Origin of the sequence: Streptomyces sp. NPDC048361 (genome assembly GCF_040651795.1) — a bacterium.
Classification (GTDB): Bacteria; Actinomycetota; Actinomycetes; order Streptomycetales; family Streptomycetaceae; genus Streptomyces.
In genome coordinates this window covers 1-57,671 of the sequence record NZ_JBEZKW010000051.1, presented here as the reverse complement: position 1 = coordinate 57,671, position 57,671 = coordinate 1, and the positions used below count along the sequence as shown (strand labels likewise).

45 protein-coding genes, 6 pseudogenes and 1 riboswitch (1 of these 52 running past the window's edge) are annotated in these 57,671 nt (G+C 71.2%); of the genes and pseudogenes, 28 read left to right on the top strand and 23 right to left on the bottom strand.

Going from position 1 to position 57,671, the window contains the following annotated elements; all coding sequences use genetic code 11:
• The 3 genes and pseudogenes from AB0D31_RS25975 to AB0D31_RS25965 form a co-directional block, all read right to left on the bottom strand.
• Window positions 1–585, bottom strand: the 5' portion of a protein-coding gene (locus tag AB0D31_RS25975) for an ABC transporter permease (RefSeq protein WP_362727472.1). It extends 618 nt beyond the left edge of the window; 585 of the gene's 1,203 nt are visible here — the first part of the coding sequence; it begins with the start codon at window positions 583–585; the stop codon falls past the left edge of the window.
• 251 nt (window positions 586–836) lie between these two features.
• Window positions 837–1,541 (bottom strand): annotated as a pseudogene (locus AB0D31_RS25970) (ABC transporter ATP-binding protein); the annotation flags it as partial.
• Window positions 1,542–1,552: 11 nt separating this feature from the next.
• A complete protein-coding gene (locus AB0D31_RS25965; RefSeq protein ID WP_362727470.1) occupies window positions 1,553–2,617 on the bottom strand; it encodes a peptidoglycan-binding protein in 1,065 nt (354 codons plus the stop codon).
• Window positions 2,618–2,716: 99 nt separating this feature from the next.
• On the opposite strand from AB0D31_RS25965, the gene AB0D31_RS25960 reads away from it, so the two are divergent.
• A complete protein-coding gene (locus AB0D31_RS25960; RefSeq protein WP_362727468.1) occupies window positions 2,717–3,394 on the top strand; it encodes a response regulator transcription factor in 678 nt (225 codons plus the stop codon).
• Between the two features lie 8 nt (window positions 3,395–3,402).
• On the top strand, window positions 3,403–4,557 hold the full coding sequence (locus AB0D31_RS25955; protein WP_362727466.1) for an ATP-binding protein: 1,155 nt from the start codon (window positions 3,403–3,405) through the stop codon (window positions 4,555–4,557).
• 211 nt (window positions 4,558–4,768) lie between these two features.
• Here AB0D31_RS25955 and AB0D31_RS25950 read toward each other — a convergent pair whose 3' ends face one another.
• Window positions 4,769–5,215 (bottom strand): DUF2000 domain-containing protein, encoded by a 447-nt coding sequence (locus AB0D31_RS25950; protein WP_362727464.1) that lies wholly within the window; start codon window positions 5,213–5,215, stop codon window positions 4,769–4,771.
• Between the two features lie 34 nt (window positions 5,216–5,249).
• On the opposite strand from AB0D31_RS25950, the pseudogene AB0D31_RS25945 reads away from it, so the two are divergent.
• A pseudogene (locus tag AB0D31_RS25945) lies at window positions 5,250–6,068 on the top strand (AraC family transcriptional regulator); the annotation flags it as partial.
• An 18-nt stretch (window positions 6,069–6,086) separates the two neighbouring features.
• Here AB0D31_RS25945 and AB0D31_RS25940 read toward each other — a convergent pair.
• The 6 genes and pseudogenes from AB0D31_RS25940 to AB0D31_RS25915 form a co-directional block, all read right to left on the bottom strand.
• Window positions 6,087–6,683 (bottom strand): annotated as a pseudogene (locus tag AB0D31_RS25940) (hypothetical protein); the annotation flags it as partial.
• Window positions 6,680–7,927 (bottom strand): MAB_1171c family putative transporter, encoded by a 1,248-nt coding sequence (locus AB0D31_RS25935; protein WP_362727462.1) that lies wholly within the window; start codon window positions 7,925–7,927, stop codon window positions 6,680–6,682. The gene AB0D31_RS25935 and the pseudogene AB0D31_RS25940, both read right to left, overlap by 4 nt.
• A gap of 95 nt (window positions 7,928–8,022) precedes the next feature.
• Window positions 8,023–8,706 carry a toxin gene (locus AB0D31_RS25930; RefSeq protein WP_362727481.1) on the bottom strand — a complete coding sequence of 228 codons (684 nt, stop codon included), beginning with the start codon at window positions 8,704–8,706 and terminating at the stop codon, window positions 8,023–8,025.
• Window positions 8,707–8,787: 81 nt separating this feature from the next.
• Window positions 8,788–9,264 (bottom strand): hypothetical protein, encoded by a 477-nt coding sequence (locus AB0D31_RS25925; RefSeq protein ID WP_362727479.1) that lies wholly within the window; start codon window positions 9,262–9,264, stop codon window positions 8,788–8,790.
• 517 nt (window positions 9,265–9,781) lie between these two features.
• A complete protein-coding gene (locus AB0D31_RS25920; protein ID WP_362727460.1) occupies window positions 9,782–10,357 on the bottom strand; it encodes a DUF2165 domain-containing protein in 576 nt (191 codons plus the stop codon).
• A gap of 256 nt (window positions 10,358–10,613) precedes the next feature.
• Window positions 10,614–12,809 carry a D-alanyl-D-alanine carboxypeptidase gene (locus AB0D31_RS25915; RefSeq protein ID WP_362727459.1) on the bottom strand — a complete coding sequence of 732 codons (2,196 nt, stop codon included), beginning with the start codon at window positions 12,807–12,809 and terminating at the stop codon, window positions 10,614–10,616.
• Window positions 12,810–13,121: 312 nt separating this feature from the next.
• On the opposite strand from AB0D31_RS25915, the gene AB0D31_RS25910 reads away from it, so the two are divergent.
• A complete protein-coding gene (locus AB0D31_RS25910; RefSeq protein ID WP_362727457.1) occupies window positions 13,122–14,969 on the top strand; it encodes an Imm49 family immunity protein in 1,848 nt (615 codons plus the stop codon).
• Between the two features lie 202 nt (window positions 14,970–15,171).
• Here the strand turns inward: AB0D31_RS25910 and AB0D31_RS25905 are convergent, their stop codons facing one another.
• Window positions 15,172–16,179: a LacI family DNA-binding transcriptional regulator gene (locus tag AB0D31_RS25905; RefSeq protein WP_362727455.1), complete on the bottom strand. Its 1,008-nt coding sequence runs from the start codon at window positions 16,177–16,179 to the stop codon at window positions 15,172–15,174.
• A gap of 411 nt (window positions 16,180–16,590) precedes the next feature.
• On the opposite strand from AB0D31_RS25905, the gene AB0D31_RS25900 reads away from it, so the two are divergent.
• The gene (locus tag AB0D31_RS25900; protein ID WP_362727454.1) at window positions 16,591–19,758 is read left to right on the top strand and encodes a GH92 family glycosyl hydrolase; all 3,168 of its coding nucleotides are present in this window, start codon (window positions 16,591–16,593) and stop codon (window positions 19,756–19,758) included.
• Between the two features lie 248 nt (window positions 19,759–20,006).
• Complete coding sequence (locus AB0D31_RS25895) at window positions 20,007–20,999, top strand: zinc-binding dehydrogenase (RefSeq protein ID WP_362727452.1); 993 nt, start codon at window positions 20,007–20,009, stop codon at window positions 20,997–20,999.
• On the opposite strand, the gene AB0D31_RS25890 is transcribed toward AB0D31_RS25895, so the two are convergent.
• A complete protein-coding gene (locus tag AB0D31_RS25890; protein WP_362727450.1) occupies window positions 20,972–21,913 on the bottom strand; it encodes a nitrilase-related carbon-nitrogen hydrolase in 942 nt (313 codons plus the stop codon). The genes AB0D31_RS25895 and AB0D31_RS25890 overlap by 28 nt on opposite strands.
• 117 nt (window positions 21,914–22,030) lie before the next feature.
• Here AB0D31_RS25890 and AB0D31_RS25885 point away from each other — a divergent pair, with 117 nt between their 5' ends.
• The 3 genes from AB0D31_RS25885 (at window position 22,031) to AB0D31_RS25875 (ending at window position 24,949) form a co-directional block, all read left to right on the top strand.
• The gene (locus AB0D31_RS25885) at window positions 22,031–22,477 is read left to right on the top strand and encodes a hypothetical protein (RefSeq protein WP_362727449.1); all 447 of its coding nucleotides are present in this window, start codon (window positions 22,031–22,033) and stop codon (window positions 22,475–22,477) included.
• Between the two features lie 270 nt (window positions 22,478–22,747).
• Window positions 22,748–23,806, top strand: coding sequence for a tetratricopeptide repeat protein (locus tag AB0D31_RS25880; protein ID WP_362727445.1), 1,059 nt, complete (start codon window positions 22,748–22,750; stop codon window positions 23,804–23,806).
• A gap of 51 nt (window positions 23,807–23,857) precedes the next feature.
• Complete coding sequence (locus tag AB0D31_RS25875) at window positions 23,858–24,949, top strand: polyprenyl synthetase family protein (RefSeq protein WP_362727443.1); 1,092 nt, start codon at window positions 23,858–23,860, stop codon at window positions 24,947–24,949.
• Window positions 24,950–25,049: 100 nt separating this feature from the next.
• Here AB0D31_RS25875 and AB0D31_RS25870 read toward each other — a convergent pair whose 3' ends face one another.
• Entirely contained in the window at window positions 25,050–26,096 is a 1,047-nt protein-coding gene (locus AB0D31_RS25870) for a 2-oxoglutarate and iron-dependent oxygenase domain-containing protein (RefSeq protein ID WP_362727442.1), read from the bottom strand.
• Window positions 26,097–26,717: 621 nt separating this feature from the next.
• Here AB0D31_RS25870 and AB0D31_RS25865 point away from each other — a divergent pair.
• Complete coding sequence (locus AB0D31_RS25865) at window positions 26,718–27,233, top strand: GNAT family N-acetyltransferase (protein WP_362727440.1); 516 nt, start codon at window positions 26,718–26,720, stop codon at window positions 27,231–27,233.
• A gap of 157 nt (window positions 27,234–27,390) precedes the next feature.
• Here the strand turns inward: AB0D31_RS25865 and AB0D31_RS25860 are convergent, their stop codons facing one another.
• A complete protein-coding gene (locus AB0D31_RS25860; protein ID WP_362727438.1) occupies window positions 27,391–27,831 on the bottom strand; it encodes an SPW repeat protein in 441 nt (146 codons plus the stop codon).
• Window positions 27,832–28,080: 249 nt separating this feature from the next.
• Between AB0D31_RS25860 and AB0D31_RS25855 the strand changes: the two genes are divergently transcribed.
• Window positions 28,081–28,989, top strand: a complete 909-nt coding sequence (locus AB0D31_RS25855) for a class I SAM-dependent methyltransferase (protein WP_362727436.1) — start codon at window positions 28,081–28,083, stop codon at window positions 28,987–28,989.
• 80 nt (window positions 28,990–29,069) lie between these two features.
• Here the strand turns inward: AB0D31_RS25855 and AB0D31_RS25850 are convergent.
• Window positions 29,070–29,327, bottom strand: a pseudogene (locus tag AB0D31_RS25850) (esterase); the annotation flags it as partial.
• A gap of 159 nt (window positions 29,328–29,486) precedes the next feature.
• Window positions 29,487–29,966, bottom strand: coding sequence for a GNAT family N-acetyltransferase (locus AB0D31_RS25845; protein WP_362727434.1), 480 nt, complete (start codon window positions 29,964–29,966; stop codon window positions 29,487–29,489).
• Window positions 29,967–30,019: 53 nt separating this feature from the next.
• On the opposite strand from AB0D31_RS25845, the pseudogene AB0D31_RS25840 reads away from it, so the two are divergent.
• Window positions 30,020–30,862: pseudogene (locus AB0D31_RS25840) on the top strand (DUF6596 domain-containing protein); the annotation flags it as partial.
• 14 nt (window positions 30,863–30,876) lie between these two features.
• On the opposite strand, the gene AB0D31_RS25835 reads toward AB0D31_RS25840, so the two are convergent.
• Together AB0D31_RS25835 and AB0D31_RS25830 are read right to left on the bottom strand one after the other, a co-directional pair.
• Window positions 30,877–31,527, bottom strand: a complete 651-nt coding sequence (locus tag AB0D31_RS25835; RefSeq protein ID WP_362727432.1) for a carbonic anhydrase — start codon at window positions 31,525–31,527, stop codon at window positions 30,877–30,879.
• 524 nt (window positions 31,528–32,051) lie between these two features.
• Entirely contained in the window at window positions 32,052–32,822 is a 771-nt protein-coding gene (locus AB0D31_RS25830; RefSeq protein ID WP_362727430.1) for a methyltransferase domain-containing protein, read from the bottom strand.
• Window positions 32,823–32,951: 129 nt separating this feature from the next.
• Between AB0D31_RS25830 and AB0D31_RS25825 the strand changes: the two genes are divergently transcribed.
• The 9 genes from AB0D31_RS25825 to AB0D31_RS25785 all read left to right on the top strand — a co-directional run bounded on the left by AB0D31_RS25825 (window position 32,952) and on the right by AB0D31_RS25785 (window position 41,156).
• On the top strand, window positions 32,952–33,554 hold the full coding sequence (locus AB0D31_RS25825) for a TetR/AcrR family transcriptional regulator (RefSeq protein WP_362727428.1): 603 nt from the start codon (window positions 32,952–32,954) through the stop codon (window positions 33,552–33,554).
• A gap of 212 nt (window positions 33,555–33,766) precedes the next feature.
• Window positions 33,767–34,228, top strand: coding sequence for a VOC family protein (locus AB0D31_RS25820; protein WP_362727426.1), 462 nt, complete (start codon window positions 33,767–33,769; stop codon window positions 34,226–34,228).
• Window positions 34,229–34,731: 503 nt separating this feature from the next.
• A complete protein-coding gene (locus AB0D31_RS25815; RefSeq protein ID WP_362727424.1) occupies window positions 34,732–36,654 on the top strand; it encodes a bifunctional metallophosphatase/5'-nucleotidase in 1,923 nt (640 codons plus the stop codon).
• A 169-nt stretch (window positions 36,655–36,823) separates the two neighbouring features.
• Window positions 36,824–38,059, top strand: coding sequence for an SLC13 family permease (locus tag AB0D31_RS25810; RefSeq protein WP_362727477.1), 1,236 nt, complete (start codon window positions 36,824–36,826; stop codon window positions 38,057–38,059).
• Between the two features lie 9 nt (window positions 38,060–38,068).
• A complete protein-coding gene (locus tag AB0D31_RS25805) occupies window positions 38,069–38,569 on the top strand; it encodes a universal stress protein (protein WP_362727423.1) in 501 nt (166 codons plus the stop codon).
• Window positions 38,570–38,586: 17 nt separating this feature from the next.
• Window positions 38,587–39,090, top strand: coding sequence for a CrcB family protein (locus AB0D31_RS25800; protein WP_362727421.1), 504 nt, complete (start codon window positions 38,587–38,589; stop codon window positions 39,088–39,090).
• Entirely contained in the window at window positions 39,087–39,461 is a 375-nt protein-coding gene (crcB, locus tag AB0D31_RS25795) for a fluoride efflux transporter CrcB (RefSeq protein WP_362727419.1), read from the top strand. Before AB0D31_RS25800 ends, crcB begins: the two co-directional genes overlap by 4 nt.
• A gap of 290 nt (window positions 39,462–39,751) precedes the next feature.
• The gene (locus tag AB0D31_RS25790; protein WP_362727417.1) at window positions 39,752–40,369 is read left to right on the top strand and encodes a phosphatase PAP2 family protein; all 618 of its coding nucleotides are present in this window, start codon (window positions 39,752–39,754) and stop codon (window positions 40,367–40,369) included.
• A 103-nt stretch (window positions 40,370–40,472) separates the two neighbouring features.
• A complete protein-coding gene (locus AB0D31_RS25785; RefSeq protein ID WP_362727415.1) occupies window positions 40,473–41,156 on the top strand; it encodes a hypothetical protein in 684 nt (227 codons plus the stop codon).
• Between the two features lie 160 nt (window positions 41,157–41,316).
• Here the strand turns inward: AB0D31_RS25785 and AB0D31_RS25780 are convergent.
• Together AB0D31_RS25780 and AB0D31_RS25775 are read right to left on the bottom strand one after the other, a co-directional pair.
• Window positions 41,317–41,706, bottom strand: a pseudogene (locus AB0D31_RS25780) (RraA family protein); the annotation flags it as partial.
• Between the two features lie 78 nt (window positions 41,707–41,784).
• A complete protein-coding gene (locus AB0D31_RS25775) occupies window positions 41,785–42,696 on the bottom strand; it encodes a PfkB family carbohydrate kinase (protein ID WP_362727413.1) in 912 nt (303 codons plus the stop codon).
• A 437-nt stretch (window positions 42,697–43,133) separates the two neighbouring features.
• Window positions 43,134–43,317, top strand: a riboswitch (cyclic di-AMP (ydaO/yuaA leader).
• Window positions 43,318–43,319: 2 nt separating this feature from the next.
• On the opposite strand from AB0D31_RS25775, the gene AB0D31_RS25770 reads away from it, so the two are divergent.
• The 5 genes from AB0D31_RS25770 (at window position 43,320) to AB0D31_RS25750 (ending at window position 48,411) form a co-directional block, all read left to right on the top strand.
• The gene (locus AB0D31_RS25770) at window positions 43,320–44,099 is read left to right on the top strand and encodes a LysM peptidoglycan-binding domain-containing protein (protein ID WP_362727412.1); all 780 of its coding nucleotides are present in this window, start codon (window positions 43,320–43,322) and stop codon (window positions 44,097–44,099) included.
• Between the two features lie 384 nt (window positions 44,100–44,483).
• Window positions 44,484–44,849, top strand: coding sequence for an STAS domain-containing protein (locus AB0D31_RS25765; protein ID WP_362727476.1), 366 nt, complete (start codon window positions 44,484–44,486; stop codon window positions 44,847–44,849).
• A gap of 216 nt (window positions 44,850–45,065) precedes the next feature.
• Entirely contained in the window at window positions 45,066–47,264 is a 2,199-nt protein-coding gene (locus tag AB0D31_RS25760) for a DUF4157 domain-containing protein (RefSeq protein WP_362727410.1), read from the top strand.
• Between the two features lie 72 nt (window positions 47,265–47,336).
• Window positions 47,337–47,909 carry a dihydrofolate reductase family protein gene (locus AB0D31_RS25755; RefSeq protein ID WP_362727474.1) on the top strand — a complete coding sequence of 191 codons (573 nt, stop codon included), beginning with the start codon at window positions 47,337–47,339 and terminating at the stop codon, window positions 47,907–47,909.
• Window positions 47,910–47,970: 61 nt separating this feature from the next.
• Window positions 47,971–48,411 carry a nucleoside deaminase gene (locus AB0D31_RS25750; RefSeq protein WP_362727408.1) on the top strand — a complete coding sequence of 147 codons (441 nt, stop codon included), beginning with the start codon at window positions 47,971–47,973 and terminating at the stop codon, window positions 48,409–48,411.
• Between the two features lie 117 nt (window positions 48,412–48,528).
• On the opposite strand, the gene AB0D31_RS25745 is transcribed toward AB0D31_RS25750, so the two are convergent.
• Window positions 48,529–49,239 (bottom strand): HAD family hydrolase, encoded by a 711-nt coding sequence (locus AB0D31_RS25745; RefSeq protein ID WP_362727406.1) that lies wholly within the window; start codon window positions 49,237–49,239, stop codon window positions 48,529–48,531.
• A 250-nt stretch (window positions 49,240–49,489) separates the two neighbouring features.
• On the opposite strand from AB0D31_RS25745, the gene AB0D31_RS25740 reads away from it, so the two are divergent.
• On the top strand, window positions 49,490–51,112 hold the full coding sequence (locus AB0D31_RS25740) for an adenosine deaminase (protein ID WP_362727404.1): 1,623 nt from the start codon (window positions 49,490–49,492) through the stop codon (window positions 51,110–51,112).
• 293 nt (window positions 51,113–51,405) lie between these two features.
• On the opposite strand, the gene AB0D31_RS25735 is transcribed toward AB0D31_RS25740, so the two are convergent.
• Window positions 51,406–53,517, bottom strand: coding sequence for a glycoside hydrolase (locus AB0D31_RS25735; protein WP_362727403.1), 2,112 nt, complete (start codon window positions 53,515–53,517; stop codon window positions 51,406–51,408).
• 33 nt (window positions 53,518–53,550) lie between these two features.
• Window positions 53,551–54,270: a PAS domain-containing protein gene (locus tag AB0D31_RS25730; protein WP_362727401.1), complete on the bottom strand. Its 720-nt coding sequence runs from the start codon at window positions 54,268–54,270 to the stop codon at window positions 53,551–53,553.
• Between the two features lie 59 nt (window positions 54,271–54,329).
• Between AB0D31_RS25730 and AB0D31_RS25725 the strand changes: the two genes are divergently transcribed.
• The gene (locus tag AB0D31_RS25725; RefSeq protein WP_362727399.1) at window positions 54,330–57,491 is read left to right on the top strand and encodes a cytochrome P450; all 3,162 of its coding nucleotides are present in this window, start codon (window positions 54,330–54,332) and stop codon (window positions 57,489–57,491) included.
• The last annotated feature ends 180 nt before the right edge of the window (window positions 57,492–57,671 follow it).

Genomic DNA, 57,671 nt, shown 5'->3' with positions numbered 1-57,671 from the left:
ATCGAGGATGCCGAGTACGGCGAAGTACTGACCGTTGATGAACACCTGCTGGCCGGGGGCGGTGATGCCGAGACGCTGCGCCGCCACGTCCCCCAGCACCACCGACGGGTACGTGCCGGTGGCCGAGTTGAGGAAGGAGCCGCTGCGCATTGTTGCGCGCAGGGCGGTGAGCAGGTCGTTCGTGGCCGCCTGCACCTGGATGCCGCCGGTGATGGTGTCGGGGATCTTCTCCGAACGCCGGACCGTCTGCGGTATCGAGCCCGTGGCGCCGACGTGCTCCACCCCCGAGATCCGCGCCACCCGCCCGGCCGCGTCCTTCGCCATCGGCACGGGCTTTCCGGTAAGCAGATTCGTACCGGGCGTCACCACCAGCATGTTGGTGCCGAGCTTGTCGAGCTCGCGGAGCAGCTGCTCCTTGCTGGACGCCGAGATGCCCACCACCGCGATCATCGTGGCGATGCCGAGCGCGATACCGAGCGCGGAGAGCACCACTCGAAGCGGGCGGCTACGCATCCCTGCGGCCCCGGTGTGCAGGATGTCCCGCGGGCCGAGCCGGGCCGGCCTGAGCGCCGGGCGCCCACTCATCGGTTCTCCTCGGAGAGCGGCGTGACGATCGGGCCGCTACTGCCTGGGCCACGACTTCCCAGGCCGCCTCCGCCTGGGCCACCACTGCCTGGGCCACGACTTCCCAGGCCGCCTCCGCCTGGGCCACCACTGCCTGGGCCACCACTGTCCGGGCCGCTATCGCCTGGGCCACCACTGCCCAGGCGGCCTTTGCCCGGGCCACCACTTCCCAAGCCTCCACCGTCTGGGCCACCACCTCGCAGGCCGCCGCTGTCCTGCACGATCTGGCCGTCCCTGATCCGCACCTGGCGCGGCAGTCGGGCCGCGATCTCCGTGTCGTGGGTGATCACGGCGATGGTCGCGCCTTCCGAGTTGAGTTCGTGGATGAGGCCCATCACCGCTTGCCCGGACACCGAGTCGAGGGCGCCCGTGGGCTCGTCCGCGAGTAGCAGATCGGGCTCGCCGACGACCGCGCGCGCGATGGCCACGCGCTGCTTCTGTCCGCCCGACAGCTCGTGCGGCCGGTGCTGCATGCGGTCGCCGAGTCCGACCCGCTCCAGCGCTCGGGCCGCTCGTCTGCGGCGCTCCGCGCGCGGAAGACCTGAGTAGAGCAGCCCCTCCGCCACGTTGTCCTGGGCGGTGATGCCCGGGACCAGATGGAAGGCCTGGAAGACGAAGCCGATGTGCTGGGCCCGCAGCGCCGAGAGTCTGCGGTCGCTGAGAGCGGCGGCGTCATGGCCCGCGATGGTCACGGAGCCCGTGGTGGGCAGATCGAGGGTGCCGACGATGTGCAGCAGAGTCGACTTGCCGGAGCCGGACGGGCCGACGATCGCGAGGAGCTCGCCCCGCGTGACGGTGAGGTCGATCCCGCGCAGCGCGGCGACCCCGCCCGGGTACTCCTTGGTGACCCCGGCCAACTGGACGACGGGCGGTTCGATGCGGGCGGCATGGCTCCCTACGGGATGGATGCGACTCATATGGATGCGACTCATGTCGAGGGCACCCCGACCCGCAGGCCCGAGTGCAGCCCGGTGCCCGTTATCTCGACGCGTCCCTGCGCGAACATGCCGAGCCGCACCCGCACTTCGCGCGCCTTGCCGTCCCGCACCACCTGCACCCCGAACGAGCCGTCGTCGAGCGCGAGGAGTGCCCCGACCGGCACGCTCAGAACGTTCCGGCGGGTCTCACCGCTGAGCTTCACGGTCGCGGGAGACTTGTCGATTCCCGTGACCTTCCCGGGATCGTCGAAGGTGACGGTCACCGCGATCCGGGGTGTCTTGTCGTTCGGGTCGTCGCCCGCTTTCGCGGTCGCGCCGACCGCCGACACCGTGCCCGAGGTGGTGGTGCCGTCGGGCAGCTCCACCCGCACGGTGGCGCCGTCCTTGGCGAGCGCCGCGTCCGACACCTTCAGCTGGAGCTGTACGACCCGGTCGGAACTGGTCGTCGTCATGACCTTCTGGCCCGGTGAGGTTCGGTCTCCGACCGCCGCCTCCGCGCTCTGCACCCGCACCGGCCCGGTGGCGAACGCGATCTGCCCGGGGCCCACGCGACCGCTCTGCGTCACACCGTGCGCCTTCTGCCAGCGCTTGACCGCGTCGACGGTGCCGGGCGTGAACGTCCCGTCGGCGGCGAGCCCGCTCCCGTATCCCAGGGCCCGCAGGTTCGCCTTCAACTGCCGTACGTCGGCGCCCTTGTCACCGCTCTTGAGGTCCCGGTACATCGGCTCGCTCCCGTACATCAGACGGATGTCCTTGCCGTCGACCGCGTACAGCCTGCCGTCCCGCTTGACGGTGGAGCCGGTGCCCGAGATCCAGGTGAGGGTGCCGGCGGCTCCCGCGTTGAGTTTGCTCTCGCGGGAGTAGCCGAGCGTGCCGTCGACGCTGGTGCTGTTCACCAGATCGCCCTGCTCGATGGGGGCGGTGGTGGTCGGAAGCCCCGTCCGCTGTCTGCCGGAATCCTGGGGCCCGGGCTGCGCGATACCCGTGACGGCGAACCCGCCGCCTGCGACGGCCGCGACCGTCACTACCGCCGCGACCATGGTCCGGGGCCTCATGCGGCACACTCGTTGAGCGCCTTCATGAACTTGTCCGGGTCGGCCCCGTCGGGAATCTTGAAGCCGCTGCTGTGACCGCTCTCCACCTTCGGGTCGGGCATGTCGAAGCCCACGATGATCGCCGAGGGTCTGCGCCGCGACGCGATCGCGGTGGATGTGGCCCTCGACGGGCTGAGCGGGCTGCGCAAACTGCAGCTCGGCGCCTACGACGTCCTCGTACTCGACCGGGACCTGCCGGGCCTGCACGGCGACGACGTGTGCCGCGCCGTGGTGGACGAGGGACTGCTCACCCGCGTGCTCATGCTCACCGCGTCGGGAGCCGTCCGCGACCGCGTCGAGGGTCTCGGGCTCGGCGCCGACGACTACCTCACCAAGCCGTTCGCATACGACGAACTGCTGGCCCGGGTGCTCGCGCTCGGGCGCCGTACCCGGCCCGCACTGCCCCCGGTCATCGAGCGCGCCGGGATCGTCCTGGACACGGCACGCCGTCAGGCCCGGCGCCATCACCGTGAACTCGCCCTGACGCGCAAGGAGTTCGCGGTCCTGGAGACCCTGATGCGTGCGGACGGCGGGGTGGTCAGCGGCGAGGACCTCATCGAGCAGGTGTGGGAGGAGCACGCCGGATACGACACCAATCCGGTACGGGTCGCTCTCAGCCGACTGCGGGCCAAGCTCGGCGATCCACCGGCCATCGAAACCGTCCCGGGGGCCGGCTACCGCATCGCCCGACACCCCGGCCCCGCATCCGCATCCGGAGCCGGGCGGGCCGCGCGGTGATCCGCCGCTTGATCCCCGCCACCGAGCGGGCCCGTCTGACCGCCCTGTACGGCGGGTTGCTGCTGCTCGCGGGGTGTGTCCTGGTCGCCGTGATCTACGTGTTCGTCCAGTACGGCCTGGACAACCGGATCGGCAGCGCGTTCACCGGAGCGGTGCCCGGCGGGCGGACCTCGCCGTCGCCCAGCGCCTCGCCACCCGCCGAGCTCGTACCGTCCGAACAGGCCGGTGAGCACGCCAGGACCCAGGTCGTGCAGGTCGTCGCGGCCACCACCCTCAGCCGGCTGCTGACCGTCTCCGGCATCGCCCTCGCCGTCTTCGCCGTACTCTCCCTCTTTTTGGCCTGGTGGATGGCGGGCCGGGTGCTGCGTCCGGTCGGCCTCATCACCGCCACCGCGCGCAAGCTCTCCGGTGAGAACCTGCATCAGCGCATCGACCTCAAAGGCCCACCCGGCGAGCTGAAGCAACTCGCCGACACCTTCGACCAGATGCTGGGCAGAATCGAGCAACTCGTCGGAGCGCAGCGGAGGTTCGCGGCCAACGCCGCTCACGAACTGCGGACGCCGCTCGCGGTGCAGCGCGCGGCCGCCGAGATCGGCCTCGTCGACCCGGACCGCGAGCGGATCCGGTGGATCCGCGACGAACTCCTCCAAGTGGCCGACTCCAGTGAGCACTTGATCGAGTCACTGCTCCTGCTCGCCGCATCCGATCAGGGCCTTGAACGCCGTGAACCGGTGGCGCTCGACGAGAGCGTGAACGCCGTCGTCGACGAACACCGCGCCCAGGCGCGCGAGCGGGGTATCACCGTCACAACCGCGCTTGAGCCCCTGACCGTCGAAGGCGACCCGGTGCTCCTCACCCACCTGATCCGCAACCTGATCGGCAACGCGCTGCGCTACAACCACCGTGACGGGACACTCCACGTCACCCTCGGCGAGGCCGGCCGCACGCTCCGCGTCACCAATACCGGCCCCGCCGTGCCGCCGGACGCGGTGGCCGACCTCTTCGAACCGTTCCGCCACCTCAACGAACGCAGGCACGCGCCCGGTGAGGGAGCCGGACTGGGGCTCGCCCTCGTCGCCTCCATCGCCCGCGCCCACAGCGGCGGGGCCACGGCGGAGGCGAACCCGGGCGGCGGGCTCACCGTGACCGTACGGCTGCCCTGACCAGGGCCACGTCCAGCACGCCGCATCGCAGAACCGTGTCGCAGAGCCGTTTCTGGGATCGGTCCGGAGCCGGTCCGGAGCCGGTCCGGAGCCGGTCCGGAGCCGGTCCAGGACCGCAGCACGGATGTGCAGCACGGATACACAGGGCACGGATGCGCAGGGCAGGGATGCGCAGGGCGCGGATACATAGGGCACGGATGCGCAGTGCGGCTCACGGATGCATGTGCGCCCCCTTGAGGATCTTGTCGACCGCGTTGCGCGGCCCGTAGACGGCGAGGCCGACCAGATCGAGATCGGCGCCGGGCACGGCCCGGACCGCCGCCCGGTTGTCCGCGTCGTTGCCGGTGCGGAACATGTCGCTCGTGAACACCGCACGCGGAACATCCCGGCTCAGGGCCCGGGTGTGGGCTGTCCGCAGCACCTCCTTGCTTCCCTCGAAGACGAGGACGGGCTGGCGGAAGAGCGGCAGATAAGGGGTGTCGTCCGCGTCGGCGTACGGCTCGCCGATGGTCTCGGGCAGCCGCGTGCCGACGCCGCTGACCAGGAACGCCGTCACATTGAGGCGCTGCCATGTCTCCAGGTCGTCGCGGAGCAGCACCGCGATCTTGGTGTCGAAACGTACGGGCACACTGTCCGGTGTCATGGAGTCCGATGTCATGGAGTGAGACTGCCGAACCGGCGCGGGCCGCGTCTTGTACGTTCTTTGCGTGACCGCAGGACAGGAGATCTCCGCTTGGCGCCCCCGGGTCGCGGGGGTCGTGGAGGTCTTCCACGCCCGGTTCACCGAGCACTCCTATCCGATGCACGTCCACGACAGCTGGACCCTGCTGATCGTCGACGACGGCGCGGTCCGCTACGACCTCGACCGCCACGAGCACGGCACTCCGGGCGACGCCGTGACGCTGCTGCCACCGGACGTGCCGCACAACGGATCCCCGGCTACCGCTCAAGGCTTCCGCAAACGTGTGGTCTATCTGGAGCGGGCCCAGCTGGACGACAGCCTCATCGCCGCTGCGGTCGACGGCCCCGGTGTGCTGGACTCCGTGCTGCGGCGCCGCGTCGGGCAGCTGCACACGGCCCTCGCGCACCGGGGCGAGGAGCTGGAGGCGGAGAGCCGCCTGGCGCTCATCGCGGAGCGGCTGCGCGGGCATCTGCGCGGGCAGCCGCTCCCGCGTCCGGTGGCCGGCGCGCAGCCGCAGGGTCGCTCCGTCGCGAGGGCCCTGCGGGAACTCCTCGACACGCGTGTCGTCGACGGGGTGAGCCTTGCGGAGGCCGCCCGTCTGGTGCACGCGCACCCTACGCATCTCGTGCGCGCCTTCACCGCGGAGTTCGGTATCGCGCCGCATCAGTATCTGACGGCCCGTCGAGTGGACCGGGCGCGTGGGCTGCTGCTCGACGGGCGCCCACCCGGTGACGTGGCTCGCGCCACCGGCTTCTACGACCAGTCCCATCTGACCCGTCACTTCAAACGGGTGGTGGGCACCGCGCCGGGCCGCTATGCCCGGCGCGGGGCCAACAGACCGCCGGCAGCCGATGAGGAACGCCGCCGAGGTAGCCGCGCCGAGGGCGGCGCCCGCCACGGTCTGCATGACCGTGTGGTAGGTCAGGGCGACCCGCGACCAGCACACCGCGACGGTGACCGCGTAGGCGAGCAGCCACCACGGGGTGTGCACCACGGCGAGCAGCGCGACGACCGCCGACGCTACGGACGCGTCCACCGATATCTTCCACACCGTGTTCACGGCGAGCAGGAAAATGGTCATGACCCACAGGGAGAGCATCGCGGTCAGGATGCCCCTCGGGGCGTGGCCGAGCACCATGACGAGCGAGCCCGCCCCGATCGAGCCGAGGATGACGAAGAAGATCGGCGCCCGCTTGGTGCGGTCGACGACGTGCCGGTCGCCCCAAGTGCCGCGCCTGCGCTCCCACTCGATGTAGCCGGCCGGGATGAGGCCCGCGCACAGTGCGCCGAGCAGTCCCCACAGCAGGCCGGTCCACTCGCCGGCCGCGGCAAGACCGATCCCGAGCATCCCCACCAGGAGCACGTTGCGGGGCTGAAGCACTTCGGTGACGATGAGGGCCGCGGCCGTCGCGCGGCCCTCGGTCCTGGTCAGGGTGTCGCTCACGCGGTCTTCTCCAGGGAGTCCAGGACGCCGCGGGCCCGTTCGCCGCTGACGGTCCGGAAGGCGGCGGCCACCCGTACCAGCCGGGCGACTTCGCCGTCCTGGTCGGTGGCGTGATTGGTCTCGAGTGCGGCGGCGCTGCCCGCCGGGGCGCCGTCGGCCTTGGCGGCGAGGGCCGCCTTGATCCAGTACGCCTCGGCCAGCGGCCCGGCGTCCTGCGACGGCGGCACGTCGCCGGAGGCGGCCCGCCGCGCGGCCGGCAGCAGGGCGTCCGGCACGTAGTGGCGCAGCTTCTCCACGGCGTCCGCGATATCGGCGGCCCAGCGGTCGATCCGCAGGTCCGCCGGCGTGCCGAAACGGGTCAGCTCCCGGACGAGCGGGGCGGGCGGTTCGAAGGGCTGGTCGGGGAAGGCGGTCATCAGCTCCCGCCACAGCGGATGCAGCCGCGCCTGCGCGCGCCACAGCCGCACCCGGCGCCACCCCTTGCTGAACGCGGGGATGGAGGCGCCGAGCGCGAAGAACGCGAACAGAACGACCTGCGCCGCCTCGGTGACCTCGTCGAACTGCAGGGCGAAGGCGGGGCTCGGCTGGTCGGCGACGCTGACCCACAGGAACAGGGTGCGGCTGACGGTGTAGCCGACGCCGATGAACATCGCGAACGTCATCATGCCGAGCCCGACACGCAGATGACGGGCGGTGGCCCCGGCGGTGGCCAGCGCCCACTGATAGGCGCAGACGGCGGAGGCGGCGCCCAAGTACAGGTAGAACACGCTCATATAGAGCGTGGCACCCCACTGGCCCGCGTGGTCGGACACGAAGCGGTCCGACGCGTACGAGCGGTCGACCACGGTGAAGAAGAGCACGGTCAGCAGGATCAGCGTGGCGACGGAGGCCTTGGCAGCCACCTGCTGGATCAGCCGGGCGAACCGGACGTGACGCGGGATGACCCCGTCCTCCGGGAAGTGGCCGTAGATGGCCACGATGTAGCTGAGGATCGCCAGGATCGCGATCGTCGCCGTGTAGTGCTTGATCAGGACCGCCAGGTCGACGACGGGGCTGTTGTTGAGCCCGAGGCGTACGACCTTGGTCTTGGTCCACAGGGCGATGGCGAAGCCGGCGTAGCACCCCCACAGGGCGCGTCTGCGTTTGTCCTCCTCATCCCCCCAGAGCGCTGCGGGCATCCGCCACAGGGCGACGGCAGTCATCAGGCCGGCTATGAGGTAGCCGGCGAGGTCTAGCGCGGTCACGGGTATTCCTCGGGGTCACGAGCGGGGACGGAGGGGGCGGTGTTCACGAGGGAAGGGACGGGCGAGAAGGCGGGGACACTCTGGAGGCGCGGGCGCTACGAGCGCCGGAAGAACCCGCGGCGCCGGTGGGCGACCGGGCGGGAGAGGGAGTTGGCGAGCCGGCCGACCATGTCGTCGCTGGTCACGTCGCGCGCCAGGCGAGGAATGAGAGACGCACCGAACTCGGCGATCCGCTCGTCGTGGGTGTCGTACTGGGCGCGCGCCTGAATGGGACCGCCGGAGCGGAACGCCTCGGTGACCGCGGAGGGCAGGCCGTCCGTCTCAGTGACCTCTGACTCCGCCGCTTCCGCTTCCGCTTCGGCTTCCGCTTTCGCTGCCACGGTCGGGAGGGCCCCGGGCCGCGGGGGATGCTCGTCGGCGGTGAGTACACGCTGGATCAGCGAGGTGTTGAAGACGGGAAGGAGCTGGCGGAGCTGGGTCGCGCTGAGGGTCGTGCCGTGGTCGAACCACTCGTGGCACAGCTCGTGCAGGATGACGTGCTGGGTCTGGTAGAGCGTCGGCCGGCGACGGTAGAGCACGAAGCTGGTGCCGCCCGACTTGAGGCGCAGACCGCAGGCGGCGTTCACGCGGGCGAGGCGGTCGGGCAGTTCATGCAGCACGATGGTGCGGCTGCGGGCCTCCTCCATGTTCGCCACGAGAGCCGGAATGCTGAACGGGGCGGGGATGGGCAGATCCGCCAGCCCGGCTTCGCACTCTTTCCGCAGCTCGCGCATGGACATCGAGACCTCTTGATCGTAGTCACGCGTGTGTGACATGCGGTCTGCGATCCTAGCCAATCAAGATGAACACACTGCGGCCCGCTACCCGGGCTGTCCGCCAGGGGTGGCTTCGCGGCCGTTGTCCCGCCCGTCCATGCCGTCCTTTCCGTCCTTGTTGTCCTCAAGGAGAGACAGCACGAACTGGAGCAGTTCCGGGTCGAGTCCGTCGTCGTCGATACCACGGCCGGCCAGACCGCTGATTTCCCCCGTGCGCCGCTTCGCGAGGAACTGGAGCCCCGAGACGACGTCGTCGACGACCTCGGACTCGTCCTTGAAGAAGCGCCAGTCGACGCCGAAGCCCAGCCCGAGTGCCTTGAGGATCTCCTCCGAGGGGTGGGTGACCTTCCCGGCGAGGATGTTGGAGAAATAGCTGTGGGAGAGGGAGCCGCCGCGTTCCTTGACCAGATCGGCGAAGACCCGGCCGGAGATCTTCTCTCCGGGGAAGGTCTTCTCCACCATGTACTCGACCTTCTGCCGCAACGTCCTCAGCTCGGGAGTGCGCTCTTCGCCGTTGTCCATCAGGGTCCCCACGTCCACGTCCACGTCCACGTTCGCCGCTCGTGCGCTGCCCGACGACGCGCGATGTTCGATTCGGTCAACGGATTGGTACTTTAACCGACCTTGATACAGGAGCCCCGTCGATGGGTGGCCAGTCGGCCAGGGGGGCCGGAGTGACAAACGGGAGCATCTCGCTCCACGATCGCAACCGGACTTGCGGAAACACTCTACGTCACTGTTAACTCGAAAAAACACGAACAAGGAGCCACGAGGGGAGTTCCTTGCTCGAGTGGTCGATGTGCCCTGCCCACCTCATGGGTGCAGGTCGCACGGCCACGATTGGTAGGTGTAGCCCTTCGCGACGGGGGACGCGCGAAGGGCTACACATGCATTATGCACCTTGTGTGTCCGCTTCGGTGACCGACTCTGTCGATGGGTCGGCCGGATCGGCCCGGTCTCCAGCGGAATTCGACCGATCGCGGCGCGCCAGGGTGCTCGATGTGGCTACGACTTGGCCGGGAAGGGCCGCTCGGCGCCCTCAATCGCCGCGTGTCGTCGATGAGTTGGCGCCCGGCAGATGCACGAGTACGAGGACGATGCCTGCCACCGTGAAATTGCGGGTGGCCGCGTCGAGCCCGTTCCAGGACTTGGACTGCCACATCGCGAACCACTCGCCGCCGACGGCTATGAAACCGGCTCCGAACAACAGCAGTACCATCAGCAACCCCACGGTGCTCAGCCACCGGGGACGGCCGAGCCCGGCCCGGCCCCGGAGCGCGGCGACCCACGCGACCGCGCCCGCGACGAGCACCAGAGCTGCCACCGTCTCCCAGGCGATGATCAGGACGTATGCGATGTCCTGAAGTGTGGGCGAGGTGATGGCCCGCCACATGAGGTCCGGGCCCTTGAACGTCGTATCCATCGCGAGGACATGACGGACGAACTGGCGGTTGGTGTCGAAGTCCGTGATGTTGCCGAAGGCGACGAGCGCCATGTAGAGCGCGACCATCGCGGTGAGCAGCGCCGCGGCGAGCGGCAGGGCGGGGAGCCGGGCCACGCTCTCGCGCCGTGCTCCGGACGCCTCCCGCGCCCTGAACGTGAACCTGGAGGTCATCGCGGACTCCTTGTCGGACGGACCGGACCTATTCCTGTGCTGGACGCACGACCGGTACGCACGCCCGCCGTTCAGCATGCCCACCATCTTGCCGGGCACCACTGACAATCGACCGCCCAGACCGCCCAGACCGCGCGGCCGGCCCAGCCGGCCCAGGCCGGCCAAGCCGTGCGGGCGCCCCGGGCGGGGTCGGGCGGGGTCGGCCGGGTCTGGTCCGGCCCGGGGCGATCGCTCTCGGGTCAACGGGGCCGGTTGGTCAGCCGAGCCGGGTGATCTTCGCACCCAGCGACGGCTCGGACAGATCATGCTTCAGCGACACCGGCACCTTCACCTCGCCGATGCCGCCGCCCACGCTCAGCGTGCCGACGGCCGTGCCTGTCTTCGCGCTGTGGGGCAGCTTCCTGCCGCCGTCCGTGAGCTTGATCTCGACGGAGGCACCGGCCCAGATCGGCACGGCCAGATCCTTGTCCGCCACGACCGGGACCGTACCGCCGAGGCCGTCATCCACCTGTCCGACCACGTCGCCCTTCTTCACCACCGTCTCGTTCCTGAGCGCCTTGTCCGCCGCCAGGATCAGGCTCTTGCTGGCCGCGGTCGCCGTCTCGATGATGTTCGGCCTGTGCTGCCCGAACACCGCGCCGATGACCAGCTGCTTGGTGTCGCCGACCGGCGTCTCCGCGGCGAAGAGCAGATTGCCGCCGGCCTTGGTCGTGGACCCGGTCTTGATGCCGACGACTCCGTACAGCGGGACGAGCTTGTTGAAGTTGCGCTGGGTCCTGGCCGTCTCCAAGGTCGAGCCGCCCGACGTGGTCGTCGACGTGTACGACGGCAGCTTGGCGATCTGGCGGAAGACGGGGTCCGCCATAGCCCGCTTGGCCAGGTTCACCTGGTCCTCGGCGGTGCTGACCGTGGACTCCTTCAAACCGCTGGCGTCCGTGTACGTGGTGTTGGTCATCCCGAAGGATTTGGCCGTGTCGTTCATCTTCTTGATGAATGCGTCCTCCGTCGACGCGTCCCAACGGGCCAGCAGCCGAGCCACGTTGTTCGCCGACGGCAGCATGACGGCCTGGAGCGCTTCCAGTTCGGAGACCTGCTGGCCGGCCTTGACCTCGACGACCGACTCCTTCTCCGGGACCCCGTTGGTGTAGTCGTCCTGCGCCTTCTGGTCGACCGGCACCAAGGGCCCCTTGTCGCCGGGCTTCAGTGGGTGGTCACGCAGGATGAGATACGTGGTCATCACCTTGGCCACGCTGCCGATGGGGAGCGGCTTCATCTCCCCGTACGAACCCATCCGGCCAAGGCCGTTGACGTCGACCACGGCCTGCCCCTCAGTCGGCCACGGCAGCGACAGGGCACCGCCATCGGAGGTGTGGCTCGACGCGCCGGTGAGTTTCAGCGTCGGCGCCGGCAGCGGACGCAACGCCTGGACGGCCACCACCAGGATGGCGAGCAGCACCGCCAGCGTGCCCCAGATCTTGACTCTGCGCGCCATCGTGCGGGCCGGCGTCTCGGGCTTCGGCGGTGTGTTGGTGAGCTGGGCGAGCAGATCGAGCGGGGGCGGCGGGCCCTCTGGGCCGCCCGGGCCCGGCGCGGGCTCGGTGCTCGCGGGCGGGGCCGGCCGGGTCAGCGCCATGGTGCGGTCACCGGCGGCCGCGGCCGCCGGCGCGTTGAACTCCCGGGTGCGCTCCGGCTCCTCCGGCTCCTCCGGCTCCACCGGCTTCTCCGGCTGCACCGGCTCCTCGGACTGCTTGGACTTCTCCGGCGCCTCCGGCTCTTCGCCGTGTGCGACCGCGGACCACGACGGGGTCGGGCGCCAGGCCGCGGGGCGGGGCGAGGTCACGGTCGGCAGGTCCGGCTTCAGCGCCACGAACTCGCTGGTCCGCTCGGAGTCCAACTCCTTACGGGCGGTTCGGGCGGGAGGCGTCTCGCGATCCTCGGTGATCGCCTTCGAGACGGGCGGGGACGCGGGCGCGGGCACGGACGGGGGCACGGACTGGGGCGCGGCCGGGCGCGCCGGGGCGGGATCCTCACCGCTCCGACCCTCCGCATCGATCCCGCCCTCTCGTTCGTTCCCGCGGCACCGTTCCTCCACGCCTTGGTCGTCCTCCACGCCTTGGTCGTCGTCCAGGCCCCGGTTGTCGTCCGCGCCCCGGTTGTCGTCCACGCGTTGCTCGTCGGCCGCGTGTCGGTCAGAGGCCTTGGAGGGCTGGGGTGTGGCCTGCTCGGCCGGTTCACCGAGCGCCTGACGAGTCGTCCGGGGGTCGTGCGCGGGTACGGCCGCCGTGGGAGCAGTGGGAGGTGCCTCGGTTGCGGCTTCCCTGGGTGAGGCAGCCTTCTCCGGTGCGGTCTTGCTGGGAGCGGCTTCCTGCGGCGCGGTCCGTTCGACCGGCTCACCGGCCGCGCGCTCCGTGCCGAAGGCCTCGTCCGCCTTGGCGCCGTTCTTCTCGTTCATACGCAGTACAGCCCGCCTTGCCGATCTCGCTCTGTGCTCGTGCTCTGTGCCCCCTACCCTCGGCCGCCCGGGGCCCCGCATGGACGAAGGCGAGCCGGCCGGCAACCGCCGTCGGTCCCCAAGCGGTCCGAAAGCCTTCGCCGCGCCGGGTGGTCGGGGAGCAGCACCACGATCGCACGTCCGTATGACCAAACGGTGACAACGGCGCGGGAGTCGGCGCGTGGGCCCGGCGCCCAGTGGGCCGGGGCATTGTCAGACCCCCTTCCTATGCTGGCAGGGCAAGATCGAACGGGGATGCGTGGGGAGGCCGAGGTGCGGATCGAGCGTCATCAAGTCGGTGCGGCGGAGCTGGCCGCCGCGGAGGCGGATTTCGCGGCGCGGATCACGGAGGACCTGCACCGGATGCGGCACGACGAGCATCCGGCGTCGAGCTGGCGGTCGCTGGCCGGTGTCTTCCTCGACTATCTCGGTGCGCGCTCCCTCGCGCTGCCCGCGCTCGGTGGAAAGGACGCGCGCGTGGCGCTGGCATCCGCCGCGGCCGCGGCCGTGGGCGCCCTGGAACTGACGCGGTTTCCGGGGCGGCCGCTCGATGTGTTCATCGACTACGCCGGGACCGGAGTGACGTACTGCGGGGAGTTCTGGCGGGGCGACGAGGGGGACGTCGATCAGGAGGCCGAGGAAGAGGAACAGGACACGCGGTCCGGACGCGGCACGCGGTCCAGCCGGGGCAGACGGATTCGTACGGTCCGCAGTTACGAGTGGCTGGACGGGCTCTACTTGGCCGTCGTCGCCCAAGTCGCGGAGCGCAGCGCCGATGTCTTCGTCGATTCGGCGCCGCCATGGCGCGGGAATGAGGGGCGGCCCGATGTGGCGCTGGTCCACGCTCTGATGGCGTACGTCTTCGGCCACGAGGAGGGCCCCGACCGCTTGGCTTACCCAGGTCCCGTCCGGGACATCGAGAAGTGCGCGTTGATCGACATGGTGGTCGCGACGCTCGGCGAGGGCGACGACTGGCCGGGCCACCGCGCCGTCCTCAACACCCTGCGCGCCCTGGCAGCGGGCGATGAGGAGAACTTCACCCGCTGCCTGGCGGCGCAGCTGAGGCAGTACCGCAGCCGCTTCGCTCAACGGAACGTCGCGCCACGCAGCCTGCTGCCCCTCGACGCGATGGCCCTGATGGCGCTGGCCCACCGGCGTCAGGGCTGGCCCGTGGCCATCGACTCCGGTTACCTGCCACGTGAGGTGGTGACCGGGTTCGCGCCGCCCACGCCCCGGGTGCGGGCCTACGGTCGCGAACAGCGAGCTGATGCCGTGGCCGAGCTCGCCGCCGGGCCCCTGGTCGTGGAGCGACCGCTCCACCCGCGCGCCGCACCGAATTTGGATCCGGCCCCGTACGACGACGTGGCCGCGCGCGAGACGGCTCGTTTCCACGATCCGGACGAAGACCCGAAGGCGCTCGCCCGGGACTTGACGTCGCTCATGGCGGACCAGCGCCGGCGGTTCCTTGCGAGGGCGGCGCTCGATCCCGGCGGGAGCGACCCGCGCCAGCACGAGGCGCTGCTGCTCGGCGCCCAGGCCGGCGCGGGCGCGCTGCGCGTAGCCCGGGCCGAGCCCGGCACCGAAGTGGAGGTCACCATCGGCGGCACCACCCGTACCCTGCCGGCGTGGCGGGGCTCCTACCGCCCCAATCCGCATCAGTGGCAGCAGGCGATGGCGCTGGTGCTGGTCGTCGGGGCGCGCGGGCCACTGGCCGACTGTGTGCTGATCGAGCCCGAGTTCCTCGCCGAGGCCGACCAGCCGTCGCCCGGCGGGTCCTACTGTGTGGCGCTCCACGACTATCTACGCGGCGTCGACCCCGAGCCCGCGATGGACCACGCTCTGCGGACCGCGGCCCGGATGACCGGCGGTGCCTTCCTTGCCCCACCGGCGGTCCTGCTGTCCCAGCTCGTCGAAGGCGATCAGCGGGGCTTCGCCCTGGCGTTGGCCGACGCCCTGGAGGAACACCGTGAGCACTTCGCGGTGGGGGACCGGGACAAGGACGTGGAGGCGGCCGTCGATCTGGATGTGCTGGGCCTGGCCTGCCATGCCCGCCGCATCGGCTGGCCCGTCCCGGTGCGCTCGCCCTATCTGCCCGAAGGACTGCTGCTTGGCCAGGCGTGAGCCCACCCGGCTGACCACGTCGCTAAGCGCGAGCCCGCCCCGCTGGTCCACTTCGTCAGCCGCGAGCCCGGCCGGCCGCTCCGCTCCGATCCGCTTGGCTTCGCTCGACGCGAGCCCGTTCAGCCGGCCCGCTTCGCTCGACGCGAGCCCGCCCGGCCGACCCGCCTCGCTCGACGCGAGCCCGTCCTGCCCGTCCGGTTCGTCAGCCGCGAGCGCGCCCGGCCGATCCCGAGCCGCGTACGACGAGTCGGGTCAGCAGTACGACGGAGCGGGGAGCGGAGCGGTCGCCGTCGATCCGGGAGAACAGGAGGTTGGCGGCGGTGGTGCCAAGGGCGACCGGATCCTGACTGACGACGCTGAGCGGCGGGCTGAGCCGGTCGGCCAGCGGGAAGTCGTCGAAGCCGACGAGAGCGACGGGATCGGGTCCGCCGAGCCCGTCCATCACCCCCATCGTGATCAGGTCGTTGGTGGTGAAGAGCGCCGTCGGGGGAGCGGAGAGCGCCCGCAGCTCGGCGAGAGCCCCGGCGGCGTCGGACTGGGAGCGCAGCTCATGGCGTACGAGAGCGGGGTCCTCGGGTATGCCGTGGGAGGCGAGGGCGTCGAGGTAGCCGGCATGGCGTTCGCGCTGGGTCCAGATGTCGAACCGGTCGCCGAGATAGGCGATCCGGGTGTGCCCGTGGCCGAGCAGATGACTGACGGCGCGCTCGGCTCCCGCGCGGTTGTCCACGGTCACGGTGTCGACGGCCAGCCCCATGGCGGGCCGGTCGACGCAGACGACGCAGGTGCCGCCCTCCATCGGCTGCTTGAGGAAACCGTGGCCGCCGTTGGTCGGGACGAGGATGAGGCCGTCCACCTGGCGGGCGGTGAACGCGCCTATGACCTCACGTTCACGCCGGGCCTCGTCATTGGTGCTGCCGACCAGCACGAGGAAGCCGCGCCGATGCGCCTCGTCCTCGACGGAGCGGGCCATGAGTGCGTAGAACGGATTGGCCAGATCGTCGACGACGAGCCCGATCGTGGAGGTGCGCAGACTCTTCTGCCGGAGGTTGCGCGCGTTGTCGTTGCGTTGATAGCCCAACTGCCGCACGGCTTGCTCGACTCGGGCGGCGGTGTCCGGCGACACCCCCGGCTCGCCCGAGACCGCACGCGAAACGGTCATGGGGCTCACCCCCGCCGCGCGGGCCACGTCCTTCATCGTCGGGCGCTTCACGGGCCTCCTCATCGACCGGTCCGTGCCCGGTCCGGCACGGCGACGCGTCGATGATGGCAGACGGCGCCCCACGTCAGGCGGCGCGAGGGGCGTCCGGGACGACCGGGCCGCAGGAGCCGGAAGAGCAGCTTCATCTTGGTAACGTTCCCATCGCCGCGGCTCATCACCCTCCATGAGCTGATGCGCCGTCATATCCATGGGTCCATATGGCGGTTGCCCCGCGCGGGTGAGGCCGCGCAGGCGCCGGGTGAACGCGGAGCTCCAATTCGTCCCTGTCCCTTGACGGGTGGTCAGGGACACCTCAACAATCCTGAGTTGATTGGTAACGTTCACATGCCCACCGAGCATCCCCCGTCCCGAGGCCGCCCGCCGGACGGCGAGCGGTCCTTTGCGAGAAGGTGGTCCCCCCTCGTGCTCCGCTCCGTGCCTTCCTCCGGATCCTTCGTCCGGTCCAAATGCCTCAGTGCCGTCGGTGCGCTGGCCCTCTCCGCCCTGGGGGTCGTCGGCCTCGCCGCCGCGCCCGCCCACGCCGGAACGCTCGCACTGACCCAGTACGTCGACCCGTTCATCGGCACCGACGACAGCAACGCCCCCAACCCGGTGCCCGGCGGCGCCGGCGGCAGCACCTACCCCGGGGCCGTGGTGCCCTTCGGTGGAGTGCAGGTCGGCCCCGACACCCCGACCGCCTCTCCGTCCGGCTACCGCTACAAGGACGGCTCCGTCGAGGACTTCAGCCTCACCCACTTCGACGGCGCGGGCTGCCCCAACAACGAGGATCTGCCGCTGCTGCCGGTCACCGGCGCGCTCGGCAGCTCACCCGGCACCAACTGGACGAGTTATGCCTCCGGGTACACCAAGGCGAACGAGGTCGCCAAGCCCGGCTACTACAAGACCCGCCTCGACCGGTACGGCACCGACGTGGAGCTGTCCGCCACCACGCGCACCGCCATGGGCAAGCTGACCTATCCCGCCTCGACGACGTCCCGGCTGCTGATCAACACCGGCCGCAGCGCCACCGGAAACCGCGCCGGCAGCGTGCACGTCAGCGGCAACGAGCTGACCGGGAGCGTGACCGCGGGCGGGTTCTGCGGCTCGTCCAAGACGTACCAGATCTACTTCGACGTACGCTTCGACCGGGCCCCGACGGGATTCGGCACCTGGTCGGGCGGCACCGTCAGCGACGGCTCGGCGACCGCGTCCGGTACCAACACCGGCGCCTACGTCACCTTCGACACGACGAGCAACGCGACCGTCCAGTTCAAGGTGGGGCTTTCGTACGTGAGCGTCGCGGGTGCACAGGCCAATGTGACCGCCGAGAACAACGGCTGGGACTTCGGCGCGGTCCGCACCGCGGCCGACGACTCCTGGAACCAGATGCTCAACCGGGTCCAGGTGACCGGTGGCAGCGCCACGGACCGCCAGAAGTTCTACACCGCCCTGTACCACGTGCTCCAGAGCCCCAACATCTCCAGCGACGTCAACGGCGACTACCGGGGCTTCGACAACACCGTGCACCAGTCGGCGCGGCCGGTCTACCAGAACTACTCCGGCTGGGACATCTACCGCTCCTGGGCGGCGCTGATCGCCCTGATGGCGCCCACGGAGGCGAGTGACATCGCCAAGTCGATGGTCCTCGACGGCCAGCAGGGCGGACTGCTGCCCAAATGGTCGCAGCAGACCAACGAGGACTTCGTCATGACGGGAGACCCCGGGCCGATCATCGTCAGCAGCATGTATGCGTTCGGCGCCCGCGACTTCGACACCTCGGCCGCCCTGTCCCTGATGGAGAAGGCGTCCAACGGCGGTACCACGCAAGGCGATGCCATACGCGGACGCCAGTCCACCTACACGAGCCTGCACTACCTCGACGACCCCTCCGACTCCCTCGAATACTCGGCGTCCGACTTCGCGGTGGCCCAGTTCGCCAAGGCGCTCGGCAACACATCCAGCTACACCACCCACATGGGGCGCGCCCAGTGGTGGCGCAACACGTTCAACCCCGAGTCCTCCTATGTGCAGCAGCACAAGAGCGACGGCTCCTGGAGCTGGCCGCTCGACCCGGCGAGCCAGTCCACCTTCACCGAGGGCAACGCCTCCCAGTACACCTGGATGGTCCCCTACGACTTCTCGGACCTGATCAACTCCATGGGCGGCCCCACCACCGCCGTCCAGCGGCTCGACCACCACTTCACCGAGGTCAACGCCGGGCAGAGCAGGCCCTATTACTACATAGGGAATGAACCCGAGCACGGTGTGCCCTGGGCCTACGACTACGCGCGCCACCCGGCCGGTGCCACGGACGCGGTGCGCAAGGTGATGGCCGAGTCCTTCACCACCGGGTCCGGTGGCCTGCCCGGCAACGACGACCTCGGCGCCACCTCGGCGTGGTACGTGTGGGCCGCGCTCGGCATGTATCCGGCGACGCCCGGCGCGGACACCCTCGCGCTGCACGGGCCGCAGTTCCCCTCCATCCTGATCCAGCGCGCGGCCGGGAACATCGCCATCAACAGCTCCGGCAGCGGCCCCTATGTGCAGTCGCTCGCCGTCAACGGCGCGTCCACCAGCCACAGTTACCTGCGCTACCCGGACGTCGCGGGCGGCGCGACGCTCACCTACACGATGGGCGGCACGCCCGGCGCCACCTGGGGCACCGGCGCATCCGACGTGCCCCCCTCCTTCCAGGACGGCGCCGCCCCCGTGCCCGCCGCGCCCGACCTCGGCCCCGACCTCGCCCTCGGCAAGCCGGCGACGGGATCGGCACCCTGCGCCACGGCGGAGTCGGCCGACAAGGCGGTCGACGGGTCCCTGGCCAACAACAGCAAGTGGTGCTCGTCCGCCGCGAACCCGTCGCTCCAGGTCGATCTCGGCGCTGTCCAGACCGTGTCGTCGTTCGTGGTCGAGCACGCCGGCCTGGGCGGCGAGAACACCGGCTGGAACACCGGTGCCTTCCAGATCCAGACCAGCACCGACGGCGCCGCCTGGACCACGGCGGCCGCCGTCACCGGCTCCCGGTCGAGCCGCACCTACCACCCCGTAGCGGCACGATCGGCCCGCTACGTACGCCTCGTCGTCACCAGCCCCTCCAACACCGGCGGAGGAGGGAGCGACGCGGCCCGCGTCTACGAGCTGGGCGTCTATGGGCCGAGCGGCGGCAGCCGGGATCTGGCGATCGGGCAGCCCGCCACGGGTTCGGCCTCCTGCAACGCCACCGAGACCCCCGACAAAGCGGTCAACGGCAGCGTCGCCGGCGGCACCGGAGACAAGTGGTGCTCGAAGGCCTCCGGCACCAAGACCCTTCAGGTGGATCTCGGTGCCTCCCATCCGCTGACCTCGGTCGCCGTGCGCCATGCGGGCGCCGGCGGCGAGAGCGCGGAGTGGAACAGCAAGGACTTCGACCTGAGCGTGTCGTCGGACGGCGCCACGTGGACCACCCAGGCCCAGGTGCGGGGCAACACCGCCGACTCCACGACGAGCCCCGTCGCGGTCTCCGCCCGCTATGTACGGCTCTCGGTGCTCACCCCGACCCAGGACGGTGATGCGGCAGCCCGCATATACGAGATGGAGGTGAACGGCACCTGACCGACGACCGGGGGGAGCCGGCCCGGGCCGGCTCCCCCCGGCGTCGTTTCCACAACGGCGGTCCGCCCCAACTCCCTTGGGCCGGGCCGCCGTTGTATGGCTCAAACGCATAGCCTCGGCGAGCCGGCCGCCAAGAAGCCGGTTCCATGCATAAAACGTCCGAAGCTTGGGAATTCAACCACCAGAACAGGGAACACGTGTGCGAGGCAATACCTGTGTGATACAGGGGTAAAGGTGGGGATGTACGGATGAAGGCCATACGGTTCGCAGGTGCGGGACAACCGCTCAATCTGGAGACGGTGCCGGACCCGGAGCCCGGGCCGGGGTGGGTGGTGGTCGACATCGAAGCGGCCGGATTGTGCCACTCGGACCTGCACATCATGAGCGGCATGGACCTGGGTGACCTCACGGTCAAGTCGCCGGTCACCCTCGGCCACGAAGGCGCGGGAGTGATCTCCGCGATCGGGGACGGCGTGACGGACTTCGCGGTCGGCGACCGGGTAGGGATCGCCCTGGTCACGCATCCCGTGGAAGCGGCCCGCTTCGCACCCGGCGTCGGGCACGACGGGGCGTTCGCGGAGCGGGAGCTGGCCCACGTGTCGACGCTGGTGCGCATCCCCGACGACGTGACGTTCGCCGAGGCCGCCGTCGCGACCGACTCGGTGGCCACCGCCTACCACGCCGTGCGGGCCGCGGGCTCGGTGCGCCGGGGCAGCACGGTCGGCATCATAGGCCTCGGCGGGCTCGGCCTGAACGGGGTGCGGATCGCCCATCTGCTCGGCGCGACGGTGTACGGGGTCGACATCAACCCGGCCGCCCACGGCCCCGCCCTGGAGGCCGGAGCCACCGCGTGCTTCCGGGACGCGGGACAGCTCGCCGCCCGGCAGCCCGATGTGATCGTGGACTTCGCGGGCGTCGACACGACCGTTGCCTCCGCTGTGCAGAGCGTGCGCCCGGGAGGCACCGTGGTGCTGGTCGGCCTCGGCGCGCCCGTCGCCTCGATACCCGTCGCCTCGCTGGTGATGCGCAACGTCCGGCTCGTCGGCTCCCTGGGAGCGAGCAAGGACGAACTGGGTGAGGTGTACGACCTCATCGCGAGCGGGGCGCTGAAGCCGGCGGTCCAAGAGGTGCCGTTCACCGAACTCCCGGCGGCCATGGACCGGTTGGCCCGCGGCGAGGTCCGCGGCCGCCTCTATACGAGGCCGCGCGCCGATCAGCGCGTGGAGGTGGGCGCCGTCTGAGCGACGGCGGGGTGGGGTGACTCGTCCACGTGCAGGGTGAAGACGTCCGGGCGGGCGTAGTGCCCGGTGACGTCGAAGTCGAAACGGCTGCGGGCGATGTCCCCGAGGTCCAGCTCCGCGACGAGCACCCCCTCCCCGCCCCGCAGGGGTCCGGCCAGCACCTCGCCAAGGGGGGAGACGATGGTGCTGCCGCCACCGATCAGGACGGTGTCGGGGGCATCGCCCTGCACGGGATGAACATCGTCCGGCAGGCCCGACCGCAGCAGATACTGTGCGGCACTCAGGACGAAACAGCGTCCCTCCAGGGCCACATGGCGCATGGTGGCCTGCCAGTTCTCCCGGTCGTCCACGGTGGGCGCACACCAGAGGTCGACGCCCTTGGCGTACATCGCGGTGCGGAACAACGGCATGTAGTTCTCCCAGCAGATGGCCGCCCCCAGTCTGCCGGGCCCACGCTCGACCACCGGCATCGTCGAGCCGTCGCCGCATCCCCAGATCAACCGTTCGGCGGCGGTCGGCATCAGCTTGCGGTGCTTGCCGATGAACCCCTGCGGACCGAAGAAGAGCGCGACGCAGTACAGCGTCGAACCCGACCGCTCCACCGCACCGACCACCGCGTGACAGCCCAACTCGTGCGTGAGCGCGCCCAGTTCATCTGTCTCCGGACCAGGAACCGTGATGGCCGACTCGAAGTACCGACGGAACGTCTCACGTCCCTCGGCGCTCCGGCTGCCGACCCGCACCCCGAAATCGAGTCCCTTCGGGTAGCCGCCCAGAAACGCCTCGGGCAGCACGACGACCTCCGCGCCGCGCGCGACGGCTTCGCGCATCAGGTCCAGCGCCTTGGCGAGGGACGCCGGAGTGTCGAACAGATGGGAGCCCGCCTGGACCACGGCGGCGGTGAGGAGAGTCACGACGCCAAGCGTAGTGGGGCGTGCCCCATCTCCCGCGCAGGCGCGTACAGATGACGAGCCATCGAGTGGCCAGGGGTCGCACGGGGGCGAGATCGCGGGTATGCCAGAGTGATCCACATGGTTCTTCTTGGTCAGGCACCGCAGTACACCGCCCACCGGGGTCCCTCCCGCCGGAACCTCCTGATAGCCCTCGCCGTCGGCCTCGCCGTCTGCCTCGGCATCGGGGCCTTGGCGGTGTCGGCCTTCAACGACAAGCCGCTGTTCCACGACGACGTCGCCTACGAAGGCGGCTACGTGGTCGCCCTCGCCGGCATGAAGGCGGACCCCACCGGAGGAACCCAGGGCTTCCTCAAGAACGGCGGCTGCGAACAGTGGCGCAGCGAACAGGGCGGCCCCAAGGCCGCGGCCGCGCCCGCGCGTTGGCTCCAGGGCTGCCGCGACGCGGCCGACGACGGCGACTGCCGCGACGGGCAGGCCGTCGCCAGGCCCAAGGGCTCGGCCGGCATCAGGGGCCTCGTCTGCGACAGCAAGAAGGGCGGCAGGGCGCCCGTCGCCGGCCAATGATCCATCAAGCCGGCCGGGGGCACCCACGTCGCCCCTGCTCATGCCCGGCCCTCACCCTGGAGCGGGCGGCCGGGCTCAGCCTCGGGGGCCAGGACGCCAACTACCCACCATCCTCCAGTACGGCTCGCGACTGACCCCGGCACCTCCCGTCAGACTTCCGATGTACGGCACACGGTCTCTCAGGCTGACTCGCCACCGGCCGGTTGTCTCATAGCTTCTCGATCAAGGCGGAGCCCCGCGCTCCACACCACGATCCGAAGCGAGACCACCATGTACGGCAAAGCGTTCGCGCCCGAATACCGGGGCACTCTGGGAGAGTTGTCCGTCAACACCTCGTTGGAGGAGGTGCTGGCCAAGGCCGTCGAGGTGCAGCGGACGGCCGAAGCCGCTTGCGGCGCGGTGGAGTTGGCGCACGCCGGGCTCGCTGTCGCCGAGGCGAGCAGGCGGCTTGGCCGCGTCGATGAGGCGGAACGGGCGTGGAAGGGCAGCTATCGCGCGGCCCGGGGCATCGAGGACCGGGGCGCGATGGCCTGGGCGATGTGGAGCGGTGGCACCCTGGCCCGCCAGCGCGGACACCTCGCGCTGGCCCGGCGCCGCCTCGCCATCGCCGCCGACCTCGCCGAGCAGGGCGGTGACATCGTCGCCCGCGGCTATGCGCTGGCGGGGCTCGCCGAGACCGGACGCATCCAGGGCGACTACGAGGCCGTCGGACAGCTCCACGAGCAGCTGCTCGCCGAGGCGCGGCGGCGCGGCGAGGCCCGGCACACGGTGTGGGCGCTGGAAGGCATCGCGCAGATGCACCGCAACACCGGCTCCTTCGACAGCGCGCTCGCCCTGTTCGAGGAGGCGGCACAGATAGCCGCGGACGCCGGGGACGACCGGGGCAGGGCCTGGGCGCTGCGGGGGATCGCCGATGTGCTCTCCGCCCAGGGCGACACCGGGCGGGCCCTGGCCCTGCTCACCGAGGCGGAGACGCTGTGCCGGGCGATCCGGCTGGTCAGCGCGCTGGCGTATAACCACAAGATGCGGGGCAACGTGCTGTTCCGGGCGGGCCGTCACGCGGAGGCGGAGGAGTGCTATCGGGGGGCGCTGGCGCAGTTCCGGGCGATGGGCGAGCCGCGCGGCGAAGCGCTGGCCCGGCTCGGCCTGGTGAAGGCACGGGCCCGGCAGGGCCGCGCCGTCGCGGAGACCGCCGCCGACCTGGACGACCTGGAGCGCGCGCTCGGTGCGATCGGCCTGCTGCGCGGCACCGACCTGATCGGCACGGCACGCACCGAACTGGGCATCACGTCCGCCGAACCCGCCGCCACGATCGCCGCCGCGCGCTGAGCCGCCGCCCGCGCTGCCCTGCGTACCCCCCCACGACAGGAACGGAACCGCATGTCCATCCACACCGCTCCCCACGCCGCATCCCAGGCCCGCTCCGTGCCCTGTCCCAAGGCCCGGCCGACCGCCGCGGCCACGCTCGCCCGGTGCCGGGACCTGGTCGAGCCGGCGCTCCGCACGGCCGTACGGGAATTGCACCCGGGCCCGCGCCGTATCGCGTCGCACGCGTTCGGGTGGTGCGAGGCGGACGGCACGCCGCGGGCCGGCGGTGCAGGCAAGGGCGTCCGGCAGGCGTTCGTCGTCCTTGGGGCGGAGGCGGCCGGCGCCCCCGCCGACGTGGCGGTCCCGGGAGCCGTGGCGATCGAACTGATCCACACCTTCTCCCTGATGCACGACGACATCATGGACGGCGACGGCCGCCGACGGCATCGCGAGAGCGCCTGGAAGGCGTTCGGTACGGGCCCCGCGCTCTTGGCGGGCGATGCCCTGTTCGCCCTCGGCGTCCGTACGCTGGCCGGGGTCGGCGGGGCGACAGGGGGCGAGGCGATAGGTCATCTCACCTCCATGATGGGCGAGTTGGTGCACGGACAGGCCGACGACGAGCTGTTCGGGACGCGGCCGTGGACCGGCGAGAATGCCGTGGGCCTCGGGGAGTACCGGGCCATGGCCGAGCGCAAGACGGGAGCCCTGCTCGGCTGCGCCGCCGCCCTCGGACCGGTCCTCGCGGGCGCCCCGCCGCAGTGCACGGACGCGCTCGCACGGGCGGGCCGGCAGTTCGGCCTCGCGTTCCAGGCGGTCGACGACGTCCTCGGGATCTGGGGCGAGCCCGCCGTCACCGGCAAGCCGGCCCACAGCGACCTGCGGCGCGCGAAGAAGACGCTGCCGGTGCTCGGGGCGATGGCGCAGGACCCCGCCCTCGGTACCCGCCTCGACCGACTGCTCGGGACGGACGGCACGTCCGACAGTGCTTGTGTGCGCCGGGCCGCCGATCTCGTCGAGAGGGCGGGCGGCCGCGCGTACGCCCTGCGCGAGGCGCGCGCCCGGGTGGCCGCGGGCCGCGACCACCTGCGGGCGGTGCCGCTCGCCGGGCCCTCCGTGGATGAACTCGTCGCCCTGTCGGAACTGCTGCTGAACCGGCAGCTGTGACTGCCGCTGAACCGACGGCTGCGACGCCGCCGAACCGACAGCTGCGACGCCGCTGAACCGAGAGGCACAACTGCCGCACTGGTCAAGTGAGATGAGCGCGCTACGACGCGAGGGCGGCGTCGGCGAGCGGACGGTCCGTGAGCAGCAGGTCCGCGTGGTGGCGGGCGGCGACCAGCGGGTGGGCCCGGAGCTTGCCCTTGAGTTCGTTGCGTCCGTACTCGGCGAAGAGCGGGTTCGCCGGGTCGGCGGTCGCTCCGGGGGCGTGGGAGGCGTGCGGGAAGGGCAGCGGCTCGATCCGGGCGTCGAGGCGCGGGTTGTAGAAGAACGGCACCGAGAACCGTTCGGTGGCTCCGGGCGGGCTCACCACGCGGTGGTTGGTGGCGAGCAGATAGCCGTTGGTCGCCACTTCGAGCAGCTCACCCAGGTTGACGACGAACGCGCCGGGCAGTGGGGGAACGGCGTGGAAGCGGCCGTCCTCGCGCTGCACCTGGAGCCCCCCGACGGTGTCCTGGTGGAGCAGGGTGAGGAAGCCGTAGTCCTTGTGCGCGCCCACACCCTGGGCGGTGCCGTCGCCGGCACTGCCGGGGTAGCGCACCAGCTTCAGATGCAGATGGGCCCGGTCGCCGAAGACGTCGTCGTAGAACTCCGCGGGCGCGCCGATCGCGGCGAGCAGCTCGTGCAGCAGCTTCTCGGCGACCGAGCTGAGCCGGTCGATCCAGGTGAGGGCCGCGGTCCGCAGGCCGGGCAGGGCGCCGGGCCACTGGTTGGGGCCCTGCAGCCACCAGTACGCGGGCTCGCCAGGACCCGGTATGCGGGCGGGCCGCTCGGCACCGATGTCGAGCTGGTCGCGCCAGTCGCGCGCGCCGCCGGTGCGCTCGTCACCGATGCGCGTATAGCCGCGGAAGTGGGGCGAGTTGACGTTGTCGATGGCCAGCCGGTCCGCCTCCGGCAGTCGGAAGAACGCCCGCATGGTGTCGTTCAGCGCGGCGGTCTCGGCGGCGGTGACGCCGTGCCCCACGAGCTGGAAGAAGCCGACGCCGTGCGCGGCCCTGTGGAGTTGGGTGTGCAGACGCCGACGGGCCTCGGGGCCGCGGTCGGCGGCGGAAAGGTCGATGACGGGGAGCTGGGAGGAGGTCACGTACGACATGGGAGCCATCCGCTGGGTGTATGCCCCGGCCGGCGCGGGTGGCGCGGTCACGGATCCGCCGGGGTGAGGCGGGCGCCGTGGGAGACACGGGGGGAAGGAAGGGGGGCCTGGGTCAGCGGTAAGTGCGACAGGCCATGCTCGTGACGCGGACGAAGTCCACGTGGCGGCATCGAACGAGCGGAGGCATGGCGCAAGAGTACTCCCGGGCGTGCGGGTGGAGCTGTGAGGGCGCTCACAGAGCCTGGGCGGGACCGACGGGTGCGGGGGAGAGGCCGCCCGCGAGGGCAGCTCCGGTTCTCGGCCGCAGCCCTCGACGGCAGCTCCGGCTCCCAGCCGTCGCCCGCGACGACAGCTCGGCTCCCAGCCGCCACCGTCGACGACAGCTCCGGTTCTCGGCCGCCGCCCTCGACGGCAGGTCCAGCTCCCAACCGCCGTCGTCCATGGCAGCTCCGCCTCCCAGCCGCCTCCCGCGACGACCCCGGAGGCCAAAACGCCCGGTTCGTCGTCCGCCGACCGTTCCGTACTGCCGCCGGGGGTGCTTCGGTGGCAAGATCGTGCGACCTGCCCCGCCCTGCCCCGCACCGCTGGGGCGGCCGGCGGCCGACCGGAAGGAAGCGCGACGTGAACACCCTGCGGGCCGAGCCCATCGAGACCGCACGACTCGACCTCCTGCCGCTCCGTGTCGCCCACGCCGAGGAGATGGCCGCAGTCCTGTCGGACCCGGCCCTGCACCTGTTCACCGGCGGCACGCCGTACACCCCGCAGGGCCTACGGGCCAGGTACGAGCGCCTCGACGCGGGCTCGCCGGATCCGGCGGTCGGCTGGCTGAACTGGGTGGTCCGGCTGCGCGATGCGGGCTGCCTGGCCGGGACGGTGCAGGCCACGGTCGACTGCTCCGGCGAAACTCGCTCCGCCGAGATCGCCTGGGTGGTGGGCACGCACTGGCAGGGCCGGGGAATCGCCACGGAAGCCGCGCGTGGACTCGTCGAATGGCTCGATGGACACTCCGTACGGACGGTGCGGGCCCACATCCACCCCGACCACCACGCCTCCGCCGCCGTGGCCGCCGCCTCCGGGCTCGCGCCGACCGAGGTTTGGCAGGACGGCGAAGTCCGGTGGCTGCGGCGCAACGACTGACGGGCCGCACGGCGCCCGCGCCAACTCCCGGAGTCCTGCCCGGGATTGAGGCGCGGGCGCCGCGTGACCGTTGTGCGCGGGGGAGCCGCCGTGCTCCGGATCAGGGAGGCTCCGTACGGTCTACGGGGCTTCGTGGGCCGGAGCGCGGCGCCCGACGTCAGGTTTTGCGGGACCTGCTCATCAGCATGCCGCCCGCGACCAGGGAGAACAGGCACACACATGCGCCTGTGATGACATTGCTGAGGATGGCTCCGGTGCCGGCGCTTCGTGCGACGACCCACGGAGAGACGATCAGCCACGCGCCCAGGAGCAGGACCACGAAATTCAGGTCCGTGGACCTCTCAGGGACCATCGACATGCACAGGCCCAGGACGGCCAGGGCTATGCCGACGACGAGGTTGCTGAGGGCGAGGGTGGGCTTGGCGGCCGAGAAGTGGACCGTCCAGCCGGAGATCGCCGCGTAGATGCCGGCGAGGATCACGAGTTCCTCGACGGCCGCGACACCACGGGTTTCCATCACCCGTGCGTAGCGGTCCCGCATTTCCGACACATCGGGGTGCCCCGAGATATCTCCAGGGCGGTGTGAGACGTCGGCCATCCGACTCGCCTCCTTCTAAAAAGTCTGCACGTCTGGCCGCGCTGCGACACGATGTCGCCATCCCATTGTGCGCTTATCTGCCCTTTATGGGTAGTTGGAGCCTGAATGAGTTGTTCGAGAAAATTTGTCGTCTACTGAGCGTCCTTGAACTGCTACGGAACGTGCGGGCTACGGACGTGTCAGCGTGGGGATGTCCGGGCCACGCCCTGCGGCCATCCTCTGGTCATCCGGCGACGGTAGGACCGGACCATGTCACCCACGACGAGGCAGCCGGCGATCGCGTCCCCGGCCCGTTTCTCCGATGTCAAAGGCTGGTTCTGGCCCGCCGATCAGCTCCTGTTCGACTGGTTCCTGAACCGGCAGGCCCAACTCCCGGAACAAACCGGTGACTTGCTGGAACTTGGCGCCTATCTCGGCAAGAGCGCGATCTTCCTCGGCGGCCATCTGCGCCCCGGCGAGCGGTTCACGGTGTGTGACCTCTTCGATTCGCCGGCTCCGGACGACCCCAACAGCGCCGAGATGGACAAGTCGTACGCCACGCTGACACGGGACGCCTTCGAGGCGAACTACCTGGCTTTCCATGGGGAGTTGCCCACCATCGTACAGGGCCCGACCTCGGTCATCGGCTCGCGGGTGGAGGCGGGCAGCTGCCGCTTCATCCACGTCGACGCCTCACACCTTTACGAGCATGTGCACGGGGACATCGTGGCGTCGAGGAGGCTGGCCGCGCCGGAGGCGGTCGTGGCCTTCGACGACTTCCGGGCCGAACACTGTCCCGGGGTCGCGGCGGCGGTCTGGGGCGCGGTCGCCACGCAGGAGCTCAAGCTCATCTGCATCACCGCCACCAAGGCGTACGGCACCTGGGGTGACGCCGCGCCCGTGCGGGCCGAACTTTTGACGTGGCTGGAGTCGCGCCCGGACCTGTGGCATGGCGTGGAGGAAGTGGCGGGCGCGCCGCTGATCCGGATCAGCGGCAAGAAAGCCCAGGCGCCGACTCCACCGCAGCCCCTCCACGCGGCTGCGCCGGAGACCCAGGCCGCGCCGGAGGCCCAGCAAGCCCCGGAAGCGGCCGGGGCTGCTGTGCCGAGGGAGCCGGCTGTCCCGACCGGGGGCAGGGGGCTGCTCGCCCGAGCCCTCGGGGGCCGGCGCCGCCGCTGAGCGTCTCGGAGCCGTCGGTGTGCCGGGCCCCTGGGTGGGCGCGGCACACACGCTCGGGTGCCATGCCCGAGGCGGCTCTAGTGGTCGACGACCACACCGACACCCTGCTCCTGTCCGAACAGGTCCGTCCAGGAGCCGAAGAACAGGAACGAGTTGTTGGTCGCGAGCCCCACCGCGGCGAACACCAGCACTTGTGTCGCCACCAGCAGGCCGAGCCTGCCCAGGAACGTCTTCCAGTGTTGACGGGCCAGACGCGGCCACAGCCAGATGGTGACGGCGAACATCACCACGGCGCACAGCACGGTCAGTACCAGCACCTTGTTACTCGTGAGACCCATGGGTCGACAAAACTCTCTGCCGGAAGAACGCCCGGGCGCTCCCGGGCCAGGCACCACTCGGGGGTGCTCAGCAGGGTAGACAGCGATGCGGGCCGATCCGTTCCAGTCGGGGTCCGGCATTCGCCGAGGCGGCCCCGCACCGTCGTCCGCGTACGGAGGTCACAGTTCCCGTACGAATCGGAGCCCTGGTTGCCCGTTCAGTCGCATGCCTCTGGTGGGGACGAATCCCGTGCGCGCCAGGACCGCGCGGGAGCCGGCATTGTCCAGAGTGGTCTTGGCGCGCAGAGCGGTGAGACCGTACCGTGCCGAGGCGAGCGCGCAGACTTCCTTGACGCATGCCGTGGCCAGCCCCTTGCCGGCGGCCCGCTCGGCGATCCGATAGCCGAGTTCGGCCGAACCGTCCTCCACGTCGACCAAGTTGATCCGGCCCAGCACCTCTCCCTCTTCGGCTACCACCACATGGAAGAAGCAGATGCCCGCCTCCTGCTCGGCCAGCAGCGCCTCGTGCCGGGTGTCGAAGTGGGTGAAGTAGTCGTCGCCCCGGTCGGGAATCGACGCCGCGAAATAGCGGCGGTTCTCCCGCTCGAATTCCAGGAGCGCCGGGGCGTGGTCGAGGCGGAGGAGCTGGAGTTCAGGCATGTCGTCAGGCTACGCACCCGCGGGTGGACGGCAGTTGGGGGGTTCCGCCCGGCACCCTGCGGCTGCTCGGCGGACTGACCACCCAGGAGATCGCCCGCGCGTTCCTGGCCCCGGAACCGACGATCGCCCAGCGGGTGGTCCGTGCCAAACGCGCCCTCGCCAAGGCCGGGGTCCCCTTCGAAGTGCCCTACGGCGCGGACCGTGCAGCGCGGCTCGCCTCGGTGCTCGACGTCATCTACCTGATCTTCAACGAGGGGTACTCCGCGACGGCCGGCGACGATCTGGTGCGGCCCGGTCTGTGCGAGGACGCGCTCCGGCTGGCGCGCGTCCTCGCCGTCCTGGTGCCCGAGGAGCCCGAAGTGCATGGCCTGGCCGCTCTGTTGGAGTTCCAGGCCTCCCGCATCGCGGCCCGCACGGGACCCGACGGCGAGCCGGTGCTGCTCGCCGAGCAGAACCGGTCCCGCTGGAACCGCCTGTTCATCCGGCGCGGCGTCGAGGCGCTCCAGCGCGCGGGAGACGGCCCGTACTCCCTGCAGGCGGCCATCGCCGCGTGCCATGCGCGGACGACGCGGTACGAGGAGACCGACTGGGCCTCCATCGCCGCCCTGTACGCCCGCCTGGTCGCGATCATGCCGTCACCCGTGATCGAGCTGAACCGGGCGGTCGCCGTGGCGATGTCCGAGGGCCCCGCGGCCGGCCTGGAGCTGGTGGACGCCCTGCGTGACGAACCCGCCCTGCGGGATTACCACTTGCTGCCGAGCGTCCGGGGCGACCTGCTGGAGCGTCTGGGGCGCCCGGCCGAGGCACGCGCCGAGTTCGAGCGCGCGGCCTCGCTGACCCACGACGTGCGCGAACGGGACCACCTCGTGCAGCGGGCCGCGCGCTCGGGCTCGTGAGTACGGCGCCGCGCTCAGCCGGCGACGGTCGGGGCGGGTGTCTCGGCCGTCGGAACGCCGTGTGCGGTCACCAGCCGGGCGCTGCCCTCGGCGAGCTGGTAGGCGAGGCCCACGACGCCGGTGTGGCCCGCGGCGACCTGGTCGGCGAGAACGCGGGAGCGGTCCAGGAGGAGGTCGACGGTGTGCCTTATGTGCGCGTCGATGAAGTCGCTGTCGGAGGTGACGCCGGCCGCGCGGGCGGCGAGCACGCTCGGGGTCACGCGCTCGACGACGTCGCGTACGTAACCGGTGGCGGGCAGCCCGCCCTCGACGGCGGACCGCGCGGCCGCCACGGCGCCGCACGAGTCATGGCCGAGGACGACCACGAGACGGCAGTCCAGGACGCTCGTGCCGTACTCGATGCTGCCCAGGACCTCCGGCCCCAGGACGTGCCCCGCGGTACGGACCACGAACAGGTCGCCGAGACCCTGGTCGAAGATGATCTCGGCGGCCAGCCTGGAGTCGGAGCAGCCCAGCAGCACCGCGAAGGGCGTCTGTACGGGGGCCAGCTCGGCCCGCCGCGCGGCGTCCTGATTCGGGTGCCCCGGGGTTCCGGCGACGAAGCGCCGGTTTCCGTCGAGGAGTGTGGCGAGTGCCTGACCAGGAGTGACTGGAGTGGATGCCATACCGTCAGCCTACGAGGTGCCCCGATCGGCGCGATCCGGGGCCCCCGGCTCCGGGGCCGCGGCGATCTCCTCGGGCGGCGGGGCGGCGGGGCGGCGGGGCGGCGGGGCGGCAGGCCGGCAGGCCGGCAGGGCGGCAGGGCGGCAGGGCGGACAGGCGGCTCAGGGCGATGAGGAAGTGCCTGGGAGTCCGCCGCAGCGGCAGCCGAGCGAGCCGGCGGTCGGGCGGTCGGGTTCCACTGCATCGACTACGTCGTGCACGGCCGGGACGTGGCCCGCTCCCTCGGCCTTCCGGATACCCCCGAGGCCGGCCTCCTCGAAGCCGCACTGCCGATCGCCCTCGCCGGACCCGATGGTGACGGCCGGCTCCAACCGGGTGCGGCCTTCGGCCCCTCTCTCACACCGCCCGGCGCCGCGCACGCTCTCGACCGGATCGTCACGGCCCTGGGAGCTCGCCGCATTGGACGGCATGAGCTCGCCCATGCATCAACGGCCCTTCCAGGGCAGCCTGTTGAGCATCGACCCGTTCAGGCGCGGCGGCCCGCTCGGACCGCGGTGATCGCCACCGTCGCGTAACGCATCGTGAAGGCGCCGCCCAGCGCGTCGACGGCTTCCCCCACCTCCCGCAGGATCGGCGCCAGTTGGCGGGCCGGTAGCCGGGTGAGCAGGCCGGTGGTCGGCAGCTGGTCAAGCAAGGCGTCGCGGGTGTAGGTCGATTCCCAGTCCGTCCGCCACTGTTCGGGGGCGCCGAACGTCCCGCTCTGGACGATCGCCTCGCCGGCCGTGGCCAGCACGGTCTTGTACGCGTCCAGGGGCGGCTTCAGCATGGCCCGCACGTGGGCCGGCGCGTCGGGCACCGCCCGCACATAGGCGGCGGTGAGGGCGTCCGCCACCTCGTCCGGGAGCTGGAAGGCGCTCCAGAAGGCGGTCAGGCACCCGCCGGGCCGCAACACGCGCGCCGCTTGGGCGGCCCCCGCGACCGGGTCGATCCAGTGCCAGGCCTGACCGGCGGTGACCGCGTCGAACTCGCGCCCCTGCGGCGTCCACTCCTCGAACGTCGCCACCTCGACCGCGAGCCCGAACCCCCGGGCCACCCCGGCCATCCGCGCATCCGGCTCGACCCCGAGCACCCGGCATCCGGCTGCCTGAAGCTGTCGGGCAGCGATACCGGTGCCGCACCCGACGTCCAGGATGTCGGGGCCCGGCGCCGCGACGCGGATCCGGTGGATCAGCGCGTCGGGGTAGCGGGGCCGTGCCCGGTCGTAGCGCTCCGCGTCCTCGCCGAACGACTCCGCCATGCGACGGGCTCGATGCGGCTCGGATCCAGAGGGACGTGCGTCCTGCGGCGGCAGAATGGGCATGCGCCCACTATTGTGGGCACATGCCCACTCGTCAATGGGGGCAAGAGAGAGCGGGGGAATCGCGCGATGCCGACCGGTGTGGCCCTGCGTGACGCGCGCGAGCAACTGTTCGGCGCCGCCGAGCGGATTCTCGTACGGGACGGACCGACCGCACTGACCAGCCGGTCCGTCACCACCGAAGCGGGCTGCGCCAAGGGCGTCCTGCACCGCCACTTCGCCGACTTCGACGCCTTTCTGGCGGAGTTGGTGCTCGACCGCATCGGCCGGATCGACACCCAGGCCACCGCGCTGCGCGACACGGCGGGCAACGGCTCGGTTGCCGACCGTCTCACGCACGCTCTGTGCGAGCTCTTCGGACCGGTCGCCGTGGCGGCCGTCGGCCTGGTCATCTCCCGGGACGCCCTGCGCACCCGACTGCGCCGGACCACCCCGCGTGGCATCCCGCTCCTCGCCGAAGCCACCGCCATGATCGCCGGGTACCTCGGTGCGGAACGGGACCTGGGCCGCATCGCGCCGGATGCCGACATCGACGCCCTCGCTCCCGCGCTGATCGGCGCCGGGCACCTGCTCTTCGCCGACCGGGAGGGCGGCGCGCCGGACACCGGGGCCGCTCGCAGGGCCGTACTGGCCGTGGTGGCGGGGGTCCTGCGGGCCGCGCCGCCCGCATAGCCGCGACGGGGCTCATCGGGACCCACCGACCCATCCGGCACGGGACACACCGCTCGTGTGGCCCGCGGCGCGAAACGGCCGGATCGCGCCGGCCGGCGGCGACGCGCTCCCGACACCGCCCTGCCCGCCCCGCATGCGGACAGATTCCGGCCGCATGAGATGTCAGGGTGGGCGCCGGGGGCACAGGCGCCCCTCGACGGATGGAGAAGCCGATGAGCCGACACCTTCAAGTCACCTTCGATGCACATGATCCCCGGGCCCTCTCGCTCTTCTGGCGTGACGCTCTCGGGTACGTCCATCCCGGGCCGCCCGGAGTGGAACTGTCCCAGGGCGCGGACCCCCTCGCGGCGTGGGACGACTTCCTCGCACGAGTCGGCGTACCGGAGGACGAGCGCGATACGAGATCGGCCGTCGAGGACCCGGACGGTGACGGCCCTCGGCTCTTCTTCCAGCGGGTGCCCGAGGACAAGACCGCCAAGAACCGCGTCCACCTCGACATCCGTGTGGCCTCCGGGTTGCACGGTGAGGAACGGATGGCGGCGCTGGAGGCCGAGTGCGGCCGGCTCGTCGCCCTGGGGGCGGCGCGGGTACGCCGTCATGAGCCCGCCCCGCCGATGGAACCCGGTTTCATCGTGATGACCGACCCCGAGGGCAACGAGTTCTGCCTGGACTGACGGGTGAGGTGGCGAGGTCGCCCCGGAATCGACCGCTCAGGGTGGCGAGGTCGCCCCGGGGCCGACCGCTCAGGGTGGCGAGGTCGGCACGGGGCCGACCGCTCAGGGTGGCGAGTTCCCTCTGGACCAAGGCCCGTCCGACAGTCACCACCGCCGTGCAGCCGTGAACGCGAGCGGCACCGCCGGTGAACCGCGCACGTCCGGCGGCGGTCGGTGTCACGACCATGTGGTGGTTGGGCGATATGGCTCAACTCGCTTGATGTACAACGGATTTGGTGACGCTGTCACTGGGGACAATGGCAGCGGGTACCTCTCCATGTGACAGTCGGGCGAAGCCACTCGCACGGTGCTCGACGAAGGAGCGCCGACCCCTGGCGCGGGGGTTCGGCGCTGTTGAGGCAGAAGCGGTCCTCCCCGCGTGGAGGCCGCAGCCGGACAGCCGGCGGCCGGGAACGCGACACCGCCTTCCGTACGGCCGCACAACTCTCGAGTGAGGAATCCCCATGCGGAGCTTGGGTCGACGCGGCTTCATGACGGCGGCGGGATCATTCGCGACCATGTCGGCGACGGGCACTCCCGCCCTGGCCGCCGAGGACGCCGCCGACGCCGCGACCGCGTCCGAGTACGTGGACGTACAACTGCTCAGCATCACCGACCTGCACGGCTATCTGCAGGCCCCGCCCACCAGCGACCAGGTCATCACCGGCGCCGGCGGCCAGAAGTTCACCGTCGGCGGCGTCCCCTATCTGGCCGCGCACCTGGAGGCGTTACGGGCCGGACACACCAACTCGCTCTTCTTCGCGCAGGGCGACCTGTTCTCCGGCTGGGCCTTCCCTGCCGTGTCCCTCGCCGACGAACCGACCATCGAGGCGCTGAACGCCATGGGCCTCGACTTCTCCACCGCCGGCAACCACGAGTTCGACCGCACCCCCGGCTTCCTGATCGACCACATGGAGAACGGAAGCCCGTACGCGGGTGAAGGATGGACCAACTCCTTCCCCGACTCCACCGGGCGGGCCTTCCCCGGCGCGGACTTCCGCTACTACAGCGCCAACATGCTGTGGGGAAGATCCGGCGACACCGTCCTCGCGCCGGTCAACGTGGAGTATGTCCACGGCCCCCACGGGCGGCGGCTGCCGATCGGCTTCATCCACCTCACCGTGACCGGCACCGAATCCGCCACCACAAGTCTCCAGACGGCGCTGCGCATGCTGGACCAACTGGAGACCGCGAACCGCTGTGCCGCACTCCTGAAGTCGCAGGGAGTCAACGCGATCGTCCTGAGCATGCACGACGGGGCGGTGGCCGGAAGCGACTTCAACGGCGGGAGTACACCCTCGGGCCCCGCCTACGACCTGGCGCTCGCCGCCTCGCCCGACATCGACGCGATCATCACCGGACACTGGCACTGTGCGTTCAACATGATGGTGCCCGACCCGGCGGGACGGCCCCGGCCGTTCGTCGAGGCCGGCTGCCACGGCCAGATCCTGAACGAGATCAAGCTGCGCCTCGACGCGACCACCGGCGAAGTCGTGCGGGAACTCACCACATCCACCAACCACCCCAACACCCATGATGTGACACCCGACCCGGACCTCAAGGAGATCGCCGACTACTGGACCGGGTACGCCACCCGTCGCGGCGCGGTCCGCATCGGCCGCCAGACGGCCTCGTTCACCCGGACCCGGAACACCACCGGCGAGAGCACCATGGGCAATCTCGTGGCCGACTGGGCGCTGTGGGCGGGCGGTCAGGAACTGGACCCCTTCGACACGGGCAACATCTGGCCCAATGTGCCGGCCGACCTGGCGGTGATCGCCGTGGCACCCCGCCTTGGCCCGTGTGTCATCAACGATGACCTTCCCCTCGACACGGCCGCCCAGGGCGCCATCGCCTACACCAAGGCGTTCAACGCGGTCGGCTACGGGGACCCCATCGTCACGGCGACCGTCACGGGCCAGTGCATCCACGACGCCCTGGAACAGCAGTGGAAGATGCAGGGGAAGACCCTCGCCTTCGCGCCCTTCGCCGTGTCGCACAACGTGCGGTACACCTTCGACGCCGCCGGACCGGTCGGCAACCGGGTCGATCCGGCCGACGTCCTCATCAACAACGCGCCGCTCGACCCGCACGCCACCTACCGGCTCGCCACCACCGCCTACACGCTGCTCGGCGCGGACGACTACCCGGCCCTGCTCAACCACACCGAACCGGTCCGTCACACCCGCGACTTCGAAAGCTTCGTCGCGTATGTACAGAGCCAGTCCGTCCTGGCCCCCGCCCCCCTCGGCCGGGCCACCGCGCGCAGGGCGGCCGCCTCGCGCGGCGACATCGCGCAGGTACTGCCCCTGACCGTCCCGCGCGACGCGGACCGCACCCCCCGCGTGGCCGCTGTCGGCACGGACGGCGGCCAGGGGCGCTGCTGACCCGGCCTCACGCGGCGAGCGACCCACGAGCCGGGTCCGCGTGCCACCCCTGTCAGCGACCGCGCACCGCTGACCAGCGCGTAGGGTCGAACGCGGCGGCGTGGCACGAGGCCCGCGGCCGTGATCGCCCGTCGCCCGGAGGCCGACTCTGACTACCGTCACCGCCGAGATCGTGTCGGCCGTCCTCCTTTTCGGCGTGCTCGCCTTCGCCGTCGTACGCCCGCGCGACTGGCCCGAAGCGGTCGCCGCGGTCCCGGCGGCGGGCCTCGTCGTCGCGCTCGGCGCGGTCTCACCCACCGAGGCGTGGCAGCAGACCCGCGACCTGCTGCCCGTCGTCGGCTTTCTCGCCGCCGTCCTCGTACTCGCTCAACTCTGCGACGACGACGGCCTGTTCGCGGCCGCCGGAGACGCGGTCGCCCGGCTGTGCGGGGCCGGCGCCCAGCGCCTGCTCGGCGGGGTGTTCGTCGTCGCCGCGGTCATCACCGCCGTCCTCAGCCTGGACGCGACCGTCGTGCTGCTCACCCCCGTGGTGTTCGCGACGGCGGCCCGTGCGGGCGTCCGGGCCCGCCCGCATGTGTACGCCACCGCGCACCTGGCCAACTCGGCGTCGCTGCTGCTGCCCGTCTCCAACCTCACCAATCTGCTGGCCCTGGCCGCCAGCGGGCTGTCCTTCACGCGGTTCGCCGCCCTGATGGCGCTGCCGTGGCTCGCCGCCATCGCCGTCGAGTACGCCGTCTTCCGGGTCTTCTTCCGCGCCGACCTCGCGGCCGCGCCCGGCCGGGCGCGCGCGGGGGAGAACACCCCGGTGCCCGTCTTCACCGTGGTGGTGCTCGTCCTCACGCTCGGCGGGTTCGTGGTGACCTCGTTCGCCGGCCTCAGCCCCGCGTGGGCCGCACTCGCGGGCGCGCTCGTCCTCGCCGCCCGCGCCCTGGCGCGGCGCCGCACCACGCCCCGCAAGGTGGTGGCGTCGGCAGGGCTGCCGTTCTGCCTGTTCGTGCTGGGCCTCGGGATCGTCGTCAAGGCGGTCGTGGACAACGGCCTCGGCTCGGCCATCGGCCATCTGCTCCCCGACGGCGAGGGGCTGCCCGCCCTGCTCGCGGTCGTCGCCGTCGCCGGGGTCCTGTCCAACCTCATCAACAACCTGCCCGCCGTTCTCGCGCTGCTCCCGGTGGCGGCCGCCGGCGGGCCGGGACCGGTCCTTGCCGTCCTGATCGGCGTCAACCTCGGCCCCAATCTCACCTATGTGGGGTCGCTCGCCACCTTGCTGTGGCGGCGCATCCTGCACGAACACGACGACGCGCCGGCGCTCGGCGACTTCACCCGCCTCGGGCTGCTGACCGTTCCCGTCACACTGGTCGCGTCAACGGCCGCGCTGTGGACGGCGCTGCACATGATCGGAGGCTGACCGCATTTCATGAGCGTCATCATCTGGATCACCGAGGGGACCTGGCCCGCCTGTGTGGACGCCGCGCGCGAGCACACCGCGGCCGACGCCGACCTCGTCCTGCTGCATGTCACCGACGACGCGGTGGCCGAGGCGGCTCACGGCGCGTTCGCCGGTCTCCTGGGCCGGGGCCACCGCGAACGCGATCCCGGCACCCGCCTCGAAGGCCTCTCCCGGGCGGCCGCCGACCACCTATTCGCCGAGGCCGAGCGGCGCTTGGACCGCCCGGCCCGCCGCCTCGAACTGCACGGCCGCACCGAGCGGGAGATCGTGCGCGCTACCGAGGGCGCCGACCTCCTGATCTGCGCCCGCGACGGCGACCGTACGCGTCTCGGCCCCCGCAGCCTGGACCCGGCGACCCGGTTCGTCGTGGACCACGCGCCCTGTCCGGTCCTGCTCGTCTGGCCCGACGCGGCGCCCGGCCTCGGTTCGCTGCCGCCCCCGTCGCCCCCCGACCGCGCGGGACCCTGATTCAGGTAGGAAGAGGCATGTCCGAAGGAACCACACCGCCGGCCGCGGCCGCCGCATCCGCTGCCGGCACCGAGCCCGACATCGACCCCGATCTGCTTCCACGCGGCACGGCCGCCGCACAGGCGCTCGGCCCGGTCGTGGCCGTCGTGGCGCTCGGCGGAGCGGTCGGAGCCACGGCCCGCTATGCGGCGTCGCTCCTGTGGCCCACCGCGCCCGGCTCCTTCCCGTGGACGACCCTGGTGGTCAACGGCGTGGGCTGCGCCGTGATCGGCGTCTTCATGGTGATGATCACCGAGGTGTGGACGGCCCACCGGCTCGTGCGTCCCTTCTTCGGAACCGGCGTGCTCGGCGGCTTCACCACCTTCTCGACGTACGCCGTGGACATCCAGAAGTTCCTGGCCGACGGAAGCCCCCGCACGGGCCTCGCCTATATGACGCTGACTCTCGTCGTGGCGCTCGTCATGGTGGGGAGCGCCGTGTGGGTCACGCGCCGCACGCTCGGACAGGGGCGCGCCCGGTGAACTGGCTGCTTGTGGTGGCGGGGGCGATGATCGGCGCCCCGCTGCGGTTCCTCACCGACCGCGCCGTACAGGCACGGCACGACGGCGTCTTTCCCTGGGGCACGCTCACCGTCAACGTCGTGGGCTGCCTGATCCTCGGCGTGCTCACCGGCGCGGTCACCGAGGGCGCCGCGTCCTCACACGTCCAGCTGTTCGTCGGCACCGGCCTCTGCGGAGCGTTGAGTACGTACTCGACGTTCTCCTACGAAACGCTCCGGCTCGCCGAGGGCGGGATGAAGTTCTACGCCGCCGCGAACGTCCTGGTCAGCGTGGCGGCCGGGCTCGGTGCGGTCTTCCTGGGCGTGAGCCTCGCCGAGACCCTCTGGGGCTGAGCGCCGCCACACGGGGCCCAGGGCCTGGGGGCTGAGCGCCGCCACCCGGGCCGCGTCGCGAGGCCCCGCGCGCGGAGCCCGTCGGACGGGGCGCGCGGCGGACGGACCGCTTCGATCCGCGTCGCAACGAACCGCGCCCGCACGCAACCGATCCGGACCCTGTAGCGTCTACGAGCCTGTAGACATTCATCTCCCGCCCGTCGGGCCGTCACGCACAGGACGCCTCATCGCCCTGCCGCGTTTCCCGGCCGGGCGCGCCGTGCCCTCGAACCTTCGGAGAACCGCATCCCATGACGAGTCCCACCTCTTCGACGATGGCCCTGGACGGGGCGTCCATCGACGGCGGCCTGTACGGCGACATCACCGACTTCGCCCGGCACACGCACTGGCTGAACGGCCCGGTGTCCGCCTACACCAGTTACGGCGTCGCCCTCTTCGCGGTGTTCATGCTGGTCGGCTGGTGGATCGCCCGGCGCAAGGACGCATCGGTGATGGCGGCGGCGCTGGCCGCGCCGGTGGCGATGGTGCTCGCGTACGGGGTGAACGACGCGGTCAAGTCGGTGTTCACGGAGCCGCGCCCCTGCCGCGCCCTTCCGCACGACTTCCTCATCGAGAAGTGCCCGCCGCTGGACGACTACGCGTTCCCCAGCAACCACACCACGGTCGTGGCCGCGGCGGCCGTCGCCCTGTTCTTCGTCGACCGCCGTCTGGGCGCCGTCGCCACCCTGGCCGCCCTGCTGATGGGCGCCTCCCGGGTGTACGTCGGAGCGCACTATCCGCACGATGTGCTGGTCGCGCTCGTGGTCGGAGGCGTGGTCGCGTTCGCGGTGTCGTGGTCCGCACGCCGGTACGGGGCGCCGCTCGTCACCCGGCTGCGGTCCGGCGCGCTCAAGCCACTGCTCGCCTGAACCAGGCGCGCACCGGCGTCCAGAGCGACCCGGACCCCCGGGGTGTCTGACGGATCATGGCCGGGAGACCCTGATCTGTCAGACACCCCCTAGGCTCGACGACATGCTGCGAATCGTCGATGAACTCGCCGGACCCGGCCCCCTGCGCGTCTGCGCCCATGTCCCCGCCGACGGTGACGCGGGGACGGGGCTGCGGGTGCTGCTGACCGCGGACGTACTCGCCCGCGTCGTCGAACTGCGCGGCCGGGCCGTGCTCCTGGGGTGGACCGGCCCCGCGTACTCGGCGGCCGCCACCGGGCTGCGCCCGGCCGATGCCGAAGGCGACCCGGAGGCGATCGCCGAAGGCCTCGGCGGTCGGCCCGCCGTCCACCTCACCAGCGGCACCTACGCGGGGGCGACCACCGCGTGCCTGCGGATCGGCGAAGCCGCACTTCCGCCGCTCGACGACCTCGACCCTCTCGCGGTACGCGTGCTCCTGCTCGGCCACCCCTACGAGGAACCCGTCGCGGCCACGGCCGACGAGATCGACGAAGCGGCGCGCACCCTGAGTCGGTGGCGGCGCGCCGTGGCGCACTGGGCCGCCCACCCGTCGAAACCGATCCCCGCCGACCTGAAGGCCACGGCACGCGCCGCCCTGGACAGCCGCCTGGACACCGCCGCCGTCCTGCGCCTCCTGGAAGACCTGGAGACGGCGTCCGAGGTGCCGGAAGGCGCCAAGTTCGAGACGTTCTCCCACCTGGACCGTGTGCTCGGTCTGGAGCTGGTCCGCGAGGTGGGGACGGTCTGATCCCGAGGGGCCGGCAGCGCGGGCCGTCTCCTCAACGGGCTGTGTGGACCGTTCCGTGAAGCGGCCTGGCGGGCCTGGCGGGCCGTCCCCTCAAGTGACCCCGCGGACAAGGCAGTCGGTGATCGCACCTCACCCGTCGAAGCCGCCTTCGCTCAAGATCTTGTCGATGCGGCGGGATGGGGATGACGCCCCGGGCGAAGACGGACAAGCCCAACGCGCGTACCTCGGCGAGGTCGCGTATGACCCCGACCCCGTCCGCCATGAACGCCGCGATGCCCCGGCGTTGAGCGACAGCACACACGTTTCCGCCGGCCGGTGCGTGGTCCAGATCGCCCGACTCGACGACGACCGAATCCGGCGCGGCACGGTAAATGGCGGCGTGCAGCGTGAGGTTGTCGCCGGGGGGACACCGAACGGTGAATGCGGGACCTGCGACGCGCGGAATAGGCGACTACAAAGGGGGAATTCACATATCCATGACCTGCTCGCGTCCCAGAAGATGGGCGAGGATCGTCGGCGGAATGTTCTTGAATTCATTGATGTCGTACATGTTCTTCCTTGGGCAGGGCGCGAGTTGTCGGGGCCGGATGTCGTCCGCGGTCCTGGGGCGGCGAAGTCCCCCACGGTCTCAAGCGATCTGATCCGTCGCCAGAAGCCTTTCCAGCGTGAGCGGATCCGTGGCCGCCGGCGCCGTGCAGGCGTGCGCACCCGCGATCGCGCCGATACGTGCGCAGTGTTGCGGGGCGAGGCCGGAGAGCCTTCCGTACAGGAATCCGCTCACGTACGCGTCACCCGCGCCGTTGGTGTCCACGACGGGGGAGTGGGGCGGGAGCGCCGGGATGTGGCGCGGCGCGGCCTCTCCGCGCACCAGAAGATGGGAGCCGTCCGCTCCGGCCGTGGCCACCACGGTGTCCGCCCGGCCCTCGCGCAGAATCTCCCGCATGAGCGCCGTGGTGTCGGCGCCCGCGCCCGCGGCGCTGAGGAACACCAGATCGGAGCGGAGGGCGAACTCCCGGTGGTGCTCGGCGAGTCCGTCCCAGTCGTGCAGATCGGTGGAGACGGGGATGCCGAGGTCCTCGATGTCGTCGTAGAGGAAGCGTGCGAAGTTCATGATTGAGACGTGGGCGTGCCGGGTCCGGCGCAGTCGCGGCAGGTAGAAGTCGCGCGGCATCCGCAGGTCGGCGGGATCGCGGGCGTCGTAGAAGGACATTCTTCGGCCGTCCGCGGCCACCAGGTTCACCGCGCGGCGGGTGCCCGAGGGGGAGATGAGCGGGGCGAAGTCCACACCGCTCTCGGTCAGCCGTGTGCGTATTTGGGCGCCGGTCCAGTCGTCGCCGACACAGTCGATCAGCCCGACCTCCAGCCCGAGCGCCCGGGCCCCGATGGCCACATTCGCCCCGGTGTGACCCGGCCACTCCTCGATCGGGCCGACCTGGACCGAGTCGGCGAGCGGCACCGGCAGTGAGTCCACCCGGACGACGGTGTCCACTCCCGTCCCGCCGACCACCAGGACGTCGTACTCCGCGCTCTCTCGCGTCACCGCTCCACCTCTCCGTTGCCCCGCCGCCGGGAGGGCGGGCCGAGGCCATGATCGCGAAGGGGAGGTGTGGCGCGCGTCGCATTTCCCGGTTCGGGGCCGAACCCTATGCCGAGCGTAAAAGTCCCTAGTGTCCGAAATGGAATGCTATGGGTTTGGCGGCCACGTGCCGGAGAATGTCCCAATTAGGGCTAATGGGTTAGCCTCGCCGCTTTTGCCGCCGGGTCGTTCGGTTCCGGGATGGCCGAGTGAATTGGGTCACGCACCCAACGGGCTGTCAGAAAAATGCCCGAGCCCATTTGCCTTCATCGCAAAGCGAGTTGAGGACTTCGGCGGTGGCCTCCGGCGGCCACGGATTTCAGTGGATCAATATCCCGATCTTCCTCAATTAATTCTGGCCTTGTTTCCACTCGGTCCATTCGTTTACGTTCACCGTCAATCCGGATGGAACGCCGAATCCTGCCGCCGTCCGGAACCTCCCACACACGTATGGCAGGAGCGGGGGACCCAGGTAAGCCGCCGATCCGGATTCCGGAACGGCTGGGGTGAAGTCGCGTACACCGCGGCCGGACATCTCTGGTCCGAACCCGACAGCTCACCTCGCAGGCGACGGAGAGGACAACACCATGCCTGCAAAGGGCAAGCACCGCCGCCCCAAGTCCAGCTCGCTCAGCCGGGGGCTCGCCGCCGCCGGAACCGGCGGTGCCGTACTCGCCATGCCGGTGATCGGCGCGACCACCGCCTCCGCCGCCCCCGCGTCGGCCCACACCGCCACGGTGGCGAGTGTCGCCGCGGCAGCCAAGCCGGCCACGGCCGTGAAGGCGTCCCCCACGAGCTACGCCGTCGTCGCGGGAGACTCGCTCTCCAAGATCGCCGACGCCCTCGACGTGACCGGTGGCTGGAAGCAGCTCTACCAGGACAACCAGAGCGTCATCGGCAGCAACCCCGCCATCATCCACCCCGGCATTCGGCTCACCCTCAGTGGCCAGGACAAGGCGGCCGAGACCGCGCGTGACGCCTCGGCCGGCCGGGCCGACCGCTCCGCACGCCCGGCCACCCTGACCACCGCGAGCACGGCCTCGTACGCCAACAACCTCGACGGCTGGATCAAGCAGTCGCTGGACATCATGGGCCGGCAGGGCATCCCGGGCACCTACGACGGGATCTACCGCAACATCATGCGTGAGTCCTCGGGCAACCCGATGGCGATCAACAACTGGGACTCCAACGCGGTCGCCGGAACCCCCTCCAAGGGGCTCCTCCAGGTGATCCAGCCCACCTTCACCGCCTTCCACGTGCCGGGCACCTCCACGGACCTCTACGACCCGATCGCCAACATCACCGCGGCGTGCAACTACGCCGCCAAGACGTACGGCTCGATCGACAACGTCTTCGGCGCCTACTGAGACGACCGAGCGAACACCCAAGAAGGCCGGGCGCCCTCCACGGCGGAGGGGGTCCGGCCGGACTGTTGGTCGTCCGGACTTGGTCATCCGGACTGTTGATCACGGTGGCCCGGCCCGTGGCCGAGGTCCGCAGGTGCGGTGGCCACGCGGTGCCCACGCGGTGCGGTGCAACTTTCGTTCACCCGGCGGGGTGAACAATTTGAAGGCTGCACGTTTCTGCATACGCGTCTGTTCCTAGGGTGGTAGTGCGTCACCCCGGACCACGGTGACTGTCCGACTACCGTGCCCCCCGCACCCCGGGGGCCTTTGCTGGACCGGGAGTTGCCCATGGGAACCACCGCTCGGCCGTCCGTCTCGGCTCCTGTACCCCTTCCGCCGGGGCTGTTGCCTGAGCGGTGCCGTCATGCCCGTACACATCTGGTGCACGGGGTCACCGTCGTCGAGGTCCACGGCTGCGTCGACCTGGCCAGCGCCCCCGACGTACGGATGCACCTCGACGCGGCCACACAACCGCCCGGCGCCCGCGTGGTGGTGGACCTGCGGTCCGTGGAGTTCTTCGACTGTGCCGTCCTCGCCCTGCTCTGCCGGGCGCACCGCAGGATCCGGGAGCGCGGTGGCCGGCTGGGCCTGGTTTGCGTACGGCCGTGGCATCTGCGTGTCCTCGCTGCGGGCGGGATCTACGCGCTGATCCGGCCGGCCGCCACCGTCGAGGATGCGGCGCTCGCCTCACCGATCGGCCCGCGGGTGTAGTCCAACACCCTCTGAAAGAAACCCTGTTGGCGCATATGGCGATGCGTCACCGTGCGCTGTCGCGACGCATGTGACGGTACGTCGTTGCGCGCCCTTGCGATTCGGCGGCTGTCTCGAGGGTGCACCTTCCGCTGCCCTTCCGTACCTTCACTGGCGTTCCCCGCGGTGATAAGCACGTACAGCCGGACTTCGCGTCCCACCACCAAAGGGGTTCACGTGCACGCCCACGACAGCCAGCAGGGCCGATCCGTCTCGCCCGGCGGGCCCGTGCCGCGGGCCGCCGAACGGGGCGAGGCGCCAACGGTCGGCCAGGGCCTGGCGGGTGGCGGGTTCTCCCCGGAGCAGGTGCGCGCCCTTCAGCGGTCCGCCGGGAACGCCGCGGTGGCCGGACTCGTCGCCCAGCGGGCCGCCGCGGTGCAGCGCTCCGCCGTCCACGACGTACTGCGTGGATCCGGCCGGCCGCTGGACTCGGAGGTGCGTGCCGACATGGAGAGCAGGCTCGGCGCCGACTTCGGTGACGTCCGGGTGCACAACGACGTCGCGGCGCAGCGCTCCGCCGCCGAGATAGGCGCCCGCGCCTACACCTCCGGAAGCCATGTCGTGGTGGGCCGGGGCGGCGCCGACCGCCATACCCTCGCGCATGAACTCACCCATGTCATCCAGCAGCGCCAAGGACCCGTAGCCGGCACCGACACCGGCGGGGGCTTGAGCATGTCGGACCCTTCGGACGCCTTCGAGCGGGCGGCCGAGGCGAATGCCACCCGGGCGCTCTCCCAGCCCGTGGCCGACCAGCCCGTGGCCGACGCCGAGTCGTCCGCCGAACCCGTACAGCGAGTATGTGACGGGCCATCGCATGCACATTCCTCTGCCACCGCTCCCGCCGCCGTACAGCGGGCCGTTGGGTTCGAGTTCGAGGCGCAGTGGAACGTCCGGCGGGTCGCCGATCCCGTGGCCGACACCGCGATCCATGAGCAACGGATTTCGCAGAGAGACCGGTTGCTCAACGCCAAGCTCATGGAGCTGGTGATCAAACCCCAGGCGAAGCAGCTGACCGAGGAGGAGAAGGCCGAGTCCCCCGAGGCGCTCCGGGCTCGCTGGTTCGACGGGGAGTTCCTCAACGCGGTGGGCGAAAGGCGGCTCGAAGCAACGGAGTTCAAGCGGGGCAGTGCACAACGGGCCGCGACCGAGATGAGCCTGATGATCTCCAGTCAGATTCCCGAGGCGCCCCTGATGGGTGAGAACCTCGGCAAGGGGCGAGGGCCCGATGGCGTGGTGGTGCGGGGCACCAAGTACGACCTGACCGCGGACGCCAGCCCCTCGGGCGGCTCCAACCTGGAGTGGGTCACCGACCCGTTGGACACCGTGGCCGAGGTCGGCACCGTACTCGACGGCATCACCCGCATGGCCCGCTACCTCAACGGGCGCCAGAAGGACGCCTCCATCCCCTCCGAGGACGTTACCGCCGGAGGCGGCACGCCCGAGCCCCACCTGCGCATCTACCCCTTCAGTGGGGCGCTCTCGTTCTCCCCGCAGACCACCGCCGGGATGCGCCTGGACCGGCTGCCGGACCTCATTGGCTATCTGGCCGACAAGGACGAGAAGCCCAGGCCGAAGACCCTGGGCGGCATGCTGAACACCATGCACGGGAAGATCACGCATGCCGGTGAGCGGCGCGCGCGGGCACGCCGCGACCTCTTCGCCGGCGGGTTCGGTACGTTGCCCGCGGCCAAGGCGGGCGCGGAGCGGGCGGTGGGGGAGCTCAGCGCGACCCCTCCCGAAGGGCTCACCCTGTCCAAGGGCGACATCGGCAGCCTGACGGGTCTCGTCATGCATCTGGGCGCCTATGTGCTGGAGGGCGAGGAACTGCCGGCGGGCGCCAACGCCAAGTCGATCGCGGGCGGTCTCATGGCCCGCACCGATTTCGCCCACAACTTCGGTCTGCTGCCGCGCCCCGTGCAGGAGTACTTCCGCGAGCACCCGGACCAGTTCGCCACCCTGGTTCTGAGGGCCGTCGACCGCGAGGGGAACATGCCATTGTTCGGCGCGTCGGTGGAGCGCGGTCTGGCGAACGACCGCACCCAGACCACGATCACGCTGACCCGTGCGAAGTGGCTCCGAACGGTGGCCCTCGGACACGACCTGCTGAAGAACACCGAGCACCTGACGCCCGAGCAGCGGGACATGGTCGACGACGAGCCCGGGGCGCAGGCCGTCCACAAGTCGCTCGGCGCGCTGGGCGACCAGGACAACAGCGTCACCGTGAAGAAGCAGGAGATCCAGCTGATGGTGGCCGAGCTGCGCCGCATGGAGGACCGGGTGCCTGCGGAGAAGCTGAAGCCTCTGGCCGTGGCCGCCTTCAAGCTGATCGAACAGCTCAACAACGGAAAGGACCTCAAGTACGCCAAGCGGGACTAGCCTTGAGGCAAGGCCGGCACCGGGCGGCGTATCGTTTCGCGGGTGACAGCGAAGCGAAAGATCATCCTTTCCATGTCGGTCTCGCTCGACGGCTATTTCGAGGGGACCGAACGGCAGATCGACTGGCACAAGGTCGACGACGAACTGCACCGGCATTTCAACGACGAACTCCGCACCATGGGCGCCTTTCTGGAAGGCCGGGTCACACACGAGCTCATGGCGGGATTCTGGCCCACGGCCGACGCCGATCCCGATGCGCCCGCGCCGGTGGCCGAATTCGCCCGGATCTGGCGGGAGATGCCGAAAGTCGTGTTCTCCCGGACTGTCCAGGAAGCCGAATGGAACGCCGTTGTCAAACACGAGGTCGTGGTGGAGGAGATCGAGGCGCTCAAAGCCGGGTCGGACGGAGACCTGGCGCTGGGCGGGGCGGACCTGGCGGCGTCCTTCCGGCGCCACGATCTCATCGATGAGTACCGCCTCTACGTCCACCCGGTCGTGCTCGGCAGGGGCCGGCCCCTGTTCATCCCCGACGACCCGGCCTCGGCACAGGCCGACGGATTCCGCGAGCTGCGCCTCGTCGAGACCCGTACCTTCGGGAACGGCGTCGTCCTCCTTCGCCACCAACGGGTCAGGGCATCGGCGTGACCGGAACTCACCCCGACCAGCCGCCACGACAGGGGAGCAGCACATGGAGTCCGTTTCACCGATGACGGCAGAGCAGTGGCTGGTGACGGCCGTCGAGGAGGCCCGGGCGGGTCTCGCGGAGGGTGGCATCCCGATCGGTGCGGCGCTCTACGGCGCGGACGGGACGCTCCTGGGGCGCGGACACAATCTGCGGGTGCAGGAGAACGACCCTTCTCTGCACGCCGAAACCACCGCCTTCCGCAATGCGGGACGCTTGCGTTCCTATCGGGGTACGACCATGGTGACGACGTTGTCTCCGTGCTGGTATTGCAGCGGCCTGGTGCGGCAGTTCGGTATCGCGCGCGTCATTGTGGGTGAGGACCGGACCTTCCGGGGCGGCCGGGAATGGCTGGCCGAGCACGGGGTCGAGATCGTGGTGCTCGACGATCAGGAATGCGTGGCCATGATGACCGAATTCATCGCGGAGCACCGGGCGTTGTGGAATGAGGACATTGGAGAATGACGCGGATGGGGTCCGGGTGTCCGGGGCAGGCGCAAGGCTCAAGGGCTTACGGTACAAGGCGCCGGACCCCGGGCCCGGGACGCCGGAATGAGCGGCCCCCCTCCCCCTCGGGTGCCCTCAACTCACCTGTCCTCGCACCAAATTGATTCGATGCGTCAGCTCGTCGAAGTGGCGGATCGTGGCAATAGCGGCGGGCAGCGTCGCCGGGCGTGGAGCCGAGGTGATGAGGACGGCCGACATGCCGAAGGCGTGCGGAGCGGTGGCGTCGTTCTCCGGGTTGTCTCCGACGAACAGGATGTCCTCGGGCGGGCACCCCGCCGCTTGCGTCACCGTGGCGTAGAAGCGCGGATCCGGTTTGCGCAGGCCCAGCGCGCTGGAGAGCACCAGCGCGTCGAAGCAGTCGGCGATCCCTGCCGCCCGCAGCGTCCGGAGACGTACCGAGTGGGGGCGGTCGGTGTTGGAGGCAAGCACGCAGGACAGCCCGGTCCCGCGCAGCACCCGTAGCGCCTGCGCCGCCCGCGGGTCGACCCCGGCGTCGGGCACCACGCTGAACACCGCCTCGACCGCGAGCCGCAGGTCGGGGACGACGGCACCGCAGTCGTGGGCGGCGCGCCGCAGCCGAGCGGTGAAGGAGGTGCGTACCCCGCGGGCCTGGTCGGTCAGGCGGAAGCGGCGGGTGACGCTGTCGAAGCGGCCGGCGAAGGTGTCGGGGACGAGCGCACCCGGCATGGTCCGCAGGACGTCCGCGACGCACTGTCCGTCCGGGGCCGGCCCATGACCGGCCAGGGTGCCGACGAAATCGAGCGCGAGCACGCGCACCTGTGCCATGCGGAGACCCTTCTGCCGGGATCGGCCTCACCCTACTGAGCCGGTCCGGCAGGATCGGGTTCATCCGCGTGCGGCGACCCACGACGTCGGACCCCGCCGCCCTCCTTCGCCCGGTTCGGGAGTAGCCGCCTCCCGAGCGGTGGTACGCGCACGTGTGCCGGCCCCGGCGGGTGTGGAAGTGCTCCCCATGCCTCCCATGGTGTGATGCAGCGTGGACATGACGACACGTGGACGAGAAGAGGGCCCGACCATGCGGAAGTGGCACGGAAGCCGGTGGGCGGCGGTGGCGGGTCTGACGGCTCTCGGCGTTGCCGCTCAGGTACTGCCCGCGGCCGCCGCTGCAGCGGAGCAAAGCGTCCGGGTCGCTGAAGAGGCCCGCGTGCAGGCGTACTTGGGGCGCATCGTGGACTCGCCGAGCGAGTTGCGGCGCTTCCTCGCGGACCTGCCGAAGGGCGGCGACCTCCACCACCACCTGGGAGGCGCGGTACGAGCCGAGTCGCTGATCGGGTACGCAGCACGGGACGGAAAGTGCGTCGACACGACGACCTACATCGTTTCACCGGGGCCGCGTCCGTGCGCCGCCGGCCAACGCCCGGCAGTGGACGCCGTGTCCCCGGGGCCCTTCCGGCGCGATGTGGTCAGGGCATGGTCGATGGAGGGGTTCGTTCTGCCGCCCGACGGGGATCCGCAGCCCGGGCACGACCACTTCTTCGACGCGTTCGGCAAGTTCCAGGAGGCCGCGGCCGGTCACGACGCGGACATGCTCGCCGAAGTGGCCCGCGCCGCGGCCCAGGAGAACAGCGGCTATCTGGAGACGCTGGTCACCCCGGAGGCAGGAACGCTCAACCGGCTCGTCGACGACATCCACCTCCAGAACCCCGACCTCCAGAACCCCGACACCGGGGATCTCGCAGCGTTCCGCTCCACGTTGACCGCCGACCCCCGTTTCGAGGCGCTGGTCCACCAGGCCGCCGACGACACCGACCGGAGCATCCGCGACCACCGCAAGCTGCTCGGCTGCGAGAGCAGCACCGCGCCGCAGGCCTGCGGGGTCGCGATCCGCTTCGACTACCAGGTGCTGCGCGCCCAGGACCCCCGCTATGTATTCGCCCAGCAGATCCTCGGGTTCGAGCTCGCACGCCACCACCTCGGCGGGTTCGTCGGCGTCAACATGGTGCAGCCGGAGGACGCGCCCGTCGCGCTGCGGGACTACACCCTGCACATGCAGATGATCGGCTTCCTCAAGTCCCGCTCCCCGCAGGTGCAGGTCAGCCTGCACGCGGGTGAACTCACCGAGGGCCTCGACGGAGTCGACGACCACGATCTGAGCTTCCACGTCAACGAAGCCGTCCGGGTCGCAGGAGCCGACCGGATCGGGCACGGCGTGGACCTCGCCCACGAACGGGACCCCGAAGCCCTCACCGCTCGGATGCGCCGGCAGCACATCCTGGTCGAGGCACCCCTCATCAGCAACGCGCAGATCCTCCGCGTCAGCGGCGACAGACACCCCCTGCGCACCTACCTCGAACGCGGCGTACCCGTCGCCCTCGCCACCGACGACCCGGGCGTCAGCCGTACCGACCTGACCGCCGTGTTCCAACAGGGCGTCACCGACCAGGAGTTGAGCGTCGCACAGCTGCGAACCCTGGCGCGCGCCTCCTTGGACCACGCCTTCGTGGAGGGCCGCGACCTGTGGAAGGAGCAGGACCGGTACGACACGTACGCCGAGCCGTGCACCCGGGACACCCCCGACTCCCACCGGCTTCCGAGCCGCTCCTGCCGTACGTTCCTCGCGACCAGCCCCAAGGCGGCGCTCCAGTGGAAGCTGGAGGCCGACTGGCGCGACTTCGAGAACCGGTACGCGCACCGCTGATGCGCATCCGGTGCGCATCTGGGCGTCACCCGGTCGCGGGGCTTCGAAGGGACTGCCTGGGGCGCCGGTCACCGTGGGCGGGCGTCGGCCGCAACGACGTCGGCTCGCCGCAGCGCCGGTGCGCAGGCACCGACCACCGCGGCGAGCAGGCAGATGGCGCCGCAGCCGGCGAGGAGTTGTTGTGACTCAGTCTGCGGCACCGCCCCGTGTTTGCCGCGACCTCGTGCCCCCACCCCACGGCGGCCACGAGCAGCGCGTGCCGGAGCGGCGGCCGTGGGGTGGGCGAGCGGGTTCTACGACACGATCTTCGCCGGGCACAGCCGGTGCGGCGCGCCGTGGTCGAGGGTCGCGTCCACGCAGCCGCCGGGCAGGCCTGCGTGGCTGGTGGTGCCGAAGTTGGCTGTGACGGTGAGGGTGCCGTCGCCGAAGACCGTGCGCTGCACGGTGCGGTCGCCCGTCAGCCAGGTGAAGGACGTCAACTCCTGCGTACCCGCCGCCTGGTGGAGCGGAGCGAAGTACGACTGGAATGCGGCCAGTTCATGCTCGTTCTGCTCGTTGCGCGGATCCTTGTCGCTGAGGACGAAGTTCAGCGGCGTGTTATAGAGCATCGCCAGGAGCGCCCGGTCCGTCTTCTCGTCGGGCAGCTTGCCGAAGGGCAGTTCCCAGCGCTCCACATTGACCAGCGAGCCGTGCAAGGCGGTCTCGTACAGCGGGACCCGGTAGGCCGGGTCGTACATCGCCTTGAGGGCGTCGGCCACCGCCGCCCGGTGCTCGGGCTTGAAGTCGCCCACCCGCACCGGCTTGAAGAAGGTGTCGGGAGCCGCGGCCGGGGTGTAGCCGCCCCAGGCGGTGTCGTCCTTGGGCTGGTCCGGCGTGGAGTCGAAGTGGCCGGTCTCCATCGGCCAGAGCCGCCCGTCGACGACGGTGCCCGAACCGTGGTCGAACGCGAGGACCTGATTGGCCCAGGAACCGGCCGCCTCCGAGCCGAGCACCAGCGGAACGGGCCGCGGGGAGCTCGGATCGTAGGTGCCGTCGGTCAGGCGCCGCATCCGCGCGAGCCGGTTGGCCCGGTCCTGCGCCATGGTCATCGGGTGGGCGGTGTCGTGGTCGTGGAAGAGCTCGCCCGCGGCGTCCACGTCCAGGAAATAGCTGGTCGCGCCGCCCGCCACCAGGGAACGCGTGCGCTCGGCGAGGTAGTGCCGCTGCGGCTCGGCCTGTTCGAAGGCCTGCGAGCTGAGGTAGCAACCCTGTCGGTGGAAGCCGGGCTGGGGTGAGCCGTCGGCCCGGCGCACACAGAAGGACGGGTAGACCCCGTCGGGCCATACCGAGTTCGGCGGGGTGTCGGGGCCCTTCTCGCGCCCGTTGGCGAACGAGTCGTAAGGCCCCACCAGATAGCCGGCCCGCCGCGCCGCCGCGATGTCCTCGCTCCGCATGGGGGCGTCATCGGCGTCGTAACCGAGCCAGAGCCGGTCCACGCCCAGCTGCGCGAGGTGTTTTATGCCCGTCGCACGGCGGGCGCCGCCCCACGCGTAGGCGTGGAACGCGCCGAGGAGCTTGCCTGTCTCCGGGTTCTCGCGGATCTTGTCGCTGAGGCTGCCGAGCATGCCGTGTTCGCTGAGCCAGTGCCGGTAGTCGACGGCGGGCGCGACCGCCGAGCCGTCGGTGAGGCTGAAGGCGACGGTGTAGTCGCCGGCCGCCTCCGCCCGCGCGAAGGTGTGCTCGGCCGTGGTGCGCAGACGCCCGTCCCGCGAGGCGTACGCGAGTGACGTACCGATGTCGGTGGGGGTGAGGTAGCTGACACCCCGGCCGCCGCGGAGCGTGTAGCCCCACACCGGAAGCGTGAGCTGAGAGGCCATGTCCTCGGTGGATCCCGTGAGTTGGGCGTGCGGCGAGTTCCAGAAGGGGTCGGCGACCGGCAGCGAAAGGCCTTCGCCGCGCGGCAGTTGGAGGGAGACGGCGTCCGGATCGGCGCCGGTGACCGGCCAGGCCAGGGTCGCGTCCCGGTCCGAGGTGATCGAGACGAGCAGCCTGCCGCGCTCGACGTGTGCCTCGACGTGCAGCCCCCGGCCCGGATAGGACCACTGGGCGCCCTTGTCCGAGCGGGTCACGCCGCCGGGCCTACCCAGTGTGCCCGCCGCCGGGTCCGACACCCTCACGGTCCGGCCGTCGTCGGTGTGCGCCTCGATCCCCAGCGTGGCGGGGTCGATGGTGGCCGTGCCGCCGGCCACCGGCAGATCCACCCGCGCGCCGTGGATGCGCGTCCCGGTGGAACTGGTGGGCCCGGCCGAGGCGGCGGGGGCGAGGCCGGCCGCCAGAGCGGTGGCGACGGCGAGAGCGAGCAGGGGGCGACGGGCACGGCGACGGGCCGGGCGCGCACTGGGAGAGTTCCCCTTGGTGGTGTCCATGGCGCAGTGATAACGAAGAGTTGTAAGAACGCTCTAAGAGGGCGCCGTGAGGCCGTCGGCCGGCGCCGGGGGCCAGCGGCCGGGGGAGAGGACGCCCAGCGCGTACGCCTTCGCCACCAGCGCCGTACGCCCCTGCACGCGCCAGCGCTGCGAGAGCCGGGTGAGGTGGTAGTTGACGCCGTCGACGGTCAGGCCGAGCGCCTTGCCGATGGCGGCCGTGGTCGCGCCGGACGCGGCGAGCGCCAGGATGCGGGCCTGCGCCTCGCTCACCGAACCGCGCGGCGAGGGCGCCGGCGCCGGGCGCTCGTGGCGGACGTACAGCATCGCGAGGAGCACCGGCTCGGGACTGAGGGTGCCCATGATGGGATCGATGGTGAACTCGCCGTGACGCTCCTCCTCGTCCGGGCCCGAGCGCCAGCTCACCTCAATGGGGTAGCGGGACGTGCGGCCCGTGCGCAACGCCCTGACCAGCCGCTCGATCTGGTCCTCGGAGCGCGGCGTGAACAGTTCGCGCAGCGAACGCCCCCGCAGCCGGCCGGGTACGGTGCCCCACTCCGCGGCCATCGCGGGGTTGGCGACGTGAATCTCGCCGTCCATCCGGCAGACGGCGATCGGTAGGGGGATGCGGTCGAGCAGGGTCAGGAAGTGGTTGCGCCACGTGCTGATGTCCTCCACCGCCGCCTGCTCGTCGGCCATCCGCGTGCCACCGCCCCATTCCAGGCCCGTCCGCAAGTGCCGGACGCGAGAAACCACTGCACAATCATGCAGTCCACGGCTCGGGAGCGGCACACCGGGCGGGTGAGGCTTGCACCATGACGGACACGATCCTGATCCCCACAGCAGCAGGCCCCGCCGACGACGCAGGGGTCCCTCTCGTCGACATCACGGCCCTGGGTCTCACCGCGACGCCCATCCAGCAGACCATGGAACTGGCCCGGGCCCACGGGCCGGTGTTCCGGCGCCGGCTGGGCGAGCACCAGCACCTCTTCGCCACATCGCTCGACCTGGTCACCGAACTCGCCGACGAGACACGCTTCTCCAAGGGCATCTCGAAGACCCTGGACTACGTGCGTGAGTTCGCCGGCGACGGACTGTTCACCGCCTACAACGACGAGCCGAACTGGTCCAAGGCGCACGACATCCTCATGCCGGCCTTCGCGCTCGGCTCCATGCGCACCTACCACCCGGCGATGCTGCGCGTCGCACGCCGTGTGATGGAGAGCTGGGACCGGCAGGCGGCGCTCGGCACGGCGGTCGAGGTCGCCGACGACATGACACGGATGACCCTCGACACCATCGGTCTCGCCGGGTTCGGCTTCGACTTCGACTCGTTCGGACGGGCCACCCCGCACCCCTTCGTCGAGGCCATGGTGCGCTGCCTGGAGTGGAGCATGCGCAGGCTCGGCCGTTCCGCCGACGCCGACCACAGCGTGCAGGACGAGGAGTTCGCGCGGGACTCCGCCTACCTCGCCTCCGTAGTCGACGAGGTCATCGCCGCCCGCACCACGAGCGGGGACACCTCCGTCGACGATCTGCTCGGCCTGATGCTGGGCGCCGCACACCCCGCGGACGGCACCACCCTGGACGCTGCCAACATCCGCAACCAGGTCATCACCTTCCTCATCGCCGGCCACGAAACCACCTCCGGCACCCTGGCCTTCGCCCTGCTCCACCTGCTCAAGGACCCGACCGCGCTGCGCCTCGTCCAGCGCGAGACGGACGAGCTGTGGGGCGACACCACGGACCCCGAACCGGACTTCGAGGACATCGGCAAGCTGCGCTTCACCCGCCAGGTGCTGAGCGAGACGCTGCGGCTGTGGCCCACGGCCGCAGCGTTCACCCGGCAGGCACGCGAGGACACCGTGCTCGGCGGGCGCCTCGCGCTGCGCGCCGGCGACCAGGTCACCGTGCTCACGCCGATGCTCCACCGCGATCCCGCGTGGGGCGACAACCCGGAGCTCTTCGACCCCGCGCGCTTCACCCCCGAGGCGGAGGCGGCTCGCTCGCCACACGCCTACAAGCCGTTCGGAACGGGCGAACGGGCCTGCATCGGGCGGCAGTTCGCGCTCCACGAGGCGACGATGCTGCTCGCGCTGCTCGCCCACCGCTACCGCTTCGTGGACTCGGCCGGCTACCAGCTGCGGATCAAGGAAACACTCACCCTCAAGCCCGACGGGTTCACCCTCTCCCTGATCCCGCGCACCGCCGCCGACCGCGCCCTGAACCGGGCCGCGCTGCCCGGCACGGGCCCGCGCCCGACGCCCGGGCCCACCGAGCCGGCGTCCGGGCTGCCCGCCCGGGTCCGCCAGGGCACCGGCCTGCTGCTCCTGCACGGCACCAACTACGGCACCTGCCGGGAGTTCGCCGAGCGGCTCGCCGCCGAGGCCACCGCCCTCGGCCTCACCACCGAAACCGCCCCGCTCGACGCCCACGCTGGCGCGCTGCCCCGGGACCGGCCCGTCGTCATCGTCGCCGCCTCCTACAACGGACAGCCCACCGACGACGCGGCCCGGTTCGTGCGCTGGACCGAGGAGGCCGAGCCCGGCGCGGCGCACGCCGTGCCGTACGCGGTGCTCGGCGTCGGCGACCGCAACTGGGCCGCCACCTACCAGCGCGTCCCCACCCTCATCGACGACCGTCTCGCGGCCCTCGGCGGGCAGCGGTTGCTGCCCCGCGCCGAAGCCGACGCGTCCGGTGAACTCATGGCAACCGTGCGGGAGTTCGCGCTCGCTCTGCGCGTGGCGCTGCTCGAACGGTACGGCGACCCCGACACCGTGGGCGCCGCGGCGGAGCCCGCCGAGGCCGCGTACACCGTCACCGAGATCACCGGCGGGCCCCGGCAGGCCCTTGCCTCGCGGCACGGCCTGAGGGAGATGACCGTCACCGAGGTCCGCGATCTGACGGCGCCGGGCCACCCGCGCCCCAAGCGTTTCCTGCGCCTCGCCCTGCCCGACGGCGTCGGGTACCGCACCGCCGACCACCTCACCGTGCTGCCCGCCAACCCGCCCGCGGTGGTCGCCCGCGCCGCCGCGGCCCTCGGCGTCGACCCCGACACCGTGCTGAACATCCACGCCCAGGGTGGCCCGGGCCCCGACGCGCTGCCCGCCGATCGCCCGCTGTCGGTGCGAGAACTGCTCACGTATTACGTGGAGTTGGGGGCGCGGCCCAGCGCCGCGCAGGTCGCGCTGCTCGCCGCCCGCAACCCCTGCCCGCCCGAGCGGGCCGCCCTCGAACACCTCGCGGCCGACGACCCGCGTCCCCTGCTCGGGCTCATCGAGGACCATCCGGCGCTGCGCGGCGCCCTCGACTGGCCCGCCATCCTGGAGCTGCTGCCCCCGCTGCGCCCCCGCCAGTACTCCGTGTCCTCCTCGCCCGCCCGCGACCCGCGCCACGCCGACCTCATGGTCGCGCTCAACCCGGGTGGCACGGGCTCCGGCCATCTGCACTCGCTGCGGCCCGGCGACACCGTACTCGCCCGTATCCAGCCCTGCCGCGAGGCATTCCGCATCGCACCCGACGCACCGGAACCCGTCATCATGATCGCCGCAGGCACGGGTCTCGCCCCCTTCAGGGGGGCCGTCGCCGAACGCCTGACGGCCCGTCAACCAGCTCCGGCCATCTTGTACTTCGGATGCGACGCGCCCGAAGCCGACTACCTGCACGCCGATGAACTGCGCGCCGCCGAACGGGCCGGCGTCCTCTCGCTGCGCCCCGCCTTCAGTGCCCCCGCCGACGGTACGGGCCGCTTCGTGCAGCACCGCATCGCCGCAGAAGCGGACGACCTCTGGCCGCTCCTGGAGGCCGGCGCGCGTGTGTACGTGTGCGGCGACGGCAACCGCATGGCGCCCGGCGTACGGGCCGCCTTCCACGCCCTCTACGCACAGCGCACCGGGGCCACGGCGGCGGAAGCCGAGAGCTGGCTGGCCGGCCTGACCGCCGAGGGCCGCTATGTGGAGGACGTCTACGCCGGCTGAGCCGCCGGTCACATTCGCCGGGCGGTCCGGGTGTCCGGGGGGCGGGCCCGCGCGGCGCGCACCAGAATCGTAGGGAGAGAGGAGGCCCGCCGCGCGGCGGGCCTCCCCGCCACCTCGACACCGGGAGAGAGCACGCGATGCCCACCAGGTCGGGGAGGCGGGTGGAATGCACGATGTTGG

Bases quoted from the DNA above. Each gene is read 5' to 3' on its own strand.
- AB0D31_RS25965 (WP_362727470.1), bottom strand. From the start codon at position 2,617: ATGAGGCCCCGGACCATGGTCGCGGCGGTAGTGACGGTCGCGGCCGTC.
- AB0D31_RS25960 (WP_362727468.1), top strand. From the start codon at position 2,717: ATGTCGAAGCCCACGATGATCGCCGAGGGTCTGCGCCGCGACGCGATC.
- AB0D31_RS25950 (WP_362727464.1), bottom strand. From the start codon at position 5,215: ATGACATCGGACTCCATGACACCGGACAGTGTGCCCGTACGTTTCGAC.
- AB0D31_RS25930 (WP_362727481.1), bottom strand. From the start codon at position 8,706: ATGTCCATGCGCGAGCTGCGGAAAGAGTGCGAAGCCGGGCTGGCGGAT.
- AB0D31_RS25925 (WP_362727479.1), bottom strand. From the start codon at position 9,264: ATGGACAACGGCGAAGAGCGCACTCCCGAGCTGAGGACGTTGCGGCAG.
- AB0D31_RS25920 (WP_362727460.1), bottom strand. From the start codon at position 10,357: ATGACCTCCAGGTTCACGTTCAGGGCGCGGGAGGCGTCCGGAGCACGG.
- AB0D31_RS25915 (WP_362727459.1), bottom strand. From the start codon at position 12,809: ATGAACGAGAAGAACGGCGCCAAGGCGGACGAGGCCTTCGGCACGGAG.
- AB0D31_RS25895 (WP_362727452.1), top strand. From the start codon at position 20,007: ATGAAGGCCATACGGTTCGCAGGTGCGGGACAACCGCTCAATCTGGAG.
- AB0D31_RS25885 (WP_362727449.1), top strand. From the start codon at position 22,031: ATGGTTCTTCTTGGTCAGGCACCGCAGTACACCGCCCACCGGGGTCCC.
- AB0D31_RS25880 (WP_362727445.1), top strand. From the start codon at position 22,748: ATGTACGGCAAAGCGTTCGCGCCCGAATACCGGGGCACTCTGGGAGAG.
- AB0D31_RS25875 (WP_362727443.1), top strand. From the start codon at position 23,858: ATGTCCATCCACACCGCTCCCCACGCCGCATCCCAGGCCCGCTCCGTG.
- AB0D31_RS25870 (WP_362727442.1), bottom strand. From the start codon at position 26,096: ATGTCGTACGTGACCTCCTCCCAGCTCCCCGTCATCGACCTTTCCGCC.
- AB0D31_RS25860 (WP_362727438.1), bottom strand. From the start codon at position 27,831: ATGGCCGACGTCTCACACCGCCCTGGAGATATCTCGGGGCACCCCGAT.
- AB0D31_RS25855 (WP_362727436.1), top strand. From the start codon at position 28,081: ATGTCACCCACGACGAGGCAGCCGGCGATCGCGTCCCCGGCCCGTTTC.
- AB0D31_RS25845 (WP_362727434.1), bottom strand. From the start codon at position 29,966: ATGCCTGAACTCCAGCTCCTCCGCCTCGACCACGCCCCGGCGCTCCTG.
- AB0D31_RS25835 (WP_362727432.1), bottom strand. From the start codon at position 31,527: ATGGCATCCACTCCAGTCACTCCTGGTCAGGCACTCGCCACACTCCTC.
- AB0D31_RS25830 (WP_362727430.1), bottom strand. From the start codon at position 32,822: ATGGCGGAGTCGTTCGGCGAGGACGCGGAGCGCTACGACCGGGCACGG.
- AB0D31_RS25825 (WP_362727428.1), top strand. From the start codon at position 32,952: ATGCCGACCGGTGTGGCCCTGCGTGACGCGCGCGAGCAACTGTTCGGC.
- AB0D31_RS25820 (WP_362727426.1), top strand. From the start codon at position 33,767: ATGAGCCGACACCTTCAAGTCACCTTCGATGCACATGATCCCCGGGCC.
- AB0D31_RS25815 (WP_362727424.1), top strand. From the start codon at position 34,732: ATGCGGAGCTTGGGTCGACGCGGCTTCATGACGGCGGCGGGATCATTC.
- AB0D31_RS25805 (WP_362727423.1), top strand. From the start codon at position 38,069: ATGAGCGTCATCATCTGGATCACCGAGGGGACCTGGCCCGCCTGTGTG.
- AB0D31_RS25800 (WP_362727421.1), top strand. From the start codon at position 38,587: ATGTCCGAAGGAACCACACCGCCGGCCGCGGCCGCCGCATCCGCTGCC.
- AB0D31_RS25790 (WP_362727417.1), top strand. From the start codon at position 39,752: ATGACGAGTCCCACCTCTTCGACGATGGCCCTGGACGGGGCGTCCATC.
- AB0D31_RS25785 (WP_362727415.1), top strand. From the start codon at position 40,473: ATGCTGCGAATCGTCGATGAACTCGCCGGACCCGGCCCCCTGCGCGTC.
- AB0D31_RS25770 (WP_362727412.1), top strand. From the start codon at position 43,320: ATGCCTGCAAAGGGCAAGCACCGCCGCCCCAAGTCCAGCTCGCTCAGC.
- AB0D31_RS25755 (WP_362727474.1), top strand. From the start codon at position 47,337: ATGTCGGTCTCGCTCGACGGCTATTTCGAGGGGACCGAACGGCAGATC.
- AB0D31_RS25750 (WP_362727408.1), top strand. From the start codon at position 47,971: ATGACGGCAGAGCAGTGGCTGGTGACGGCCGTCGAGGAGGCCCGGGCG.
- AB0D31_RS25745 (WP_362727406.1), bottom strand. From the start codon at position 49,239: ATGGCACAGGTGCGCGTGCTCGCGCTCGATTTCGTCGGCACCCTGGCC.
- AB0D31_RS25740 (WP_362727404.1), top strand. From the start codon at position 49,490: ATGCGGAAGTGGCACGGAAGCCGGTGGGCGGCGGTGGCGGGTCTGACG.
- AB0D31_RS25735 (WP_362727403.1), bottom strand. From the start codon at position 53,517: ATGGACACCACCAAGGGGAACTCTCCCAGTGCGCGCCCGGCCCGTCGC.
- AB0D31_RS25725 (WP_362727399.1), top strand. From the start codon at position 54,330: ATGACGGACACGATCCTGATCCCCACAGCAGCAGGCCCCGCCGACGAC.